Source organism: Polaromonas sp. (assembly GCF_018780625.1).
In the GTDB taxonomy this organism is placed as follows: Bacteria; Pseudomonadota; Gammaproteobacteria; order Burkholderiales; family Burkholderiaceae_C; genus Polaromonas.
On record NZ_JADMJK010000005.1, the window covers coordinates 1 to 57,258 of the forward strand.

Annotated in this window: 51 protein-coding genes; 38 read left to right on the forward strand and 13 right to left on the reverse strand. The window is 61.1% G+C overall.

Translation table 11 applies throughout. The annotated features are described in order from the left end of the window. From dapF to IV091_RS00280, 3 genes are all read left to right on the forward strand, one after another. Positions 1–840: diaminopimelate epimerase (gene dapF, locus IV091_RS00270; RefSeq protein WP_293463871.1), on the forward strand; the 840-nt coding region annotated here is incomplete at its 5' end. Positions 841–888: 48 nt separating this feature from the next. Further along, entirely contained in the window at positions 889–1,578 is a 690-nt protein-coding gene (locus IV091_RS00275; protein ID WP_293463873.1) for a DUF484 family protein, read from the forward strand. Between the two features lie 8 nt (positions 1,579–1,586). Next, positions 1,587–2,624: a tyrosine recombinase XerC gene (locus tag IV091_RS00280; RefSeq protein ID WP_293463875.1), complete on the forward strand. Its 1,038-nt coding sequence runs from the start codon at positions 1,587–1,589 to the stop codon at positions 2,622–2,624. On the opposite strand, the gene IV091_RS00285 is transcribed toward IV091_RS00280, so the two are convergent. Continuing rightward, positions 2,613–2,903: a hypothetical protein gene (locus IV091_RS00285; protein ID WP_293463877.1), complete on the reverse strand. Its 291-nt coding sequence runs from the start codon at positions 2,901–2,903 to the stop codon at positions 2,613–2,615. The two genes, IV091_RS00280 and IV091_RS00285, sit on opposite strands and share 12 nt — an antisense overlap. A gap of 11 nt (positions 2,904–2,914) precedes the next feature. Beyond that, on the reverse strand, positions 2,915–3,100 hold the full coding sequence (locus IV091_RS00290; RefSeq protein ID WP_293463879.1) for a hypothetical protein: 186 nt from the start codon (positions 3,098–3,100) through the stop codon (positions 2,915–2,917). Between the two features lie 93 nt (positions 3,101–3,193). Between IV091_RS00290 and IV091_RS00295 the strand changes: the two genes are divergently transcribed. The 21 genes from IV091_RS00295 to IV091_RS00395 all read left to right on the forward strand — a co-directional run bounded on the left by IV091_RS00295 (position 3,194) and on the right by IV091_RS00395 (position 27,409). Continuing rightward, positions 3,194–4,384: a class I SAM-dependent methyltransferase gene (locus tag IV091_RS00295; protein WP_293463881.1), complete on the forward strand. Its 1,191-nt coding sequence runs from the start codon at positions 3,194–3,196 to the stop codon at positions 4,382–4,384. Positions 4,385–4,476: 92 nt separating this feature from the next. Continuing rightward, positions 4,477–5,535, forward strand: a complete 1,059-nt coding sequence (locus IV091_RS00300) for a GTP-binding protein (protein WP_293463884.1) — start codon at positions 4,477–4,479, stop codon at positions 5,533–5,535. Positions 5,536–5,879: 344 nt separating this feature from the next. Next, the gene (gene dksA / locus IV091_RS00305; protein WP_293463886.1) at positions 5,880–6,770 is read left to right on the forward strand and encodes an RNA polymerase-binding protein DksA; all 891 of its coding nucleotides are present in this window, start codon (positions 5,880–5,882) and stop codon (positions 6,768–6,770) included. A 39-nt stretch (positions 6,771–6,809) separates the two neighbouring features. Further along, positions 6,810–8,558: an STAS domain-containing protein gene (locus IV091_RS00310; RefSeq protein WP_293463889.1), complete on the forward strand. Its 1,749-nt coding sequence runs from the start codon at positions 6,810–6,812 to the stop codon at positions 8,556–8,558. Positions 8,559–9,047: 489 nt separating this feature from the next. Further along, the gene (gene mraZ, locus IV091_RS00315) at positions 9,048–9,476 is read left to right on the forward strand and encodes a division/cell wall cluster transcriptional repressor MraZ (protein WP_293463981.1); all 429 of its coding nucleotides are present in this window, start codon (positions 9,048–9,050) and stop codon (positions 9,474–9,476) included. Between the two features lie 9 nt (positions 9,477–9,485). Beyond that, positions 9,486–10,403, forward strand: a complete 918-nt coding sequence (gene rsmH / locus IV091_RS00320) for a 16S rRNA (cytosine(1402)-N(4))-methyltransferase RsmH (protein WP_293463892.1) — start codon at positions 9,486–9,488, stop codon at positions 10,401–10,403. Between the two features lie 40 nt (positions 10,404–10,443). Then, entirely contained in the window at positions 10,444–10,740 is a 297-nt protein-coding gene (gene ftsL, locus IV091_RS00325; RefSeq protein WP_293463895.1) for a cell division protein FtsL, read from the forward strand. Beyond that, entirely contained in the window at positions 10,737–12,467 is a 1,731-nt protein-coding gene (locus IV091_RS00330; protein ID WP_293463898.1) for a penicillin-binding protein 2, read from the forward strand. The genes ftsL and IV091_RS00330 overlap by 4 nt, the downstream gene beginning before the upstream one ends. After that, the gene (locus IV091_RS00335) at positions 12,464–13,951 is read left to right on the forward strand and encodes a UDP-N-acetylmuramoyl-L-alanyl-D-glutamate--2,6-diaminopimelate ligase (RefSeq protein ID WP_293463900.1); all 1,488 of its coding nucleotides are present in this window, start codon (positions 12,464–12,466) and stop codon (positions 13,949–13,951) included. Before IV091_RS00330 ends, IV091_RS00335 begins: the two co-directional genes overlap by 4 nt. After that, complete coding sequence (gene murF, locus IV091_RS00340) at positions 13,948–15,348, forward strand: UDP-N-acetylmuramoyl-tripeptide--D-alanyl-D-alanine ligase (protein ID WP_293463902.1); 1,401 nt, start codon at positions 13,948–13,950, stop codon at positions 15,346–15,348. The genes IV091_RS00335 and murF overlap by 4 nt, the downstream gene beginning before the upstream one ends. Next, complete coding sequence (mraY, locus tag IV091_RS00345) at positions 15,338–16,516, forward strand: phospho-N-acetylmuramoyl-pentapeptide-transferase (protein ID WP_293463904.1); 1,179 nt, start codon at positions 15,338–15,340, stop codon at positions 16,514–16,516. Before murF ends, mraY begins: the two co-directional genes overlap by 11 nt. Next, positions 16,513–18,018: a UDP-N-acetylmuramoyl-L-alanine--D-glutamate ligase gene (gene murD / locus IV091_RS00350; RefSeq protein ID WP_293463906.1), complete on the forward strand. Its 1,506-nt coding sequence runs from the start codon at positions 16,513–16,515 to the stop codon at positions 18,016–18,018. The genes mraY and murD overlap by 4 nt, the downstream gene beginning before the upstream one ends. Further along, positions 18,015–19,268, forward strand: coding sequence for a putative lipid II flippase FtsW (ftsW, locus tag IV091_RS00355; RefSeq protein ID WP_293463908.1), 1,254 nt, complete (start codon positions 18,015–18,017; stop codon positions 19,266–19,268). The genes murD and ftsW overlap by 4 nt, the downstream gene beginning before the upstream one ends. Next, positions 19,265–20,347, forward strand: coding sequence for an undecaprenyldiphospho-muramoylpentapeptide beta-N-acetylglucosaminyltransferase (murG, locus tag IV091_RS00360; protein WP_293463910.1), 1,083 nt, complete (start codon positions 19,265–19,267; stop codon positions 20,345–20,347). Before ftsW ends, murG begins: the two co-directional genes overlap by 4 nt. After that, positions 20,344–21,771, forward strand: a complete 1,428-nt coding sequence (murC, locus tag IV091_RS00365) for a UDP-N-acetylmuramate--L-alanine ligase (protein ID WP_293463912.1) — start codon at positions 20,344–20,346, stop codon at positions 21,769–21,771. The genes murG and murC overlap by 4 nt, the downstream gene beginning before the upstream one ends. Before the next feature lie 2 nt (positions 21,772–21,773). Beyond that, on the forward strand, positions 21,774–22,751 hold the full coding sequence (locus IV091_RS00370; RefSeq protein WP_293463914.1) for a D-alanine--D-alanine ligase: 978 nt from the start codon (positions 21,774–21,776) through the stop codon (positions 22,749–22,751). Positions 22,752–22,759: 8 nt separating this feature from the next. Beyond that, positions 22,760–23,557: a cell division protein FtsQ/DivIB gene (locus tag IV091_RS00375; RefSeq protein ID WP_293463916.1), complete on the forward strand. Its 798-nt coding sequence runs from the start codon at positions 22,760–22,762 to the stop codon at positions 23,555–23,557. Between the two features lie 4 nt (positions 23,558–23,561). Further along, the gene (gene ftsA / locus IV091_RS00380; protein WP_293463918.1) at positions 23,562–24,791 is read left to right on the forward strand and encodes a cell division protein FtsA; all 1,230 of its coding nucleotides are present in this window, start codon (positions 23,562–23,564) and stop codon (positions 24,789–24,791) included. Positions 24,792–24,943: 152 nt separating this feature from the next. Further along, positions 24,944–26,173, forward strand: coding sequence for a cell division protein FtsZ (ftsZ, locus tag IV091_RS00385; protein WP_293463920.1), 1,230 nt, complete (start codon positions 24,944–24,946; stop codon positions 26,171–26,173). A 114-nt stretch (positions 26,174–26,287) separates the two neighbouring features. Next, positions 26,288–27,211, forward strand: coding sequence for a UDP-3-O-acyl-N-acetylglucosamine deacetylase (gene lpxC / locus IV091_RS00390; protein WP_293463922.1), 924 nt, complete (start codon positions 26,288–26,290; stop codon positions 27,209–27,211). Positions 27,212–27,232: 21 nt separating this feature from the next. Then, positions 27,233–27,409 (forward strand): hypothetical protein, encoded by a 177-nt coding sequence (locus IV091_RS00395; protein WP_293463924.1) that lies wholly within the window; start codon positions 27,233–27,235, stop codon positions 27,407–27,409. A gap of 12 nt (positions 27,410–27,421) precedes the next feature. Here the strand turns inward: IV091_RS00395 and ruvC are convergent, their stop codons facing one another. The 7 genes from ruvC to IV091_RS00430 form a co-directional block, all read right to left on the reverse strand. Further along, positions 27,422–27,970: a crossover junction endodeoxyribonuclease RuvC gene (gene ruvC, locus IV091_RS00400; protein WP_293463926.1), complete on the reverse strand. Its 549-nt coding sequence runs from the start codon at positions 27,968–27,970 to the stop codon at positions 27,422–27,424. A 92-nt stretch (positions 27,971–28,062) separates the two neighbouring features. Beyond that, the gene (locus IV091_RS00405) at positions 28,063–28,809 is read right to left on the reverse strand and encodes a transglycosylase domain-containing protein (protein ID WP_293463927.1); all 747 of its coding nucleotides are present in this window, start codon (positions 28,807–28,809) and stop codon (positions 28,063–28,065) included. Beyond that, complete coding sequence (gene aroE, locus IV091_RS00410; RefSeq protein ID WP_293463929.1) at positions 28,806–29,681, reverse strand: shikimate dehydrogenase; 876 nt, start codon at positions 29,679–29,681, stop codon at positions 28,806–28,808. The genes IV091_RS00405 and aroE overlap by 4 nt, the downstream gene beginning before the upstream one ends. A 33-nt stretch (positions 29,682–29,714) precedes the next feature. After that, positions 29,715–30,563: a TonB C-terminal domain-containing protein gene (locus IV091_RS00415; protein ID WP_293463931.1), complete on the reverse strand. Its 849-nt coding sequence runs from the start codon at positions 30,561–30,563 to the stop codon at positions 29,715–29,717. 31 nt (positions 30,564–30,594) lie between these two features. Beyond that, positions 30,595–32,667, reverse strand: coding sequence for an RNB domain-containing ribonuclease (locus IV091_RS00420; protein ID WP_293463933.1), 2,073 nt, complete (start codon positions 32,665–32,667; stop codon positions 30,595–30,597). A gap of 28 nt (positions 32,668–32,695) precedes the next feature. Further along, positions 32,696–33,283, reverse strand: coding sequence for a YqiA/YcfP family alpha/beta fold hydrolase (locus IV091_RS00425; RefSeq protein WP_293463935.1), 588 nt, complete (start codon positions 33,281–33,283; stop codon positions 32,696–32,698). Between the two features lie 96 nt (positions 33,284–33,379). Further along, positions 33,380–35,761 carry a hypothetical protein gene (locus tag IV091_RS00430; protein WP_293463937.1) on the reverse strand — a complete coding sequence of 794 codons (2,382 nt, stop codon included), beginning with the start codon at positions 35,759–35,761 and terminating at the stop codon, positions 33,380–33,382. A gap of 245 nt (positions 35,762–36,006) precedes the next feature. Between IV091_RS00430 and IV091_RS00435 the strand changes: the two genes are divergently transcribed. The 7 genes from IV091_RS00435 to IV091_RS00465 all read left to right on the forward strand — a co-directional run bounded on the left by IV091_RS00435 (position 36,007) and on the right by IV091_RS00465 (position 43,697). Next, on the forward strand, positions 36,007–36,699 hold the full coding sequence (locus IV091_RS00435; protein WP_293463939.1) for a response regulator transcription factor: 693 nt from the start codon (positions 36,007–36,009) through the stop codon (positions 36,697–36,699). 44 nt (positions 36,700–36,743) lie between these two features. Further along, positions 36,744–38,600, forward strand: a complete 1,857-nt coding sequence (locus IV091_RS00440) for a histidine kinase (protein WP_293463941.1) — start codon at positions 36,744–36,746, stop codon at positions 38,598–38,600. A 112-nt stretch (positions 38,601–38,712) separates the two neighbouring features. Next, the gene (rodA, locus tag IV091_RS00445) at positions 38,713–39,855 is read left to right on the forward strand and encodes a rod shape-determining protein RodA (protein ID WP_293463943.1); all 1,143 of its coding nucleotides are present in this window, start codon (positions 38,713–38,715) and stop codon (positions 39,853–39,855) included. Between the two features lie 138 nt (positions 39,856–39,993). Continuing rightward, complete coding sequence (locus IV091_RS00450) at positions 39,994–40,329, forward strand: YegP family protein (RefSeq protein ID WP_293463944.1); 336 nt, start codon at positions 39,994–39,996, stop codon at positions 40,327–40,329. A gap of 76 nt (positions 40,330–40,405) precedes the next feature. After that, positions 40,406–41,941, forward strand: coding sequence for a metalloprotease TldD (gene tldD / locus IV091_RS00455; protein WP_293463946.1), 1,536 nt, complete (start codon positions 40,406–40,408; stop codon positions 41,939–41,941). 233 nt (positions 41,942–42,174) lie between these two features. Beyond that, complete coding sequence (locus IV091_RS00460; RefSeq protein ID WP_293463948.1) at positions 42,175–43,305, forward strand: 3-deoxy-7-phosphoheptulonate synthase; 1,131 nt, start codon at positions 42,175–42,177, stop codon at positions 43,303–43,305. Positions 43,306–43,385: 80 nt separating this feature from the next. Further along, complete coding sequence (locus IV091_RS00465; RefSeq protein WP_293463949.1) at positions 43,386–43,697, forward strand: hypothetical protein; 312 nt, start codon at positions 43,386–43,388, stop codon at positions 43,695–43,697. Positions 43,698–43,788: 91 nt separating this feature from the next. Here IV091_RS00465 and mpl read toward each other — a convergent pair whose 3' ends face one another. After that, the gene (gene mpl, locus IV091_RS00470; RefSeq protein WP_293463951.1) at positions 43,789–45,198 is read right to left on the reverse strand and encodes a UDP-N-acetylmuramate:L-alanyl-gamma-D-glutamyl-meso-diaminopimelate ligase; all 1,410 of its coding nucleotides are present in this window, start codon (positions 45,196–45,198) and stop codon (positions 43,789–43,791) included. Positions 45,199–45,428: 230 nt separating this feature from the next. Between mpl and IV091_RS00475 the strand changes: the two genes are divergently transcribed. From IV091_RS00475 to IV091_RS00505, 7 genes are all read left to right on the forward strand, one after another. Further along, complete coding sequence (locus tag IV091_RS00475; protein ID WP_293463953.1) at positions 45,429–46,043, forward strand: hypothetical protein; 615 nt, start codon at positions 45,429–45,431, stop codon at positions 46,041–46,043. Continuing rightward, complete coding sequence (locus IV091_RS00480) at positions 46,040–46,573, forward strand: TlpA disulfide reductase family protein (RefSeq protein WP_293463955.1); 534 nt, start codon at positions 46,040–46,042, stop codon at positions 46,571–46,573. The genes IV091_RS00475 and IV091_RS00480 overlap by 4 nt, the downstream gene beginning before the upstream one ends. A 423-nt stretch (positions 46,574–46,996) precedes the next feature. Next, complete coding sequence (gene accB / locus IV091_RS00485) at positions 46,997–47,440, forward strand: acetyl-CoA carboxylase biotin carboxyl carrier protein (RefSeq protein WP_293463957.1); 444 nt, start codon at positions 46,997–46,999, stop codon at positions 47,438–47,440. Positions 47,441–47,490: 50 nt separating this feature from the next. Then, positions 47,491–48,840: an acetyl-CoA carboxylase biotin carboxylase subunit gene (accC, locus tag IV091_RS00490; RefSeq protein WP_293463959.1), complete on the forward strand. Its 1,350-nt coding sequence runs from the start codon at positions 47,491–47,493 to the stop codon at positions 48,838–48,840. A 15-nt stretch (positions 48,841–48,855) separates the two neighbouring features. After that, positions 48,856–49,746 (forward strand): 50S ribosomal protein L11 methyltransferase, encoded by an 891-nt coding sequence (gene prmA / locus IV091_RS00495; RefSeq protein WP_293463983.1) that lies wholly within the window; start codon positions 48,856–48,858, stop codon positions 49,744–49,746. Between the two features lie 78 nt (positions 49,747–49,824). Then, on the forward strand, positions 49,825–51,000 hold the full coding sequence (locus IV091_RS00500; protein ID WP_293463961.1) for a DUF3426 domain-containing protein: 1,176 nt from the start codon (positions 49,825–49,827) through the stop codon (positions 50,998–51,000). A gap of 12 nt (positions 51,001–51,012) precedes the next feature. Further along, complete coding sequence (locus IV091_RS00505; RefSeq protein WP_293463963.1) at positions 51,013–51,915, forward strand: carbohydrate kinase family protein; 903 nt, start codon at positions 51,013–51,015, stop codon at positions 51,913–51,915. Positions 51,916–52,037: 122 nt separating this feature from the next. Here the strand turns inward: IV091_RS00505 and IV091_RS00510 are convergent, their stop codons facing one another. From IV091_RS00510 to IV091_RS00520, 3 genes are all read right to left on the reverse strand, one after another. Further along, positions 52,038–52,625: a histone H1-like repetitive region-containing protein gene (locus tag IV091_RS00510; protein ID WP_293463965.1), complete on the reverse strand. Its 588-nt coding sequence runs from the start codon at positions 52,623–52,625 to the stop codon at positions 52,038–52,040. Between the two features lie 189 nt (positions 52,626–52,814). Beyond that, on the reverse strand, positions 52,815–54,023 hold the full coding sequence (locus IV091_RS00515; protein WP_293463967.1) for a ribonucleotide-diphosphate reductase subunit beta: 1,209 nt from the start codon (positions 54,021–54,023) through the stop codon (positions 52,815–52,817). Positions 54,024–54,169: 146 nt separating this feature from the next. Beyond that, positions 54,170–57,079 (reverse strand): ribonucleoside-diphosphate reductase subunit alpha, encoded by a 2,910-nt coding sequence (locus IV091_RS00520; protein WP_293463969.1) that lies wholly within the window; start codon positions 57,077–57,079, stop codon positions 54,170–54,172. Positions 57,080–57,258 lie beyond the last annotated feature (179 nt).

The following is a 57,258-nucleotide window of genomic DNA, read 5'->3' on the forward strand; positions in this document are numbered from 1 at the left end:
GATTTCGTGGTGCTCGACGAAACCCGCGGCGCCCTGGGGCTGACCCCCGCGCAATACCGTTTCCTGGCCGACCGCCACTTTGGCGTGGGTGCCGACCAGATTCTGACGGTGCGGCCTTCACCGGCAGAAGGCATCGACTTTGAATATGTGATCCACAACGCCGACGGCGGCGAGGTGGAGCAGTGCGGCAACGGCGCGCGCTGCTTTGTGCGTTTTGTGCGCGAGCAGGGGCTCACGGCCAAGGACACCGTGCGCGTCAAAACCATGAACGGCGTGATCACACTGCGCATGCAGGCCGACGGCCAGGTGACGGTGGACATGGGCGCGCCGGTGTTTGAACTTGAGCGCATTCCGTTTGATGCGGCCGGTTTGACGCCGCAGGCCGCGGGTTCATGTCAAAAATGGCCTCTGGCCCTTGATGGACGGGAACAATCAGCTCCTGTTTTGGTAGCGGTTCTGTCGATGGGAAACCCCCATGCGGTGCAGCTGGTGGACGATGTCGAGTCCGCGCGGGTCGCTGAAATTGGCCCGCTGATCGAGCGCCACGCGTGTTTCCCGAAGCGCGTCAACGCCGGCTTCATGGAGGTGGTGTCGCGCAGCCAGATCCGCTTGCGCGTCTACGAGCGCGGCGCCGGCGAAACGCTGGCCTGCGGCACGGGCGCCTGTGCGGCCGTGGTGGCGGGCATACGCTGGGGCCTGCTGGATGCGCGGGTCGAGGTGCTGACGCGCGGCGGTCCGCTCACGATCGAATGGTCGGGCCAGCCTGACGCGCCGGTCATGATGACGGGCCCGGCCACCACGGTGTTCAGCGCAGAGATCGACGTTCCCGACCTGCCTTGACCGGCAGCGGGGTGGGTGGCGGCCCAAAAAACTGGCGACAATGCCAGCATGATTCCAACTGAACATCCCATCACCGAAGACGACATCGCCAACTTCCTGGCCAACACGCCTGACTTTTTTGAGCGCCACGCCGAGTTGCTTTCCTCGGTGCAGCTCTCCAGCGGCCACGGCAACCGCGCGGTCAGCCTGCAGGAGCGCCAGGCCGGCATGCTGCGCGAAAAAATCAAGGGGCTGGAGACCCGGGTGGTCGACATGATCCGTCACGGGCAGGACAACGTGGGCATTGCCGACAAGCTGCAGCGCTGGACCTGCAAGCTGCTGCAGACGGCGCAGGCCCGCGACCTGCCGGCAGCGGCGGCTGAGGGCATCGTCACCGAGTTCCAGATCCCGCAGGCAGCGATCAAGGTCTGGGGCGTGAACGGCATTTTTTCAGGCGAGCGTTTTGCATCGGGCATCAGCAGCGACGTGCAGACCTTTGCCGCTTCGCTGAGCGCGCCTTATTGCGGTGTCAACTCGGGGTTTGAAGCGGTCAACTGGCTGGCCGAGCCTGCGCTGGCGCTGTCGGTGGCCCTGATTCCGCTGCGCGCATCCGCTGGTGCGCCGGTGGTGGGGCTGCTGGTGCTGGCCTCGCCCGAGCCCGAGCGTTTTCACAGCGACATGGGTACCGACTTCCTGGCGCGTCTGGGCGAACTGGCGGGCGCGGCGCTGTCGCGGCTGCGGCCCCAGCCTACTGCGTAAACGCGCGCATGACGCCGCCATTGCCCGCGTCCGGGCCTGAGTTGCATCCGCTGGTGGTGCGCTACCTCACGCATGTGCGGGTTGAAAAGCGCCTGGCGCCGCGCACCGTGGCGCTGTACACGCTGGACCTGGAAAAACTGCAGGCGCAGGCCCAGCGCGCCAGCGTGGCGCTGACCGACGTGGGCCACATGCAGATCCGGCGATGGGTGGCGCAGATGCATGGCGCCGGGCGCAGCGGCCGCGGGATTGCGCTGATTTTGTCGGGCTGGCGCGGCTTCTACACCTGGCTGGGCCGGGAAGGCTTGGTCAGCGGCAACCCGGTGCAAAACGTGCGCGCGCCCAAGGCCCCCAAGCCGCTGCCCAAGGCCTTGAGCGTGGACGAGGCGGTCCAACTTGCCAGCTTCCAGGCCAAAGCCGGCACCGATGCGCCTCAGCTGGAGGCCAGAGACCAGTGCATCACCGAACTGCTTTACGGCTGCGGGCTGCGCATTGGCGAACTGGTCGGGCTCGATGTGCGGGCCAGCGCCACGGCGCTGGGCTGGGTCGACATGGACGCTGCGGAGGCGCATGTGCTGGGCAAGGGCGGCAAGCGACGCAGCGTGCCGGTCGGCCGTCCGGCGCTTCAAGCCTTGCAGGCCTGGCTGGCGGCGCGCAGCAACTGGACCCTGAACGGCGACGGCCCGGGGGGCGAGGGCGGGGACGCGCTGTTCATCAACCAGCGCGGCACCCGGCTCACGCCGCAGCACATTCGGGTGCGACTGAAGCAGCGGTCCCTGAAGGCGGGGCTGGCTACCCCGGTGCACCCGCATATGCTGCGCCACTCGTTTGCCAGCCATGTGCTCCAATCCAGCGGCAACCTGCGCGCGGTGCAGGAGCTGCTGGGACACGCCAACATCACCAGCACCCAGGTCTATACGCGGCTTGATTTTCAGCATTTGGCCAAGGTCTACGACGCCGCCCATCCGCGCGCCCTGTCGGCGCGCGCATCGTCTGCCGCAGCAGGCTTGCCCCGCAAGCCCGGGGCCAGCGACACCTCAAAAGGCTGAGTTCGCGGGTTCAGGGGGCCAGGCGGCTTTGGGGCTTTCTCCCAGCTTGAACACCGCGCGCTTGCTCCGCACCGGCACGGCGGCCAGGAGTTGTTCGAGCTTTGTCAGCAGACCCTGAGCGTCCGAGTCCTGGAACGGGACCATCGCACAAGCCACATGGACCTGGGCCATGCAGTCCATGGACATGCCTTTGCAGGGCATGAAGCAGCGCGGCATCAGTTCCGCTCGCACGATGGGAATGTGCAGGCCAGGCCAGGCCAAGCCAGCGCCAGCGCTCATCACAATTCCCATTAGCGCCCATGCCCAACACCAACCTGCGCTGTCCAGTGCAACCGCAGCGAATCCCCTGTCGTCACCGGGTACATCGCGGCGGCATGCGTCGGTGCCCAGGCTATATCAGCGGTGCTGGCCACCTGTTCGGGCGTGAGCTGGCCGACCGCGCCTATCGAGTAGTCGCCCCAGTCCTGCAAGGCCACCGGCTGGCTCGTGGTGTCCAGGAATTGTCACAAAAATCTCGTGACCATTGCTTGCATCGGCTTCGCCCGCAATCCTGCCGCGACAATACCGGCATGAAAATAATTCGACTTCGCGACGGTAAAGAGCGTTCCTTGCTGCGCCGCCATCCCTGGATTTTTGATGGCGCCATTGCCAGTGGTGGTGCTGACGCCGGTGAAACGGTGCGGGTGGAAAGCCACGCGGGCCAGTTTCTGGGTTGGGCCGCCTTCAGCCCCAGCTCCAAAATCCGGGCCCGGGTCTGGAGCTTTGACGCGTCACAGCGCATTGATGCTTCTTTTTTTGCAGCGCGTATCGATCAGGCGATAAAGGCCAGGGGGCGTTTTGATATAAAAAGCAACGGCCTGCGACTGATTCACGGCGAGTCTGATGGGCTGCCCGGCTTGGTGGTCGACCGCTATGCCGACACGCTGGTGGCACAGTTTTCAAGCTGCGGCACCGAAAAATGGAAAAACGTGATCGTTCAGTCGCTGCTGGAACAAACCGGCTTGACGCGGCTGTACGAGCGCTCCGACGCCAGCGTGCGCTCGCTGGAGGGCTTGCCCGAAGCCACCGGCTGGTTGGCCGGCGCCGGCGAGACCGGCATCACCATTGCCGAGCACGACTGGATGCTGAGCCTGGACGTGGCCGAAGGCCACAAAACCGGCTTTTACCTGGACCAGCGCGACAGCCGCCACAAGTTCGCCGCCGCCACGCGCCGCCTGCAGTTTGAGAACGTGCTGAACTGCTACTGCTACACCGGCGGCTTTACCGTGGCCGCACTGGCGGGTGGTGCCGGGCATGTCACCTCGATCGACTCGTCCGGCCCGGCGATTGAGCGCGCTAAAGCCAATGTGGCGCTGAACGGCTTTGACGCCAGCCGCACCACCATGCTGGACGCCGACGTCAACGCCATGCTGCGCCAGTACCAGCGCGAAGGCAAAACCTTTGACGCCATCGTGCTGGACCCGCCCAAGTTCGCGCCCACCGTCAAGCACGCCGAGCGCGCGGCCCGCGCCTATAAGGACATCAACCGGCTGGCGCTGGCCATTTTGGCGCCGGGCGGCGTGCTGTTCACCTACTCGTGCTCGGGCGGCATCAGCGCCGACCTGTTTCACAAAATCGTGGCTTCGGCCGGCACCGATGCGGGCGTGGACGCCTTCATCACCGAGCGCATGGGCGGCGCCCCCGATCACCCCATGACGATTGCATTTCCGGAAGGCGAATACCTCAAGGGCCTGGTGCTGGTCAAACGCCCGGCGGGCTAGCCGTTTTAAAAACGCAGGCTGCGCTTGCCCATGCCGGCCCAAGGACTTGAGCGCACCGCTAAACTTGCCACTCCGTTTTTTAGGAAAACACCATGAGCTTGATTCCTGTCACCATCCTCACGGGCTTTCTCGGCTCAGGCAAAACCACGCTGCTCAAGCGCGTGCTGACCGAGGCCCACGGCCAGAAGATTGCCGTCATTGAAAACGAGTTTGGCGAGGAAAACATCGACAACGAAATCCTCGTCAATGACACCGAGGAAACCATCATCCAGATGAACAACGGCTGCATTTGCTGCTCGATCCGCGAAGATCTGCGCGAAACGCTGCAGTTGCTGGCCGCCAAGAAGCGCAAGGGGCTGCTGGACTTTGACCGCGTGGTGATTGAAACCACCGGGCTGGCCGACCCTGGCCCGGTGGCGCAGACCTTTTTCATGGATGAAGAAATTGCCGAGCAGTATTTGCTGGACTCGATCCTGACGCTGGTGGATGCCAAGCACGCCGAAACCCAGCTCAACGAGCGCCAGGAAGCGCGCCGTCAAGTCGGTTTTGCCGACCAGATCTTCATCAGCAAGACCGACCTGGTAGCCGAAGATGAAGTCCAGGCGCTGATGCACCGCTTGAAGCACATGAACCCGCGCGCGCCGCAAAAAGCAGTGCATTTTGGCGAAGTGGCGATTGCCGATGTGTTTGATCTGCGCGGCTTCAACCTCAACGCCAAGCTCGACATCGACCCCGAGTTTCTCAAGGCCGACGCGCCTGAGTCCCATGACCACCACGACCATGATCACGTGCATGGCGAGCAGTGCGACCATCCGTCCCATGCCGCCGGCCCGGGCCACCACCATCACCACGATGACGACGTCAAGAGCTTTGTATTTCGCTCGGACAAGCCCTTCAGTCCGGCCAAGCTTGAGGACTTTCTGGGCGCGGTGGTGAATATTTACGGCCCGCGCATGCTGCGCTACAAGGGCGTGCTGAACATGGAAGGCACCGATCGCAAGGTGATTTTCCAGGGCGTGCATCAACTCATGGGCAGCGACCTGGGTCCGGCCTGGGCCGCAGGCGAGGAAAAAACCAGCAAGATGGTCTTTATCGGCATTGACTTGCCCAAAGATATTTTTGTGCAGGGTCTGGAGCAGTGTCTGGTTTGAGGTAGGCTGTGCGCCTAAACATAAAAAGGGGGAGATTTCATGGGTATTCCGATTCTCCAGCGGATTGCGGTCAGTCCGTTGCGCAGGAATGGCAAGCCGCTACAATCGCGCGCCAACCACAATACCCGGAAAGCCGATTCGGGAGTGCTTGCAATCCAGGAGCAGGTCCACAAATTCATGCGCTGCGTCACAGCGACTGAATTGGGCTTGGGCGATGGCAGGCGGCAGACCGACCAGGAAATCTGGCCTCAGCTAGGATCGAATTGCTTGACCGCAGTTTGGTCAAGGAGTTGCCGAAGGAGCCCGAGGGCCATTTTTCGGCGGCTTCCCGAAGGAGACAACTTGTGAACGCTCAACCGAAGAAGACCCAGGCGCCAGCCCAGGCTACTGCCAAACCCGCCGTAAAAGTCCAACCAGCGTCCAAAGCCGCCATCAATACCGTGAAAACAGCAGCCAAATCCAGCCAGCCAGCCAGCCAGGGCGAGTCCCAGAAAACATCAGCGCTTGCGGCGCCCAAAAAAGCGGTGCCTGCCAAACCGGCGGCCCCCCTCAGCAAGGCGGCGGTCAGCCCGAAGGCGCCGCCTTCCGTTGCGCCAGCCAAGGCATCGGGACTCAAGACCCCGATGCCACTGAAGCCCGGGCGAAGGAGTTCGGCCCGGGTTGCTATTCCATCACCCCCGAACGCACCGATGGTGCCAACCCATGCGCCAGACGCAGCTAAAGCCAGCTACTCCACAATGACCGAACGTTTGATCGCTCCGCCAATTCAGGCGGCTGCCAAAAAAGATCCCAAACTTGCCAATAACTGGAAGACCAAGCCCGGTGACCAGTTGACCGACGACGAAATCAGGGCCATGCCTGATTCCGAGTACATGAACGACAAACAGTTGGCATTTTTTCGCCACAAGCTCTCGGTGCTCAAGCAGGAGATCCATGCCAGCGCCGGTGCCACCACTGAACATCTGCGGGAAGACGCGGCCGTGGTGCCTGACCCGGCAGACCGCGCCACCATTGAAGAAGAGCACGCCCTTGAACTGCGTACCCGCGACCGCGAACGCAAGTTGCTCAAGAAGATTGAGCAGTCGATTGCCCGCATTGATTCTGGTGACTATGGATACTGTGATGAAACCGGCGAACCCATCGGTGTAGGCCGCCTGATTGCCCGCCCGACTGCCAATTTGTCCCTGGAAGCGCAACAGCGCCGCGAGATCAAACAAAAAATGTTTGGTGATTGACGGATAGCCGTCTAACCTGAGCTTATTTCCTACGCTGCCATGTCCAAAGACGATACAGTTTCAGGCCTCCTGTTCAAGATGGTCAAGTTCGTGCGCAACCCGGCAGCGAAATGGTCGGACCCGGACGCTGTGCAAGCGGATGGGGATGATTCGGTTGACAAACAGCTGCTCAAGGAGATGATTGAACGCAAGCGCCGCAACGATTCTGTGCGCAAGCGTGAGTTCGATATGTTGCGCAAGCTAAGAAAGCGCGATGCCATGGTGGGCGTAGGCCAGGATCCCGCCGGCAGACCTTCTTTTTTTCAGAGCAGCATGCACTCCAAGCCCGATGATCGCGCGGGCACGATCAAGAAGATCGACGAGATTGAGGCGCAGATGTCCATGCAATGGTGGAAAACCAAGACTTTCGAGCCATCGGGCAGCGCACCTGATTCGCTGCTGCCATCTCAAGGCGAGGTGGCCGAGGTCCTGGCTCCGCTCCTGGAAAACGCGCTTCCCGTGGCTGATGGGCTCGCCACTCCATCAGGGTTGGCGACAGGTAGTTTGGCCGGGGCTGCAGTTGCCTTGAAGCCGGTTCCGGCGAAAGTTCGTGCCAACCTTGCTTCGGCTGACCAGGCGAACAGCTTCGACAGCACGTTATCGGGCTTCGCGGCTTCCCGTGCCGTGGCCGTTGACTTTCGGGAGGTCGTGGTGCACGACGCTGATCTTGAAGAGGTGGCCATTCTCTTTGCCAACGGTGACTCGGCTGGCGCAGAAGCCGGGCTGCTTGAACTCCTGGGGCCGGCCGGCGTGCGCTCAGGGCATGCCGAACCCTGGCTGATGCTGTTTGATTTGTACCGTGCGATTGGGGCGCAGGAAAAATTTGAGTCGGCTGCTATTGAGTTCGTGGGGCGTTTTGACCGCTCCGCGCCGCAGTGGCTTTCCATGCTGGACGCGGCGAAAATGTACGACGAACCTGCGCGCAAGCTTGGCAATGGGCCTACTGTTGATTGGGTGAGTCCGCCTGTGATCGGGACCCAGACCGTCGCAGCGCTCACGGCGGCGATGGCCAAAGCGCCCATCCCATGGCGTCTGGACTGGAGTCGCCTTAAAACTATCGAAGCGGCAGCTGTTGAACCTTTGGCCATGGTGTTCAGCAGTTGGGCGTCCCAGCCGGTTCAACTGCAATTCATGGGCGATGCACAACTGCAAAAAGTGCTGCAAAGCGCTACGCCTTCTGGCCTGCGCGAAACTGCACCCAGTTGGTGGAAACTGCGCATGGAAGCGCTACGTGTCACGAATCTGCCCGAAGAGTTTGAACTGGTCGCGCTCGATTTCTGCGTCACCTACGAAGTGTCTCCGCCTGCCTGGAGTCGTGGACGCTGCGTGTACAAGCCGCTTGATGCGCAGGGCGACGTCATAGGAGGGCAAACCACCATTGGTGACCTTCATGGTGACTCGGTGTACTCGAGCTTTGGTGTGGTGGACGGAGGGAGTTACCTTGATACCCAGAGCGCCCAGCTAAGTAGTCGTTCTTCTGTCGAGTTGTCTGGGCAGATTGAGGGCGACGCGGTCGTCGTGCTGAACATGCTGGAAGAAAGTCTCGCGGGGGCCGACAAGATGCTTATTTCCTGCGCCAAGCTGATTCGCGTTGATTTTTCTGCGGCAGGGATGCTTTTGAACTGGGTGTCCGCTTGCGAGGCAGAAATGCGACCGGTGCAGTTCGTGGGCGTCAACCGGCTGGTGGCTGCTTTCTTTAACGTGATCGGGATTTCAGATCATGCAAGAGTGCTGGTTCGATCCGACTGATGATGTCTGCGGGATTTTTGCCGCAGTCCTGATCGTGTAGTCTCCTTGGGCGCAGCCCTCGCGGGGCACAATCTTCAAACAATGATGGCTGCGCGCAGCGGCCTCTGGTAAGACCTGGATGCTATAATATTTATAGCTTGTGGGTCTGCATTGCCGGGTTTTCTGCGATTTTTAAAAATTCGCAGGCGTCTGGTGGAGAGACAAAAGCTCCGCTATAGCCGGGCAAGGTGCGACGCCCTTCAAATCTCGGCAGGCCTTACGAACTGACGGCGGTCTTGAGTGTTGCAGCTTAAAGCACTACCTTCATTGCTTGCTCTAAGTACTTAATTCTGAACGAATTTCATTTCAAATTCAATTTTTAGGGACAGTTATAAGTCCTTGATTTCATTGAAAAAATTTGTTCATATCTCTTGCTTGCGAAAAACTTCCTGATAAAGTGGGAGAAAGTGCAATTTAGTGGTGAAAAGTGTTTTTCAAAGGTCTCAGACGGTGTTTCAAGGTGCGTCATCATTAATTCTCGATACCAAGGGTCGGCTTTCTGTGCCAACCCGGTACCGTGACGTGCTGAGCGCAACCGCTTCAAGCCAACTCACCATCACCAAACATCCGCATGGCTGCCTCATGATTTTTCCACGTAATGAATGGGAGAAATTTCGCGAACGCATCGCTTCGCTGCCGATGCAGGCGCAATGGTGGAAGCGAATTTTTTTGGGCAATGCCATGGATGTGGATATGGATGCGAGCGGCAGGGTATTGGTGTCGCCTGAGTTGCGTGCTGCCGCCGGCATCAGCAAAGACACCATGCTGCTGGGCATGGGCAGTTACTTTGAGCTTTGGGATGCTGCCATTTATACGGCTCAGGAGGCTGAGCAAATGAAGCTTGAAATGCCTGATGTCTTTAAAGACTTTTCTTTCTGAGAGACGACGGTGAACAGCGCATGGACACATCGAACCGTCTTGTTGAATGAAGCCATCGAAGCGCTTCATCTCAACCCGGATGGTCACTACATCGACGCGACTTTTGGACGCGGAGGACACTCCCGCCTGATTTTGTCGCAACTCTCTGCGCAAGGGCGTTTGACGGCCATCGACAAGGATCTGGATGCGATTGCGGAGGCGAAAACCATCGCCGACGCCCGCTTCTCAATCCGCCACGAGGGATTCATGCACCTGGGCCAAATGCCTGCGGCGAGTGCCGCGGGCGTACTGATGGACCTGGGGGTGAGCTCGCCCCAGATCGACAATCCGGCGCGCGGTTTTTCTTTCCGGCAAGAAGGTCCGCTCGACATGCGCATGGACACCACGCGCGGTCAGAGTGTGGCCGACTGGTTGGCCGACGCCTCCATAGAAACCATGACGGAGGTGATTCGTGACTATGGCGAAGAACGGTTTGCTGGGCAGATTGCAAAGGCGATTGATCGTCGCCGGCAGGAACAGGGACCTCTTCAAACCACCGCTGAGCTGGCCGAAGTCGTGGCAGGTGCGGTCAAAACCCGTGAGCCTGGCAAGGACCCCGCAACCCGCACCTTTCAGGCTCTTCGGATTTTCATCAATGCCGAGCTTGAGGAGTTGCAGCAGGCGCTGGAAGCGTCATTGAAAGTGCTGCAGCCGGGCGGGCGCCTGGTGGTGATCAGCTTCCATTCGCTGGAAGACCGCATCGTCAAGCAATTCATTGCCGGGCATTCGCGCGAGGTGTATGACCGCCGCGCCCCATTTGCAGCGCCTAAAGCCATGAAGCTCAAGGCCTTGGGGCGCATCAAGCCCAGCGAAGAAGAGGTGGCTGGCAATCCGCGTTCGCGCAGCGCCGTGATGCGGGTGGCAGAGCGCACGGAGGTGGAGGCATGAACGCCTTCCGGCTGCAGTGTTCCGGCACAAAGGGCGGCGGATGGCGCGTCTGAATTTGCTCCTCCTGGTGGCGGTGCTGGCCAGTGCGCTGTATCTGGTGCATACCCAGTACGAGTCACGCCGTCTCTATGTCGAGCTGGAAAAAGCGGCCTCACAGAGTCGTAAGCTGGAAACGGAGAGCGAACGCCTGCAGGTGGAAAAGCGCGCGCAGGCGACGCCGCTGCGGATCGAGAAGCTTGCCAAGGAGCGTTTGCGGATGCGCACGGCAACGCCTGCCATCACGCAGTACGTGCACTACAAGGATGCTGCGGTGGCGGACGGGGGGCACGCGCCATGAGTAGAAGCGTCCGCTACACGTCCAGTCCCCTGCTTGCCAGCAAAACACCCGTCTGGCGCAGTAAATTCATTGTCGCCAGCTTTGCGCTGGCTTTCATCGGGCTGGCTGGTCGGGCGGCCTACATTCAGGTGGTCGGAAATGAATTCTTTCAGCGCCAGGGCGAGGTTCGCTTTGCCCGGACGCTGGAGCTGCCGGCCAACCGTGGCCGTATTCTGGATCGCAATGGTCTGATTCTGGCCTCCAGCGTGCCGGCGTCCAGCATCTGGGCTATTCCCGAAGACGTTGAAGCGACGCCTGCCCAACTCGCCGAATTGGCCAGCTTGCTGGAAATGCCCCAGGCTGAACTGAAAAAGAAGCTGGATGATGACAAAAATTTTGTATGGGTCAAGCGCCAGCTTGATGAGCCCGTGGCCCAAAAAATTCATGCACTGGGCATCAAGGGTGTTTATCAGCGCAAGGAATACAAGCGCAAGTATCCCGAGGGTGAAACCATTGCGCACGTCGTTGGGTTCACCGATGTGGAAGACAAGGGCCAGGAAGGCATCGAGCTGACTTTTAACCAGGCGCTGGCCGGCAAGGCCGGTTCCCGGCGCGTGATCAAGGACCGGCTTGGTCGCGTGGTTGAAAACGTCGGTGAGCAGGTGCCGCCGGTCGAGGGTCAGGACATCCAGTTGAGCGTCGATAGCAAGGTGCAGTTCTTCGCCTACCAGAAGCTGCGCGATGCCGTCATTGCGAACAAGGCCAAGGCCGGCAGTGTGGTCGTGCTGGATACGATCACGGGCGAAGTGCTGGCGCTTGCCAACTACCCAAGCTATGTGCCTGACAAGCGTCAGAACCTCACCGGCGAACAACTGCGTAACCGCGCCATTACCGACACCTTCGAGCCCGGCTCGACGATGAAGCCGATCACGGTAGCGATGGCGCTGGAAGCAGGACGCGTCAAGCCCCAGACGCTCATAGAAACCGGCCCGGGCCGCTTCAGCATGGGCGGCTTCACCATCAGCGATACCCATAACTATGGCTCGCTGACCGTCGAGGGCGTCATTCAGAAGTCCAGCAATGTCGGCGCGCTCAAGATTGCGCAAAAAATGACGCCTCACGAGATGTGGGACACCTACGTCGCGCTCGGTTACGGCCAGAAGCCACAAATCCAGTTTCCAGGTGCGGTGACGGGGCGGCTGCGCCCCTGGAAAACCTGGCGGCCGGTCGAGCAAGCGACCATGTCCTATGGCTATGGGCTGTCTGCCTCGCTGTTTCAGATGGCCCACTCGTACACCTCTTTTGCGCACGATGGACAAATCATTCCGGTCACGATGCTCAAGAGCGCCGAGCCCGCTGTCGGTGCCAAAGTGTTTTCTGCCGAGAACGCACGCGCGGTACGCCGGATGCTTCAGATGGCTGCGGCGCCGGGGGGCACGGGTCCGCTCGCGCAGACGATTGGCTATTCGGTCGGCGGCAAGTCAGGCACTGCACACAAGCAGGTCGGCAAAGGCTATGCCAGCAATAAATACCGTGCCTGGTTTACCGGCATGGCGCCGATCGAGTCGCCGCGCATCATCGTCGCGGTGATGATCGACGAGCCGAGCGCTGGCAAATATTTCGGCGGCCTTGTGGCTGCCCCGGTATTTAGCGAGGTGGTGCAGCAGACGCTGCGCATGATGGGTGTGCAGCCGGATATCAGCGTCAAGCCAAACATCGTCACGCAGGCCGTGGAGGAATCGTTTTGACTGTGCAACTCCACACCCCCGAGCAGGCCGCCCGCTGGCTGCAAGAGCGCGTCACCGGCACACTGTCTGCTGACAGCCGCAAACTGGCCGACGGCGACGGCTTTATCGCCTGGCCTGGCGCGGCAACGGATGCACGCAAATTTGTAAGCGCTGCGCTTGCTGCGGGTGCGCGTGCCTGCCTGGTTGAGCACGAGGGTGCTGAGGCGTACGGTTTCAGTGATGAACGGGTGGCGACTTATGCAGGGCTGAAGGCTGCGACAGGGCCCATTGCCGACGCTTATTTTGAAGCACCGAGCCGGCATTTGCAGGTCGTGGCGATCACAGGAACCAACGGAAAGACCTCTACGGCCTGGTGGCTGGCGCAGGCGCTGGGCAGGTTGGGGCGCAAATGCGGCGTTGTGGGCACCTTGGGCATCGGTGAACCCGGCGCCATGGTCTCCAATGGCATGACCACGCCTGACCCGGTGCTGCTGCAGCAGCAGCTTCGGCGCTTTGTGAATGACGGTTTTACCGCGTGCGCCCTTGAAGCGTCTTCCATTGGCATCGAGGAGCGGCGCCTGGAGGCGACATTAATCCAGGTGGCTGTTTTCACCAACTTCACGCAAGACCATCTCGATTACCACGCCTCCATGCAGGACTATTGGCGCGCCAAGGAATTGCTGTTTAGCTGGCCAGGCCTGAAGGCTGCGATCATCAATACGGACGATATCAAGGGCATGGAGTTGAGCGCCGCACTGGCGGGCAGCGCTCTGGACGTCTGGACCTTTTCATGTGCCGGGCCGGCACGCCTGCAAGCGCGCGATATTCATCATGGGACGCAAGACCTGCGTTTCGTGGTGGTGGAAGGTGCGGAACGCCACAGCATTTCAACCCGACTGGTCGGCCAGTACAACGTGTCCAATCTGCTGGGCGTCATGGCGGCCCTGCGTGCCATGGGCGTGCCGCTGGCTGATGCGGTGGGCGCCTGCGCCGGGCTTTTGCCGGTACCCGGGCGTACCGAGATGATTGCCATGGAAGGCCTGCCGCTGGTTGTCATCGACTATGCACACACCCCTGATGCGCTTGAGAAAGTGCTTGTCGCGCTCAAGCCGGTGGCCTTGTCGCGCGGCGGCCAGCTTTGGTGCGTTTTTGGCTGCGGCGGGGATCGTGATGCCAGCAAGCGTCCGCTGATGGCCGTCATGGCAGAAAAAAATGCGGATCAGATCGTCGTGACCAGTGACAACCCGCGCAGTGAAAATCCGCTGGCCATTGTCAGCCAGGTCCTGCTGGGCCTGAGTCACCGGGATGCCGTGCATGTACAGGTCGACCGCGCTGCCGCGATTGCCCATGCGCTGCGCCTGGCGCAGCCCGGGGATGTGGTCTTGCTGGCAGGCAAAGGCCATGAAAATTTCCAGGAAGTGGCAGGCGTGATGATTCCGTTTTCTGACCGCGCGCATGCCCAGGCTGCTCTGGCTGCACGTCAGGCCGGCGGAGGTTCGGCATGATGAGCTTGCAGCAAGCCTTGGGCTGGTTGCCATCAGCCCGGCTGGTGGGCGATGGCCAGGTGCGCGTTTCGCGTGTGCACACCGATACCCGCAGCCTGCAGGCGGGCGACCTGTTTGTCGCCCTGCGCGGTGAACGGTTTGATGCCCACGAATTCTTGCCCCATGCCGCGGCGCAAGGTGCTGTTGCCGCAATCGCGCAGCATGGACTGCTGGAGGCTGGCCTGCCTGGCCTGGAGGTGGCCGATACCCGGTTGGCGCTGGGTCAGCTGGCCGCTGGCTGGCGATCGCAGTTTGACTTGCCGCTGATTGCCGTGACCGGAAGCAACGGCAAGACCACCGTGACGCAGATGATTGCCGAGGTGCTGCGCGCCTGGAAGTCGGATGCGGCATTCTCCACCGAAGGCAACCTCAACAACGATATTGGCGTTCCATTGACGCTGCTGCGCCTGCGGGCATCGCACCAGGTCGGTGTGGTTGAACTGGGCATGAACCATCCGGGCGAAATTGCCTATCTGGCGGCAATCGCCAAGCCCAACGTTGCACTGGTCAATAACGCGCAGCGGGAACACCTCGAATTCATGGCCACGGTGGACGCGGTGGCCCGGGAAAACGGCGCAGTGATTGAATCGTTGCAGGCTGATGGAACAGCGGTGTTTCCTGCCGATGATGACTACACCCCGGTCTGGCGCGCGCTGGCGGGTGCGCGCCGGGTGATGACATTTGCGCTTTCGGGTCCGGCCGACGTCACTGCCCAGGCGCACTGGGACGGCGCGTGCTGGCAAGTCAAGGCAAACACCCCCGTGGGCCCACTGGCCTTCGCCTTGCATATTGCCGGGCGGCACAACGTCAAAAACGCCTTGGCCGCTGTGGCCTGCGCGCTTGCTGCGGGCGTGCCATTGCATTCCATTTCAGCGGGCTTGTCCTCTTTTTCGCCCGTCAAGGGGCGATCTCGTGCTGTTGCCGTGCGGCTGCAGGATCGGGTCGTCACGCTGGTGGACGACACCTACAACGCCAATCCCGACTCCATGCGCGCTGCCATTGAGGTGCTGGCCGAGCTGCCCGCGCCGCGCCTGCTGGTGATGGGCGACATGGGCGAGGTGGGCGACCAGGGTCCGCAGTTCCACGACGAGGCCGGCCAGCATGCCCGGGCGATGGGCATCGAAAATCTCTTCACCCTGGGCGAGCAGGCGCAACGGGCGAGCCGCGCATTTGGCCCGGGGCACCATTTCAGCGACATGAACGCGCTGGTCGCGGCCGTGCTGGCCGAGCTGCCCCATTCGGGCAGCGTGTTGGTCAAGGGCTCCCGCTTCATGAAGATGGAGCAGGTGGTGCAGGCCATTTCAGCGCTGGCCGCCGATCAAATTTCACCACAGAAGAAAGCGCCTCATGCTGCTTAGCCTGGCCCAGTGGCTCCAGACCTTATCCCCTGAGTTTGCATCATTCAGGGTATTTCAGTACCTGACATTTCGCGCCGTCATGGCTGCGCTGACCGCATTGCTGATCGGCCTGATCGCCGGCCCTTTCGTGATTCGCCGGCTCATTTCACTCAAGATAGGCCAGCCGATCCGTGAATATGCCATGGAAACGCACCTGAGCAAAAGCGGTACGCCCACCATGGGGGGCGTGCTGATCCTGCTGTCCATCGGAATTTCGACGCTGCTGTGGTTTGACCTGTCCAACCGTTTTGTCTGGATTGTGCTGATCGTGACCCTGGGTTTCGGCGCGATCGGCTGGGCAGACGACTGGCGCAAAGTCGTGCTCAAGGACCCGGAAGGCATGCGTTCGCGCGAAAAATACATGTGGCAGTCGCTGATCGGGCTCCTGGCGGCGCTCTACCTGGTGTTCAGCATCTCGGAAAGCTCCAACATGCGCGTGCTGGAACTGTTCGTCAGCTGGGTGCAGTCGGGGTTTGATGTGAATTTGCCGCCCAAGGCCGGACTCTCAGTCCCATTCATGAAGGAAGTGAGCTATCCGCTGGGCGTGTTTGGCTTTGTGATCCTGACCTATCTGGTGATCGTGGGTTCCAGCAATGCCGTCAACCTGACGGATGGGCTCGATGGGCTGGCCATCATGCCTGTGGTCATGGTGGGCTCGGCGCTGGGCGTGTTCGCCTATGTGACCGGCAGTTCGGTCTATTCCAAATACCTTCTTTTCCCGCACATCCCCGGCTCGGGCGAACTGCTCATATTTTGTGCAGCCATGGCGGGTGCGGGGCTGGCGTTCCTGTGGTTCAACACGCATCCGGCCCAGGTGTTCATGGGTGACGTCGGGGCATTGGCCCTGGGCGCCGCGCTGGGCACCATCGCGGTCATCGTGCGCCAGGAGATCGTGCTGGCCATCATGGGCGGCATCTTCGTGGTCGAGGCCCTCTCGGTGATGATGCAGGTGGTTTACTTCAAGTACACCAAAAAGCGCTTTGGCCAGGGGCGACGCATCCTCAAGATGGCGCCGCTGCACCACCACTTCGAGAAAAGCGGCTGGAAGGAACCCCAAGTGGTGGTTCGTTTCTGGATCATCACCATGCTGCTGTGCCTGGTTGGTCTTTCCACGCTCAAGCTCAGATGAAACAACTGGCCGGTAAAAACATTCTTGTACTGGGGCTGGGCGCTTCGGGCCTGGCGCTGGCGCGCTGGTGCGCGCGCTCGGGTGCGCAGGTCACGGTGGCCGACACCCGGGCTGCGCCGCCGCAGCTGGAGGCGCTGCGCTCGAATGTGCCTGCGGCCAGGTTCATGCAGGCTGAAATGGGCGAAGCGCTGCTGGCAACAGCGGCGTTTGACCTGGTCCTGAAAAGCCCGGGCCTGTCGCCTGCGTCGGTGGCTGGCGTCATCAACGCAGCGGCTGCCCGCGGCATGGCCTGCGGCAACGAGTTGAGCCTGTTTGCCCACGCGCTGGCTGACTTGAAGGTAGACCAGGCCTATGCGCCGCAAGTGATTGGCATCACCGGCACCAACGGGAAAACCACCGTGACGACGCTCACCGCACTGCTGGTTCAGTGCGCGGGAAAATCAGTGGCGGTGGCCGGTAATATTGGCCCCACCTTGCTCGACACGCTGGCAGAAAAAATAGATGAAAGCCTGGGCGGCCAGGCCCTGCCCGAGGTCTGGGTGCTGGAGCTGTCCAGCTTCCAGCTGGATGGCATCGACAACTTCGAGCCCACGGTGGCTGCAGTGCTCAACATCACGCAGGACCACCTCGACTGGCACGAAACCTTGCCCGCTTACGTCGCCGCCAAGGCGCATGTCTATGGCCGTAGCGGCGTAATGTTGCTCAACCGCGACGATCCCCTGGTGATGGCGGCTTTGCCGCCGCTGGTCAAGGGCAAGCAACTGCGCAACTACCTGACCTTCGGCGGCGACGAGCCCCGGCGGCCCGGTGACTACGGCATTGAAACTGTCAACGGCATGACCTGGCTGGTGCGCGCGGTGGAGGCCGATGAAACTGTCAAGCGCCGCAAGCAGGAAGAAGTGGTGTTGTATGTCCAGCGCCTCATGCCTCTGGATGCCCTTCGCATCCGGGGCCGCCACAACGCTACCAATGCCTTGGCGGCGCTGGGGCTGGCGGCGGCGGTGGGCTGCAACCTTGCGCCCATGCTGCACGGCCTGCGCGAATACCGGGGCGAGCCGCATCGGCTGGAGTCCGTGGCTGTCCTCAACGAGATTGAATATTTTGATGACAGCAAGGGTACCAACGTGGGGGCCACGGTCGCCGCCTTGGCGGGCTTGGGGGTTGACCGCAAGCTGGTCGTCATTCTGGGGGGCGAGGGCAAAGGGCAGGATTTCTCACCGCTGCTGGAGCCCGTGTCACGCTACGCGCGCGCCGTGGTGCTGATCGGACGCGATGCGCCCCTGATCCGTTCTGCGCTGCAGGCCAGCCAGGTGCCGCTGCTCGATGCCCCGACCATGTCTGACGCCGTGCGCATTGCCGCGCAGCAGGCAAGAAGCGGCGATGCTGTGGTGCTGTCGCCCGCCTGCGCCAGTTTTGACATGTTTGACAACTACGAGCACCGGGCCCAGGCCTTTTGTGACGCCGTGCAGTCGCTGGCCCACGAACAGGGAGCGCTGCTGTGACGGCTGCTGCACGCCTTTCTGGCTGGTTTTCCGGTTTGGGCAAGGTCGCCTCGGACGCGCTGCCCGTGCGGCTGGGGGGCCAGAGCCTGCCCGGAACGCTGGCAAAGCCCGTGGGCATGGCGGGTTTTGACAAAGCCCTGGTCTGGGTCACCGTGGCGCTGATGATGTGGGGGCTGATCATGGTGTATTCGGCCACGATCGCCATGCCCGACAACCCCAAATTTGCGCGTTATGCGCAAACCCATTTCGTGACGCGCCATTTTTTCTCGCTGGCGGTGGCCTTCGTCATGGCGGTGCTGGCGTTTCAGGTGCCTGTGGCGACCTGGGAGAAACTGGCGCCCTGGCTGTTTGTCGGCTCGCTGGTGCTGCTCGTGCTGGTGTTGGTTCCCTTCATTGGCAAGGGCGTCAATGGCGCGCGTCGCTGGATTTCGCTGGGGCTCATGAATTTTCAGCCTTCAGAACTCGCCAAATTCGCGGTGCTGCTGTATGCCTCTGATTACATGGTGCGCAAAATGGAAGTGAAGGAGCGCTTCTTTCGCGCCGTGCTGCCCATGGCAACAGCGGTTGCGCTGGTGGGCGTGTTGCTGCTGGCAGAACCCGACATGGGGGCTTTCATGGTGATCTCGGTCATCGCCATGGGCATTCTCTTTCTGGGCGGCGTCAATGCCCGCATGTTCTTTGTCATTGCTACCGTGGTGGTGGTCGCTTTCACCCTGATGGTGATGCTCAGCGAATGGCGGCGCGAGCGGATTTTTGCCTACCTGGACCCCTGGAGCGAGAAGTACGCCCTTGGCAAGGGCTACCAGCTGTCGCACTCCCTGATCGCGTTCGGGCGTGGGGAAATTTTTGGCGTGGGCCTGGGCGGCAGCATTGAAAAACTTCACTGGTTGCCCGAAGCGCACACCGACTTCCTGATGGCCGTCATCGGGGAGGAGTTCGGCCTGGTGGGCGTGCTGCTGGTGATTGCCTTGTTCCTCTGGATGACCCGCCGCATCATGAACATAGGCCGCCAGTCGATTGCGCTGGACCGGTTGTTTGCCGGACTGGTGGCGCAAGGCGTGGGGATCTGGTTGGGTTTTCAGACCTTTATCAACATCGGCGTGAACCTGGGCGCATTGCCCACCAAGGGCTTGACCCTGCCCTTGATGAGTTACGGCGGCTCTGCCATTGTGATGAACCTGATTTCGCTGGCAGTCGTGCTGAGGATTGATTACGAGAACCGTATCCTGATGCGGGGAGGCCGTCCATGAGCCGCCAGCCTTGCGCCCTCATCATGGCCGGTGGCACCGGAGGGCATATTTTTCCGGGTTTGGCCGTGGCCGAAGCCTTGCGCGAGCGCGGCTGGCGCGTGCACTGGCTGGGTGGGCGCGGTAGCCCAAGCCAGCCCAGCATGGAAAGCCAGCTGGTGCCGCCACGCGGCTTTGCCTTCGAATCCATTGAATTTTCCGGTGTGCGCGGCAAAGGCCCTGCCAGCCTGGTGCTGTTGCCCCTGCGGCTGCTCAAGGCCTTCTGGCAGAGCGTGCGCGTGATCCGCCGCGTCAAGCCTGATGTGGTGGTGGGCCTTGGGGGCTACATCAGCTTTCCGGCCGGCATGATGAGCGTGCTGCTGGGCAAGCCGCTGGTCCTGCACGAGCAAAATTCCGTGGCGGGCATGGCCAACAAGGTGCTGGCGGGTGTGGCCGACCGTGTGTTCACGGCCTTCCCTGACGTGCTGAAAAAGGCCGAGTGGGTCGGCAACCCCTTGCGTCCCGCCTTTCTCGGCCAGCCCGGCCCCGAGGCCCGTTTTGCCGGGCGCAGCGGGCCGCTCAAGCTGCTGGTGGTGGGCGGCAGCCTGGGCGCCAAGGCCCTGAATGAGCTCGTGCCACAGGCCCTTGCACTGATTCCCGAGATCAATCGTCCGCAGGTCACGCATCAAAGCGGCGCACGCCAGATTGAGGAACTCCGCGCCCATTACAAAGCGGCCGGCGTGCAGGCTGAACTGACGCCCTTCATTGACGACACCGCCCAGGCCTTTGCCGACGCCGACCTGATTATTTGCCGCGCTGGCGCCAGCACCGTGACCGAGATTGCAGCCGTGGGCGCTGCGGCGCTGTTTGTGCCTTTCCCGTCAGCGGTGGATGACCACCAGACCACCAATGCCCGGTTCCTGGTGGAGCGCGGCGGCGGCTGGCTGGTGCAGCAACGCGACCTGACCATCCCTATATTGGCAGATATGCTACAAAAAACAGAGCGAACTTCCCTTTTGAAATTTGGGTTAAACGCAAAAAATATGCAAAAAACTGAAGCTACCGTCCGTGTCGTGGCCGCTTGCGAGGAGCTGGCGGCATGAAGCACGCGATCAAACATATTCACTTCATCGGGATCGGTGGTTCCGGCATGTCCGGCATTGCCGAAGTGCTGCACAACCTCGGCTATGTCATTTCTGGCTCAGACCTCTCCGACAGCGCGACCCTGCGCCGCCTGTCCGGGCTGGGTATCCAGACGTTTGTGGGCCATGCTGCCGCCAATCTGGTCGCCGTCGATGCGGTGGTCACTTCTACCGCTGTGCAGGCAGACAACCCCGAAGTGCTTGCGGCGCGTGAAAAGCACATTCCCGTGGTGCCGCGCGCCCTGATGCTGGCCGAGCTGATGCGCCTCAAGCAAGGCATTGCGATTGCCGGCACCCACGGCAAAACCACCACCACCAGCCTGGTCGCGAGCGTGCTGGCCGAAGGCGGCATGGACCCGACCTTTGTCATTGGCGGGCGGCTCAACAGCGCGGGCGCCAACGCCAAACTTGGCTTGGGCGACTACATCGTGGTCGAGGCCGACGAGTCGGACGCTTCCTTTTTGAACCTGCTGCCGGTGATGGCGGTGGTCACCAATATCGATGCCGACCACATGGAAACCTATGGGCATGATTTTGGCAACCTGAAAAAGGCGTTTGTCGATTTTCTGCACCGCATGCCTTTTTATGGCACGGCGATTTTGTGCACCGATGACCCCGCCGTGCGGGATATCCTGCCCGAGGTGTCCTGCCCCATCACAAGCTATGGTTTTGGTGCGGACGCGCAGGTGCGCGCGGTCAACGTGCGGGCCGTGGGGCCCCAAATGCATTTCACCGCGCAGCGGCGCAACGGCGTCACGCTGCCCGACCTCGACGTTGTGCTCAACCTGGCGGGCGAGCACAACGTGCTCAATGCCTTGTCGGCGATTGCGATCGCGGTGGAGCTCAATGTGCCTGATGCCGCCGTGCAAAAAGCCCTGGCCGAATTCAGAGGCGTGGGCCGGCGTTTCCAGAGCTACGGCGATCTGCCTGCAGCAGGCGGGGGCCATTTCACCGTGATCGAGGATTACGGTCATCACCCCGTCGAAGTGGCCGCCACGCTGGCTGCTGCGCGCGGGGCTTTTCCCGGACGGCGTCTGGTCCTGGCATTCCAGCCCCATCGCTACACCCGCACGCGCGACTGCTTCGAGGATTTTGTCAAAGTGCTGGGCCATGCGGATGCCGTATGGCTGGCCGAAGTCTATGCGGCGGGCGAGGCGCCGATTGTGGCCGCCGACGGCCGGGCGCTGGCGCGGGCCTTGCGGGTGGCGGGCAAGGTGGAGCCGGTATTCGTGGACGAAATCGAGGCGATGCCGCAAGCCATTGTGGATAACGCCCGGGATGGCGATGTCGTCATGTGCATGGGCGCGGGATCCATCGGGCTGGTTCCCGGAAAAGTCGTGGACATGCTGCAAACAACCACGCTGACTGCGTCTGCGGGGCATTGACCATGAACCAGCACACCCCCAATTTTGGCAAGGTCGCCGTGCTCATGGGCGGGCTGTCTGCCGAACGTGAAATTTCCCTGATGTCGGGCCAGGGCGTGCTGCAGGCGCTGCGCGCGCGCGGCATCGACGCCCACGCGTTTGACCCGGCGGAGCGCGACATCGGTGCGCTCAAAACAGAAGGATTTTCCCGCTGCTTTATCGCGCTGCATGGCCGCTTCGGTGAAGACGGCACCGTGCAGGGCGCGCTGGAACTGCTGGGCATTCCCTATACCGGCTCCGGCGTCATGGCGTCGAGCATGGCGATCGACAAGGTCATGACCAAGCGCGTGCTGCTCTCCGAAGGCCTGCCTACCCCCCGGTATGTGCTGCTTCGCCAGGGGAACTACCAGCTTGCCGACATCGATGCCATCCCGGACGACCTGGGGCTGCCGCTCATCGTCAAGCCCGCACGCGAGGGTTCTTCCATTGGCCTGACCAAGGTCAGCGAGCGGGCCGGCATGGCCCAGGCCGTGGCGCAGGCAGCCCAGCTCGATGCCGACATCCTGTGCGAGCAGTTCATCAGCGGCGACGAGGTGACCTGCCCGGTGCTCGGAACCGGCGCTGCAGCCCGCGCCCTGCCGGTCATTCGCATCGTGGCGCCAGAAGGCAACTACGACTACCAGAACAAATATTTCACCGACACCACGCAGTATCTGGTGCCCTGCGGCCTGCCGGAGGGGGAAGAGGCCGCCATTCAGCAACTGGTGCTGAAGGCTTACCGTACCCTCAACTGCCGCGGCTGGGCGCGCGCCGACGTGATGATTGACAAGGCCACGCGCAAGCCCTACCTGCTGGAGATCAACACGTCACCTGGCATGACCGGTCACTCGCTGGTGCCTATGTCGGCACGGGCTGCGGGCATTGGCTATGAAGACCTCTGCATTGAAGTTCTCAAGACCGCCACGCTCGACTATCCACTGCCTGGAGGGGCTACCAGGTGAGTCGTACCATGCCACTGCAAAATGCCATGCCCTTGCCGCCCGACGTCAGGCTCATGAACGCCTTGTCGGTGTTTTTGGGTCTGGTGTTTGCGGCCATGGTGCTGGCGCTGGCCGTGGCCTGGTTGATGCGCCAGTCGCTGTTTAACCTGAGCGCCATTCATGTACAGGGTGATCTGACCCACAACAATGCGTTCACCTTGCGTGCCAATGTGGCCCCCAAGCTGGCCGGCAATTTCCTGACGGTGGATATGGAGCACACGCGTGCCGCCTTCGAACATGTGCCCTGGGTTCGCCGCGCAGTCGTACAGCGCGAGTTCCCCAACCGTCTGAAGGTGGTGCTTCAGGAACACAACGCCGTTGCCTACTGGGGTCCTGAGGAAGATGTTCGCCTGGTCAACGATTTTGGTGAAGTGTTTGAAGTCAACCAGGGTGACGCGCAGGCCGAGGGGCTGCCGCTGCTCGGTGGACCGCAGGGCCAGGCGCTACGGGTCCTGCAGACCTATCAGGCGCTGTTCCCGATGTTCAAGGAGATGGGTGCGGTGCTGGAGCAACTGCAGCTCAGTGGCCAGGGAAACTGGCACGCACAGCTCGACAGCGGCGCCACGATTGAACTGGGGCATGGTTCAACGCAGGAGATCACGGCCCGCACACGCCGCTTTATCGCCACGCTGAAGCAGGTTTCAGCGCGGTTTGAAAGAAATCTGGAATCCGCCGACCTGCGCTATGGCAATGGTTATGCAATCAAGCTCAGGGGCGTCACCACGCTGGATCCCGGTGACCAGAACGACGGAAAGAAGAAAAGGTAAATACATGGCCAAAGAATACAAAGAGCTGGTGGTCGGGCTGGACATCGGAACGAGCAAAGTGATGGCTGTGGTAGCCGAGGTCATGCCGGGCGGCGAGCTCAAGCTCGCCGGCCTGGGCATTGCCTACAGCAACGGACTCAAGCGCGGCGTCGTGGTCAATATCGACGCCACGGTCCAGAGCATTCAGCAGGCGCTCAAGGAAGCCGAACTGATGGCTGACTGCAAGATCGCCCGCGTGTATACCGGCATCACGGGTAGCCATATTCGCGGCATCAACTCCAGCGGCATGGTGGCCGTAAAAGACAAGGAGGTCACGCAGGCCGATGTGGCGCGCGTGATTGAAACGGCCAAGGCCATCAATATCTCGACCGACCAGCGCTTGCTGCTGGTCGAGCCGCAGGAGTTTGTGATTGATGGCCAGGATGTGCGGGAACCCATCGGCATGAGCGGCATCCGCCTGGAGGCCAAGGTGCACATCGTGACCGGTGCGCAAAGTGCCGCTGAAAACATCATCAAGTGCGTGCGGCGATGCGGGCTGGAGGTGGACCAGCTGATGCTTAACCCGCTGGCTTCCAGCTTGTCGGTACTGACGCAGGATGAGCGCGAACTCGGCGTGGCGCTGGTCGACATTGGCGCCGGCACCACCGACGTCGCCATTTTCACCGGCGGTGCCATCCGGCATACCGCGGTCATACCGATTGCAGGCGACCTGATCACCAGCGACATCGCCATGGCGTTGCGCACGCCGACCAAGGACGCCGAGGACATCAAGGTTGAAAACGGCTGTGCCAAGCAATTGCTGGCCGACCCTGACACCCAGGTGGAAGTGCCTGGTCTGGGGGACAGAGGCCCGCGCATGTTGAGCAAACAGGCGCTGGCGGGCGTCATTGAACCGCGCGTGGAAGAGATCTATTCGCTGGTCCAGCAGGTGATCCGCGAATCGGGCTATGAGGAAGTGTTGTCTTCAGGCATTGTGATCACCGGCGGCAGCGTGATGATGCCCGGCATGGTGGAGTTGGGCGAGGACATCTTCCTCAAGCCGGTGCGGCGCGGCATACCACGCTACTCCAGCGCGTTGTCCGACATGGTGGCCCAGGCAAGGGCTGCTACTGTCATGGGTTTGCTTGAAGAGGCCCGGATGGCGCGCATGCGGGGCTACAAGGTGGCGCAAAAGGCGGGCAGCATGCACAACGCTTTTGGCCGTGTCAAAGACTGGTTCGTGGGGAATTTCTGATGAACAACTTGTCCTGCTTCATGAGCCGTCCTTCGCGTGGAGTCCATTCCGGAGGCGCCGATCCACCTGCCTGAAAGGGCGCTACCAAGCGTGTCAATCACAATAACTTTTTTAAATTTTGGCAACCACAATTTATCGACAGGAGGCTCCCAATGAGCATCGAAATGATTGAAATCGAAGAGTTCAACCAAGGCACGCAGATCAAGGTCATCGGTGTCGGCGGCGGCGGCGGCAACGCCGTCGGGCACATGATTGCTTGCGGCGTGCAGGGCGTCGAGTTCATCTGCGCCAACACCGATGCGCAGGCGCTTGGCCGCGGCAGCGCGCACAAGACCATCCAGCTGGGTGGCAGCGGCCTGGGTGCCGGCAGCAAGCCCGACCGGGGCCGTGAGGCGGCCGAACTGGCGGTTGACGACATTCGCAGCGCCATTGCCGGCGCGCACATGCTGTTCATCACGGCCGGCATGGGCGGCGGTACCGGCACCGGCGCCGCCCCCGTGATTGCGCGCGTGGCCAAGGAAATGGGTATTTTGACGGTCGGCGTGGTAACCAAGCCTTTTGAATTCGAAGGCGGCCGCCGCATGACCAATGCCGACCAGGGCTTGACCGAGCTGGAGGCCAATGTCGACTCGCTGATCGTCGTGCTCAATGAAAAGCTGCTCGAGGTACTGGGCGATGACGTGACCCAGGATGAAGCCTTTGCCCATGCCAACGACGTGTTGAAAAATGCCGTAGGCGGCATTGCCGAGATCATCAACGTGCCCGGCCACGTCAATGTCGACTTTGAGGACGTGCGCACCGTCATGGGCGAGCCCGGCAAGGCCATGATGGGCACGGCCAAGGCCAACGGGCCAGACCGCGCGCGTATTGCCGCTGAGCAAGCCGTCGCCTGCCCCCTGCTCGAAGGCATTGACCTGTCGGGTGCCAAGGGCGTGCTGGTGCTGATCACGGCAGCCAAAGGCTCACTCAAACTCAGCGAGTCCAGGCTGGCCATGAACACCATCCGCGCCTACGCATCCCCCGATGCGCATGTGATCTACGGCACAGCCTACGACGACGAACTCGGAGATGAAATCCGTGTCACCGTGGTCGCCACCGGCCTGAGCCGCCAGGGCGTGCGTCGTCAGGCGCCGCCGCTGCAGGTGCTGCGCACCGGCACCGACAACGTGCAGTTCACCATTCCGACGCTCAATGCGGTGTCGAATGGGAGCGGCGCTGCGCACACCACCATGGCGTCGGCGCAACCCGATTACGGCAACATGACCGTGCCCAGCGTGTGGCGCACCAACCGCACGCAGGCGGCGGCCAAGGTCGATGCGCTGGCCTCCGGCGGTATGGACGACTTCGAGATTCCGGCTTTCCTGCGCAAGCAGGCAGACTGACAAGGCCACGCGGCAGCCTCGGGCCTGCATCCACCTTGACGGGTGCTGCAGGCCCGGCGCACGCCGATAAATCCCTGCGCCGCGCTGGGCGCATGCGCCCCTTAAAATAGCGGCATGCTCGCTCAAAGAACCCTCAAATCCCTGACCAAGGCCGTTGGCGTGGGTCTTCACAGCGGCCAGCGGGTGGAGTTGACCTTGCGGCCGGCGCCGCCTGATACCGGGATTGTGTTCAGGCGCGTCGACCTGCCGCAGGCGGTCGACATCGTGGTTTCGGCAGAGGCTGTGACCGACACCCGCCTTGCGTCCACCATTTCAAGCGGCAGCGCCAAGGTGCACACCGTCGAGCATCTGATGTCGGCCTGCGCCGGCTTGGGGCTGGACAACCTGATCATCGACATCACTGCGGACGAGGTGCCCATTCTGGACGGTTCGGCGTCTTCATTTGTCTTTTTGCTGCAGTCTGCCGGGATTGCGCTGCAGGCGGCACCCAAGCGGTTTGTACGCGTCATCCAGCCGGTGGAAGTACGGGAAGGCGAGGGTGCCAACGTCAAGTGGGCGCGCCTGGACCCCTACGAGGGCTACAAGCTGAGCTTTGAAATTGACTTTGACCACCCGGCCGTCGACTCCACCGGACAGCGCGTGGCCTTCGATCTGGGCTCGGGCTCGTACAGCCGCGACATCGCCCGCGCCCGCACCTTTGGTTTTACCAAGGACGTGGAGGCCATGCGCACCAACGGGCTGGCACTTGGCGGCGGGCTGGACAACGCCATCGTCATGGATGACTACAAGGTGCTCAACACCGATGGCCTGCGCTACAACGACGAGTTCGTGAAACACAAGATCCTCGACGCCATGGGCGACCTGTATTTGCTGGGCAAGCCGCTGCTGGCCGCCTACAGCGCTTTTCGCTCCGGCCACGCCATGAACAACAAGCTGCTGCGTGCGCTGCTGGCGCACCCCGAGGCCTATGAAGTCGTCACGTTTGAAGACGAGCGCCAAGCACCGGCCGGATTTGCCACCCTGGCGCGTGCCTGGTAACGGGTTCAGGAACATCGCACCATGGTAGTGGCCCGTGTCCTTATCCTGCTCCTTCTCCTGAGTGCGGCCCTGTCCTTCGTGTTGTATGCGGTCACGGGCCAAGCGCGCTTCAAGCGCGTTGGCCTGAACATTCTCAGGGGGACGATGGTCGCCGGATTTGTATTTTTTGCGGTGCTGATCGCGCAGCACCTGGCCTGAAGCGACCTGGCGTCAGTAGTGGCGGCCCGCCTTGTAGGACGCACTGGAATTTGGCTTTAATGCGGTGGCGGCCGCCAAAATAGCCGCTGAACGCCCGACATGGGCGTGGGTAATGGCCAGCCCCAAGGCATCGGCAGCATCTTTTCCCGGCAGCGACGGCAACTTCAACAGGCGCATGACCATCTCCTGCACCTCCGCTTTGCCCGCCTTGCCATAGCCTGCCACGGCTTTTTTCATTTGCAGCGCGGTGTATTCGGCCACCCGCAAATCGCTGGATACCAGCCCGGTGATGCAGGCGCCGCGCGCCTGGCCCAGCAGCAGCGTGGCCTGCGGGTTGACGTTCACGAAGACAATTTCCACCGACGCAACGTCGGGCTGGTAGCGCTGCACCACCTCCCGCACACCGTCAAACAGCACCTTCAGACGGGCAGGTAAATCGCTGCGTGCCAGGTGGGTGGTCTTGATGGTGCCGCTGGCCACGTAGTTCAGTTGTGCGCCCTCGACATCGATGACGCCAAAGCCGGCAATCTGCAGGCCGGGATCGATTCCTAAAATACGCATTTGCTATACATTTTGTAGCGTTTGGTCAGCGCTCTTATTCGGCTTCAGGCCAAAAATGTTCACAATGACGGTTTGCGTCGAGGGCGCCATCCTCATGGCAGTTCCACGCCGCCCATGCGCGCCACGATCGTGCTGGCGCGTGAGGCGAGGTAGCCAGACTGGGGCCGGGTTTCAAAGTATTTCGGCCGCGGCAGCATCACCGCCAGGCGTGCCGCTTCATAGGCGCTCAATTGGGAGGCGGGCTTGCGGAAGTAACGCTGGGCCGCAGCCTCCGCACCAAAAACGCCTTCTCCCCACTCCACGTTGTTCAGATAGATTTCCAGAATGCGCTGCTTGCTCAGCAGGGCTTCGAGCAGCAGCGACAGCACCAATTCCTGGCCCTTGCGGAGCAGCGTGCGTTCGCCCGACAGGAAGAGGTTCTTGGCCAGTTGCTGCGTGATGGTCGAGCCGCCGATGATTTTGGGCGGTTTCAGGTTCAGCGTGGAAGACCTGGCACCCGCCCGGCTGGCTGATTGGGCAGCGCGCTCCTCGGCTTTGGAATTTTTTTCCCAGGCCTTCTCCAGCGCCACCATGTCCACGCCCTCGTGTTCTATGAAACTTGCGTCTTCGGAGGCGATGACCGCGCGTTTCAGGTGGCTGGACAAGCCTGCATAAGGCACCCACTGCTGGCGCCATTGCAGGGTGCCCTTGTTCATGGCGATGAGGTAGGCCTCCGAGCGCTGAAAGGCCGTGGACTCGGGATCGAGGACGGCCATCATGGCGATGCGCGCGACAAAATAAAGCTGCAAGGCCAGCGCCGCCAGCAGCACCAGGCCAAGCCACTTGAGCGCCGCTTTCATCCCAGCAGTACCCGCATTTCCTGCAGCACCTGCGCGGAAGGTGGGCGCACCTTGCGCCACAAGGCAAACGATTCCGCAGCCTGTTCCACCAGCATGCCCAAGCCGTCACGCGGCGTGGCGCCGTGCGCGCGGGCCCAGGTCATGAAGCCCGCCGCAGCCGGGCCGTACATCATGTCGTAGGCCAGTGCGCCAGGCTTCAGGACGCGGCCGCCAACCGGCACGCCAGCACCCGCCAGACTGCTCGCGCTGGCATTGATGACAACATCAAAAGAGCCCTCCAGTCCTTGTATATCCTGCGTCATCAGCTCTGTTTTTTGTAGCGATCTTTGCAGCGACGGGTGCGACTGGTGGAATTGCGCCAGCGCATCGGCCCGGGCCCTGGTGCGGTTGACCAGCACCAGCCGGCGCGGCCCGGCCGCCAGCAAAGGACCCAGCACGCCCGCCCCCGCGCCACCCGCCCCTATGAGCAGCACGTCACGCCCTGCGAGTTCGACGCCTGCGTTGTTCTGGATGTCATTGACCAGTCCCACGCCATCGGTGTTGTCGGCGTGGATGGCGCTGCCGTCGAGCACGAGCGTGTTGGCCGCCTGTGCCAGCTGCGCCCGGTCGGTGTGCGTGCTGGCCGCCTGGAAAGCTTCAAATTTGAAAGGCACTGTGACGTTGCAGCCGCGCGCGCCGCTACGCACCAACTGCGCCAGCGTGGCTGAAAAGCCATCAAGCGGCGTGAGCATGCGCTCGTAGCAAAGGGATTGACCCGTCAGCTCGGCAAAGCGTGCGTGAATCAGCGGTGATTTGCTGTGGGCGATCGGGTTGCCCAGTACGTAATACTTGTCCATGACGGCGGTTTGGGCTGGTTTGAAATGGTGACTCATGACGGGAATAGTGGGGTGGCGCCCGGCCCGTGCTCAGCGGGCGGTGAGCGTTGTTTCGAGGGCGTCGTCGCGCGTGAATTTGAACCGCGACACCACCACAATCTGGTCCGCCTTGCGGCGCATGGCATCGCTGAATCGGCCAAATGGACCTGTTCCGCGAACGATGTTTTGCGCCCGCCGGTCCAGCGTCAGGTTGCCCGAGGTTTCGACCACTTCGGTGTCCAGGATGCGGCCATCAAAATTGACCGTCACGACCATGGTCAGCGCGCCATACAGTTTTTTACCGGCCTGCTCGGGGAAATTGACGGTGCCTTTGTCTTCAATCTTGCGCCGCAGCTCTTCGTAGTACACCGCATAGACCTCTTCGCGCGTGGCCGGGCTGATGTAGCGTTTTTTGGGTCGCGCATTTTCTTCGTTGATGCGTTTTTCTATCTCGGCCAGAATCTTGATCAGCTGCTGCCGCCTTTGTTCACGCTCGGCCTGCGCCGGATTGTTGGCGGGCTGCGTCAGGTCCGGCGGCGGCATCGACGCCAGCTGCTTTTTAATATGCGCCAGTAACTGGGTTTGCTGTGCCTGCAGCGACTCCACCTTGCGCTCGGCATCTTCGGCTGCATCGCCCAGTTCCATCAGGGCGGAGGGCGGCAGCGGAGAGGTGGCGCGGCCTGCTTCAAGCTCGCCGCCGCCGGCCAGCGAGGCCTGGGCAATGGCTTTGGCAAAGTCCGGCTTTTCATTGGACTTGGCGTTGACCAGAATGACTTCCAGCGGCGTGTCCTGAAAGACGCGGTTAAAGCGTTCCGGGTCGACAAAGCGCACGGTCAGCAGCACCGCATGCAAGGCAACCGAGACGCCCAGGGCAATTTGCAGTGTGTTTGGTGACTTCACAGCGGGCAATTATCCGGTCTGTTGCGGCTTTTTAAGCGACGGCGACGGGCTCGCTCGCCGAATTTGCATCCCCGGACGGCTCGTTGAGGTCCACGGCAATCGAGATCGGGCCGGCCGCCATTTCGGACTCGCCATCATCCTCCTCAGCCTGCACCGCCGCGTCATCGTCGGGCGCGGTGTCCAGCCGCTCGATCACGGTGCCCGAGATGTCCAGCGTGATTTCGTCGATCGCCCCGAGCTTGACGCGCACCCGCGCGCCGCGCGGCAGGCCCTGCGCCCCCAGCGCCGACAACACCAGCGGCAACTCGTCGGCCCGCACCAGGTTGTCCTTGAAGGCGGTGGCGGTCAGCTCGGTAATGGCGTTTTGCTGCAGGTACTTGAGCGTCCAGTAGCGCTCTATGCCGGCCTGAAAGCCGTTGTAGGCGCTGTAGGCGGCATCAAAGCAGGAAATGATCGAAAAAAGCTCGGCATCCTTGGGCTTGAAGGGGGCGGCCAGCGCGGCGGTGCGGCCATGCCGCACGCAGGCAATGATCTGCCACTGGTTCACCATGTCGGTGTAGCGGCGCAGCGGCGAGGTGCTCCAGGCGTAGCTGGGCACGCCCAGGCCCGCATGTGGCAGCGCCTTGGTGCCCATGCGCACTTTCACGCCAGGCGCCATGCTGGCCTGGCTGCGGTAGATGCCGGGCACGCCGTGCTCGGCCAGCCACTGGCCCCAGGTGCAGTTGGCCAGAATCATGGCTTCGGCCACGATCAGGTCCAGCGGCGCGCCGCGCTGGCGAATGCTGATGCTGACCGTCTCGTCGCCCTGCGGCTCCTGGCCGGTCGGGTTGTCGAGCTTGAAGTTGTAGTCCGGCCGGTTGAAGTTCTCGGGCTTGCCGCGCACCACTTCGCGCTGGCCCTTGAGGTGTCTGGCCAGCCGGTGCAGAAAGGTCAGCTCAAGCCCCCACGGCACGTCGGCCCGCGGCGCCGTCTGGGCAGCTTCAAAAAACGCTTCGGTGAAGGTGCTGTCGAGCTGGTCGTGACGCAGGTTGCTGGCAATCGGCACCAGTTCCAGCCGTGTCACGCGGCTGGTGATCTCCAGCGTGGTTTCATCGAGCGTGAGGTAGAGCGACAGGGAAGGGCAGTTGCGGCCTTCCTGCAGGGTGTAGCGCTGCACGATGTCGTCGGGCAGCATGGTCAGCTTGTAGCCCGGCATGTAGACCGTGGACAGCCGCGCCCGGCCCACGGCATCGATCGGGCTGCCCGGCAACACCGCCAAACCAGGCGCGGCAATGTGAATGCCCAGCGTAATCGTGCCGCTGCCCAGTCCCTGCACCGACAGCGCATCGTCGATTTCGGTGGTGGCGGAGTCGTCGATGGAGAACGCACGCACCTCGGCCAGCGGCAATTCGTCCAGCACCGGCGGCGCCTGCAGCGTCGGAAAGCCCGTGCCTTTGGGGAAGTTCTCAAACAGGAAGCGCTTCCAGTGAAACTGGTGCGCCGACGAAATGGCGCCGGCTTTTTGCAGCAACTCCAGCGGCGCGGTGTGCGTGGCGCGCGAGGCCTCGACCACGGCCTTGTATTCGGGGCTGTTCTTGTCGGGCTTGAACAGGATTTTGTAGAGCTGCTCGCGCAGTGGTGCCGGGCATTGGCCCTGGCCCAGTTCCTCGGCCCAGGCGGTGATTTGCGCCGTGACCTGTTTTTTCTTTTCAATGGCGGCCAGCGCCTGCTGCAGTATCTCGGCCGGTGCCTTGCGGAACCGGCCCTTGCCGGCCCGGCGGAAATAGTGCGGCGAGTCGTACAGCCTGAACAGCGCTGCGGCCTGCTGTTCGAGCGAGGCCGGCTTGGAGGCGTCGGCGCTGAAGTAGTCGCGCGCCAGGTCGGCAAAGCTGAACTCTTCTTCGCTGGCAAATTCCCAGGCCAGCTCCAGTTCAATGTCTTCACTCAGTTTTTGCGCGGCGGCCACAAATTCGGCGGGCGCGGGCTTTTCAAACTTCAGCAGCGCGTTGCTGGCTTTCACCTTGACGCGCTTGCCCGAGTCGAGCTCCACCTGCAGCGAGGCATCGGTTTCCGACAAAATTCGTCCGGCCAAAAACTTGCCGGTTTCTTCAAACAATACAAACATGGGCCGGATTGTCCCACGGGCAGGTGCGCTAGCGGGCCAGATCAAGAAAAGCCAGCACCTCGTCAAGGTGCGCGTCAAAGTCGCTCAGCGCGTGGTCGCCGCCTTCCAGCAGTTTGAGGTGCGCGCCCGCGTAGCGGCCCGTCATCTCGCGCCAGTCCAGCACCTCGTCGCCCTTGGCGATCACGGCCAGGTAGCGCTGCGGCTCGGTCAAAGGCCCGGCGCCCTGCGCCTGCAGTTCACCGATGAACTCGGGCTTGAAAAAGAAACGCTCGGCCGGGTCGTGCCAGCTGGTCTGCTCGCCGATGTACTTCGCCAGGTCGCGCGCCGGATCGACCGCCGGGTTCAGCAGCACGGCTGGGCAGCCCGTGTTCTCAGCCACCCGGGTGGCATAAAACCCGCCCAGCGACGAGCCGACCACTGCCATCGCATCACGCGGCCAGTCGGCAATGCCCTGCATCACCAGGTCCATGGCGCCCTGCGGCGAGGGCGGCAGCTGCGGGCACCACCAGACGACGCCCGGATGCTGTGCCTGTACCCGGGTGGCGACCTGACGCGCCTTCATCGACTGTGGCGAGGAACGGAAACCGTGGAGATAGAGCAGGTGGGTGGTGGTCATGGCGCCATCATATGAATAAAGCGCGGGCGTAAAAAAGCCCCGCCGGGGCGAGGCTTGGGTGGATCCAGACGAGCGCATGCTCGTCCTGGTGGGGCTTTAGCGCCGGGAACCCGTGAAACTTCCCGTCGTTGACGGCGTTGTCGATGTATCGGTGTAGGTACCGCTTGCGGCACCCGTCAGAAAGTTGAATGCGCCGCTGGCCGTACCCGTCGCATCTGAATACGTGAAAGCGCCAGTCGCTAGATCCGTAAACGTGAGGCTGCAGGCTTTGTTGGTACTCACACCGCTCGAGAGGTTGATGTCAGTGCAATTGGTACTGCCGTCGTTGAGGATGCGCATGATGCTTGGCTCCAGAGGTGCAGCCGCCACAGACAACTCCCATTCACCTGTATAAGAGGTTCTCGTCAAGGCCAAAGGTGTGTCCGGGTTGACGGTGGTTAACCCCAGTTTTCCAAACAGGGCGTTGGTCGCTTTCAGATTCAGCCGCGCACTGTTGGCCACGCTCTGCTTGTTCTGATAGCCGAAATAAATTCGGCCGGCACGTTCTACGAAAATCCGTGTAGAGGACAATGCCGCGGCTTGGGATGGCAGGCCGTTCAGCGTCATGACGCGGGCATCGCCCAGCGCCGCGATGCTGTAGGAACCTGTACCGATTGCGGTGCAGTTGCGGGTCGAGCCATTGTTGAACCGCTCTTTGCACGCGTAGTACGTGACTGGATTCGTGCCTGTGCCCTTGAACGCTATGCGAATTTTGGTGTTACCGCTGTAATAACCTGGGGCTGTGCCGGTACCGACTGGCGCTGTCCCGAGGACACCAATGTTCACAGTGCTGTTGCCCCAACCTTCACTGGGTAGGTCGGGGCTGACGTAGGTTGCGCCGCCGTATTGAAAGCTGTTGGTCTCATAGACGCATGGCGTGCCCGGATTGGCCTTGATGAAACCTTCCAGCGTGGTGCTGTTCGCGCCGTTGCCTGCATATTCGGCTGAGTTACAGCCCACTCCGGATGCCTGCGTGCTGGCAGTACCGCCGGCAGAGACCTCCGTGCTGTACTGCTTCACCAGATTGCCGATGCCCGGGTAGTAGGTGAAGGCTGCAGTCAATGGGGTTGCTGACTGGTAATGCAGCGAAGAACCTGTTGGGAAGGTCGTGCTGCCCAGCACCGAGGTCAAGGTGGCGGCTGTGTTGTCACCAATGGATAGATTGGTATAACCCGCCGTGCGAACGTCGGTGATGACGCTCGCCATTGTTTTGCCGCCTATGTCGAACGTGGCGCGATTGCTCGTGCCGGTCTCAAAGTTGTCGCAGGTGTTGTAGGTGGAGTTGCCCTGCGCATTGCGCGCGGTATTTTTATCTTCCGAGTTCAAAGCGCATCCAACCCATGACGAGCCATTGAAGTGAAGGTCAGCCTGGCGATTGGGGCTGCCACCTATGGATGTCCAGGCTGCAATGTGGCCAGAATTGCTGCTGTAGCGCCTTTGTACGCTACGCGTGAAGCCGGAAGAATCTGGCGTTGCCTGTGCGGCTGTTTGAACATTGATCCTGCTGGACCAGTTTGCGGAGTTGGAGTAGTTCAACAGTCGCAAGTTTCCGCCCGCTGTCGGCGTTTCGGCGACCACGGGGCTTGTCGATGCAGTCTGGTTGTTGATCGCCACCAATGTCGCAACCGCGCTGGCCGTCAGCCCGGTATCCGGACTGGCAACCAGTGCGTTGGCTTGGGCCAGCAAGGCCGTTTCTTTTGCGGCTGGCGTGGCGGCGGCCAGTACGCTGGGGTCGGCCAGCGCCGTCACTAGCGCGGGCAAAATTTCAAGCAGCTTGTTCTGAATCAGCTTGTTCAGGTCGGCTTGGGTAATCACCGTGCCATCGATGGCGCTGGTGCCCAAGGCGCCCGCCAGAGCCGTGGACTGCTGCTGGGTGGTCACGACCACCATGCGGGCGACCGTGCCGGCGATCTGGCTGTTGGTCGTGGTGCCTTTGGTGAAGTCTTCAAACAGCGAAATGTTGAGGCCCGTTTGCGCTTTGACCGAGGCTTCAGCCTGGGCGCTGGTGGCTCCGGTGGTGGCGACCAGGGTTTGAACCAGTGTGGTCAGCGGGCTCACTACCGCAGATTTGTCCGCCGGGGCCTGCATGGTGAACGCCGTCTTGACGGGACCGTGGTCGGCATCGACCGCATCTATGCCTACAACGGCCACGATTGGGTATTTGCCGATATCTGCAGCAGGAACGTTAAGCACAACCGAACCGTCAGCCTTGGTGATGGCAAAGGTTTCACCCGCTTCGCACTGGCCATTGGTGTTGGCGTCAACGCACACCTTGGCATTGCCAATGGCCCCGTCAATCACGGTGATGGGCACGGCGGTGGTTGCAGCAGGTGCAGCAGGTGTAGCCGCTGTGGTTCCACTGCCGCCTCCACAGCCCGCCAATGCCAGCAGCGCTGCGCTGGCCAGCGCCAGCGCCAGGTTTTTTGGTTTGAGGTGCATGAGTTTCCCTTGGTAGTTACAAGCTACAAGCCGCCCGCACAACATGCGGAGCGGAGCTTGTCGACATTTCATGACAATTTGTGACAAAGTGCATCCCATGAATATGGGGTGAAACAATATGTTTTACCTGCTTGCACGCAACATCGATGGTGCTACCCGGGGTGTTGCCGATATGCTCAGGTCCAGCCCGGCTGGCCAAGCGCCGGAATCCGGTGACCAGGAGGTGCAATGTGGCGTGGCGAGTAATGATTGTTGAAGATGATGCGCCGATGCGCGCGTTTTTTGCTGCCAGCGTGCAGCGCTCCGAGCAGTTGAGCCTGGTCGCCAGCGTGGGATCTGTGGCCGAGGCGCGGGCCTGGCTGGACGACCCGGCGCACGGCGTGGACGTTCTGCTGACCGATCTGGGCCTGCCCGACGGCAGTGGACTTGACGTGATTCGCCACGCCCGGCTGCGCCAGCCTTCTTGCGAGCCATTGGTGATTTCGATGTTTGGCGACGAAGACAACGTGCTGGCCAGCATCGAGGCGGGCGCCCTGGGTTACATCCACAAAGACGCCACGCCCGGTGACATTGCGCAGTCGATACTGGAGATGAAAGCGGGCGCCTCGCCGATCTCGCCCATGATTGCCAGGCGGGTGCTCATGAAGTACCTGAACCTGCAGTCAAATCAGCTCCCAGCCAAAGTACAGCGGGCTGGAGTAGCTACTAATAATGAATCAGATTCCAGGGAGAAAAACCTGCTGTCGGCGCGCGAGCAAGAGGTGCTGGAACTGATTGCGCGGGGATTTTCCTATGCCGAGATTGCACGCCTGAAAGCCGTCACGGTGCACACGGTGCAAACGCACATCAAGAGTCTGTATGGCAAGCTGGCTGTGCATTCGAAAAGTGAAGCCGTGTTTGAAGCGACCCGTATGGGGCTGCTGCCAGGTCGGGGGTGAGATGTTCCGCAGGCGGCACCGAAGCATTCCGTTACGATGTGTTCATGTTGGCATTCTGTGCAAAGAGGCTCTGGAAATCTGCATCGTCCCGTTGGCTGCCGGTGCTGCTGGGGTGGCTCGCGCTGGTGGGCGTGGCGCAGGCCGAGTTGCTCACGCTGACCGAGGCGCGGGCAAACGTAACGGTCAATGGCCTGACGACCGTCCAGAATCTCCAACTGCCTTACCACTGGGACCGTCTTAACAAGGGCCAGCGGGGCGAGGCGGTGTTTGACCTGTCATTCAGTCTTCCCAAGCAGCCTGTCGAGCCCTGGGGGCTGTACCTGCCGCGCCTGGGCAACGCCTATGAGATCTGGCTCAACGGCACGCTGCTGCAGCGCCAGGGCGACCTGCTCAATTACAACGGCGCAGACTATGCGCGGGTGCCGCGTTATGTGGCCATCTCGCCTGCGCTGCTGCGGCCGTCCAACCTGATTCGCGTGAATATCCGTGCCGATGTGGGGCGGCGCGGCGGGCTTTCCGCGCTGGTGCTGGGACCGCAGGATGCTGTGCATGCCGCCTACCTGCACAGCTACCGCTGGCGCGGCACCGGATCGCTGGTGGTCACAGCCTTCAGCCTGGTGGTCGGGCTGGCGGCGATGTCGTTGTGGTTCACCCAGCCCGCTTCCGGCCTTGAAGGCCGGACCCGGCGCGACCCGCTCTACCTGTTTGCTGCGCTGGCAGAGCTGTTCTGGGCGCTGGCGGTCAGCGATGTCCTGATTGAAAACCCGCCCATGCCCTGGCCCTGGTGGGGTGTATTGCAGGTGGTGGCGCTGGGCGCCTGGGGTGTCAATATGGCGCTGTTCTGCAGCGCGGTGGCGGGTTGGGGTCGGCACCCCGCCGCGCTGTGGTTTGGTCGCTGGCTGGGCCTGTTGATGGCCGCGAGCGTCGGGATGGCCGCGTGGGCGCTGGTTGGGGGGCAGCCAATCGCGCTGACGGTCTGGTACGCGGTCCTGGGGGCCACGTTGCTGGGCTTTGGCGTCTTTTTCCTGTGGCGGGCGCTGCGCCAGGCGCCAATGGCGCACCGCGTGGTGGCGGCAGCCTTGTTGATTAACGTTTTGTTCGGCCTGCGCGATCTGTATGTGTTTCGCATCAACCCGACCTATGCCTCCAATACGCTGCTGCGCTATTCCTCGGTGCTTTTTGGCTTGACGCTGGGCTATATCGTGATGGCACGGTTTCGCGCGGCGAGCGCTCAGGTGCGCGATCTGCTGGCGACGCTAGCCGCGCGCGTGTCGCAAAAGGAAGTCGAGCTTGCCGAAAGTTACCGAACGCTTGAAATACTGGCGCGTGATCAGGAGCGAGCGGCCGAGCGCACGCGCATCCTGCGCGACATGCACGATGGCGTGGGCTCCCACATCAGTTCGGCGATCCGCCAGATCCAGTCGGGCCGGGTCAGTCAGCAGGAGTTGCTCCAGACACTGCGCGACACGCTGGACCAGCTCAAACTGTCTATTGATACCATGAACCTGCCCCCCGGCGACGTGACGGCCTTGCTGGCCAATCTGCGCTACCGACTGGAGCCGCGTCTTGCGGCATCCGACATTGCGTTGCAGTGGGGCGTGGATTTCCTGGAGCCGGTGCAGCGCCTGGACGCGCAGGCCATGCGGCAGTTGCAGTTCATGGTGTTCGAGGCGCTGTCCAATGTGATGCAGCATGCCCGCGCCAGCATGCTGCGCATCGAGGCGACCATGACCCCAGAGGGCACGCGGCTGCGCCTGGTAGACAACGGCTGCGGCTTTGACACGACGGCTCCGCTGCGCAAGGGTCTGCTGTCGATGCGCGAGCGGGCCCAGGCGATAGGTGCCACGCTGCAGCTGTACAGCGCACCGGGGCAGACGGTGGTGGAGATATTGATTCCCTGAAAAAAGGAAAATTGCCCCCGCGCTTGCCGCTCTGCTTGCTGCGCGACCTCCGCTGTCGCTCGAATTTTGCTGGTCAGCCCGCTGGCGCGCGCAGGGGGCGGGATAATACGCCATGGCTGCCGTTTTTGACAAACCTTCCCTCTACAGACGAACCCTTCCCATGCTGCAGGGCTTTGATGGCTTGCTTGCGTTTGCGGTATTTCTACTGGCCTGTGCGGGCTTGCTCATCATGTATTCGTCGGGCTACGAACATGGCACCCGTTTTGCTGACCATGGCCGCAACATGCTGCTGGCCGGTGCCATCATGTTTGTCGTGGCGCAGGTTCCGCCGCAGCGCCTGATGGCGTTCGCGGTTCCGCTGTATGTGCTGGGGGTGGCGCTGCTGGTGGCCGTTGCAATATTTGGCATTACCAAAAAAGGTGCGCGGCGCTGGCTCAACGTCGGGATGGTGATCCAGCCGAGTGAAATTCTTAAAATCGCCATGCCGCTGATGCTGGCCTGGTGGTTCCAAAAGCGCGAAGGCCAGCTGCGGCCGCTGGATTTCCTGGTGGCGGGGGTGTTGCTGGTGATTCCCATTGGGCTGATCATGAAGCAGCCCGATCTGGGTACCTCCCTGCTGGTGCTGGCAGCGGGCCTGGCGGTGATTTTCTTTGCCGGCCTGAGCTGGAAGCTGATTGCGCCGCCCGTGGTGCTGGGCTTGGCCGGCATCTTTTTGCTGGTGTGGTTTGAGCCGCAACTGTGTGCCGACGGGGTGCGCTGGTCCATCCTGCATGACTACCAGCAGCAGCGCATCTGCACCTTGCTGGACCCGACACGCGATCCGCTGGGCAAGGGGTTTCACATCATTCAGGGCATGATCGCGATTGGCTCTGGCGGCGTGTTTGGAAAAGGTTTCATGGCGGGCACGCAGACGCACCTGGCCTTTATCCCCGAACGCACGACGGACTTTATCTTTGCGGCTTACTCCGAAGAGTTTGGCCTGGTCGGCAATTTGCTGCTGATTGCCGGGTTTATTTTCCTGATCTGGCGCGGCCTGGCCATTTCGCTGCAAGCTTCAACCCTGTTCGCACGGCTGCTGGCCGGTGCGCTGACCACGATTTTCTTCACCTATGCGTTTGTCAACATGGGAATGGTCAGCGGCATTTTGCCCGTGGTGGGCGTGCCGTTGCCTTTCATCAGCTACGGCGGAACCGCCATGGTGACGCTGGGGCTGGCACTGGGCATGTTGATGTCGATTGCCAGGGCCAGGCGCTAGGCCAAGCTGTCGGCTCATTGGTGGCCGCTTGATGCACGTCAATGTGGTCTGCGTTTCTGGCCTGGACGCCGGTACAGGCTGGCGCGGCAATCAGGGTAACATGTTGAGTCATCATCAACACCTTCCAGGAGCATCGTCATGGCCGGAAAATTTGAACTCAAGCTGTCCAAGAACCACAAGTATTTCTTCACGCTGCAGGACGATACCGGGCAGGTCATTTTGACCAGTGAGATGTATGAAACCAAGGCCAGTGCAGTCAACGGCATAGAGTCGGTCAAGAAAAATGCAGCCGACGATGCCCGTTACCACCGCCTCGCTGGCAAAGAGGGCGCCCCGTATTTCACGCTCAAGGCCGGCAATGGCCAGGTGATTGGACAGAGTCAGATGTTTTCGGACGAAAAAGCACGCGACAAAGAGCTTGATCTCTGTAAATCCCATGGACCGGGCGCCATCGTCAGCGACCTGACGCTCTGATTTTTGGCGTGTTGCGACCTTGGCAGGCATAAGCCTTGCCAGGACGCGGCTGCGCCAGACTGCCTACAATGCCGTGATGACCTCACTCAAATCCGCCCCCGCGTCAACTCGTCAAACCAGTGCGGGAGCACGGCCCCTGGCGCGTTCCGCGGCACCCACGCTTGAGTCCACGTCCGGGCGTCTGGCCATTGCGCAAAAGCTCCTGCTGGCGCCTTTCGGGCTGACCGAAGCGTCCCTGAGCCGGGCTCTTGGCGAAATCACTTCTTACGGCGTGGACGACGCTGACCTCTACTTCCAGTACACCCGCAGCGAAGGCTGGAGCCTGGAAGAAGGCATCGTCAAAACCGGCTCTTTCAGCATTGACCAGGGTGTGGGTGTGCGCGCCGTCAGCGGCGAGAAAACCGCATTTGCCTATTCAGACGACATTTCCGAAGCGTCGCTGCTGGACGCGGCGCGCACGGTGCGCAGCATTTCGGCCGCCGCCAAGGCCGGGCGCGTGAAGACACCTTCCCGAAAAATTGCCAGCAGCCGTTCGCTCTACCAGGGCCTGGACCCCATCGCGACGCTCGGCAGCACCGCCAAGGTCAAGCTGCTTGAAAAGGTGGAAAAGCTCGCCAAAGCCAAAGATCCGCGCATCGTGCAGGTGATGGCCGGACTGGCCAGTGAATACGACGTGGTGATGGTCGCACGCGCCGACGGCACGCTGGCCGCTGATGTGCGCCCGCTGGTGCGGCTGAGCGTGACCGTGATTGCCGAGCAAAAAGGCCGGCGCGAAGTGGGTTCTGGCGGCGGCGGCGGCCGCTTTGGCCTGGCTTACTTTGACGACGCCCAGATCGGCCAGTATGTGGACGCGGCCGTGAAAGCGGCGCTGACCAACCTTGACGCGCGCCCCGCACCAGCCGGCGAAATGACCGTGGTGCTCGGCTCGGGCTGGCCCGGCATTTTGCTGCACGAGGCGATTGGCCACGGGCTGGAGGGCGACTTCAACCGCAAGGGTTCCAGCGCGTTCTCGGGCCGGATTGGTCAGCGCGTGGCGGCCAAGGGCGTCACGGTGCTCGATGACGGGACGCTGGCCGACCGCCGCGGCTCACTCAATGTGGATGATGAAGGCCATGCCAGCCAGCGCAACGTGCTGATTGAAAACGGCATTTTGAAGGGCTACATCCAGGACTCGCTCAATGCGCGCCTGATGAAGGTCAAACCCACGGGCAATGGCCGCCGCGAAAGTTATGCCCATGTGCCCATGCCGCGCATGACCAACACCTACATGCTGGGCGGCGACAAGGCCCCTGAGGAAATCGTGGCCAGCATCAAGAAAGGCCTGTACGCCACCAACTTTGCCGGCGGCCAGGTCGACATCACTTCGGGCAAGTTCGTGTTTTCGGCCAGTGAAGCGTTCTGGGTTGAAAATGGCAAAATTCTCTATCCTGTGAAGGGCGCAACCCTTGTGGGCAACGGTCCTGATGTGCTGACGCGCATCACCATGATGGGCAATGACATGCAGCTTGACAGCGGCGTGGGCACCTGCGGCAAGGAAGGCCAGAGCGTGCCTGTCGGTGTGGGCCAGCCTACGCTGCGCATTGATGGGCTGACCGTGGGTGGCACTGCTTGAGCCGCTTTGCTGTGGGTATTTTTGAGTCTGTGCTATATTAAAACCATGAATTTAGCGAAATTTTATTTCGGTTACTTTTGGTTCTCAAGCGCCTCCGGCGGTAGAGAGACTTTTGCGTAACCCAAAAAAACGCAACGAATCTCCAAAAACCGCCGGACGCCCGGCGGTTTTTTTTTGCCTCTTCGATTTCCCCGATTCTTGAACTTGTCTGAAATCCAAAAAGGAAGCCTGCGATGAATGCCAAAGCCACCTCTGCCAGCCCCGCCCCTGACGGCTGGTATGCGAGCGTCGAAAAAACCAGCCAGACCGACGACGAACGCATCAAGGACATCACCGTGCTACCACCTCCAGAGCATTTAATCCGCTTTTTCCCGATTCGGGGCACTGCGGTTGAGTCGCTGATTACCCAGACCCGCAAAAGCATTCACAACATCATTGCGGGCAAGGATGACCGCTTGCTGGTGGTGATTGGTCCGTGCTCCATTCACGACCCCGCTGCGGCCGTGGACTACGCGCGCCGCCTGGTCGAGCAGCGCAAGAAATACGCCGGTACGCTTGAAATTGTGATGCGCGTTTACTTTGAAAAGCCGCGTACCACCGTTGGCTGGAAAGGGCTGATCAATGACCCCTACCTTGATGAGAGCTACCGGATCGATGAAGGCCTGCGCATTGCGCGCCAGTTGCTGATCGAGATCAACCGCCTCGGACTGCCGGCCGGAAGCGAGTTTCTGGATGTCATTTCCCCACAGTACATCGGCGATCTGATCTCCTGGGGCGCCATTGGCGCACGCACCACTGAAAGCCAGGTGCACCGCGAACTGGCCTCCGGCCTGTCGGCGCCGATTGGCTTTAAAAATGGCACTGATGGCAACATCCGCATTGCCACCGATGCGATCCAGGCAGCGGCGCGCGGCCATCACTTTTTATCGGTCCACAAAAACGGCCAGGTGGCGATTGTGCAGACCAAGGGCAACAAGGACTGCCACGTGATTTTGCGGGGTGGCAAGACCCCCAATTACGACGCCGCCAGCGTGGCCGCCGCCTGCAAGGAGCTTGAAGCCGCCAAATTGCCTGCAACCCTGATGGTGGACTGCAGTCACGCCAACAGCTACAAGCAGTATGAAAAGCAGGTGGATGTGGCCCGCGACATTGCGGCCCAGGTGGCGGGTGGCTCGCGCCATGTGTTTGGCCTGATGGTTGAAAGCCACCTTCAAGCGGGCGCGCAAAAGTTCACGGCGGGCAAGGACGACGCCGCAGCGCTGGAATACGGCAAGAGCATCACCGACGCCTGCCTCGGCTGGGACGACTCTGTGGCAGTGCTGGAGTCCCTGTCTGCCGCCGTGCTGGCGCGCAGGGCAAAATAAGGTTCTGCCCGAATTTCTGACACCTCAGGGCGCCAGAACTGGCGCCGGTGTTTCATCATTCAATCCATCAGGAGTCAGCCATGCGCAGCGAAGTAAGCGTGACATTCAGAAACGGCCCGCCCGTGCGTATTGACCTCAATGAAGTGCAGCCCATGCCGCACGAGAGCGCGCGCAAGTGGCTTGATGAGCAGTTCACCCGGATGGAGTGCGAGCCATTGCGGCCCACCGGAAAGTTGCTGATGGCCGACAAGGTGGTGGTGGTGGCCCAAGCCGCCGGGCCGGCCGGGTTCGCGGATGCCCAGTGGGCGCAGGACTTTGCCCGCGCAGCCAGCGCCGCGCTGGCCAAGCCGATGGTGCATATTGACGCAGATTCGCTGAGCATCAGCTACTGACCAAAGGCGGGAGGTGCAGCCTCCGGTTTTCCGGACTTGCCCGCAGCGCGTGAACCAGCTGCTTACCCGTTGCCATCCTCGGCGTACAAAATCAATCGCGCAGTATGTCGAGCAGCCTGGCGTGAATTCCACCAAATCCGCCGTTGCTCATGCACAGTAAATGATCCCCGGGCCGGGCTGCGGCCTTGACCTGTGTCAGTAGCTGGTCGAGGTTGTCGGCCACCTGCGCCCGCTCGCCCATGGGGGCCAGTGCGGCGCTGGCGTCCCAGTCCAGACCGCCTGCGTGGCAAAACGCCAAATCGGCTTGCTCCAGGCTCCAGGGCAGTTGCGCAGTCATGGTGCCCAGCTTCATGGTGTTGCTGCGCGGCTCAAAGATGGCCAGAATGCGCTCGCTGCTTTTCCCTGCACCATTGAGCTGGCGGCGCAGGCCGTCCACGGTCGTATGGATGGCGGTCGGATGGTGGGCGAAATCGTCGTATACCGTGATAATGCCATTGCCCAAGGGGAGCACGCCGCGCACTTCCATGCGGCGTTTGACGTTCTGGAAGCTGGCCAGCGCCTCGGCCGCCAGCGCGGGCGCCACACCGACATGCTCGGCCGCCGCGATCGCCGCCAGCGCATTGCGCTGGTTGTGAATGCCGCTGATGTCCCACTGCACCCGCGCCACCACCTGCCCGGATTTGAGTACTTTGAAGTCGTTGGGCTCGCCCTCAGCGGTGAAGCCGGCTTGACCGGGTGTGCCGCCAAAAAATACCTGCTCGCTCCAGCAGCCTTGGGCCAGCACGCGCTGAAGGCTGTCTTCGGCGGCGTTCACGACCACCCGGCCCTGGGACGGGACGGTGCGCACCAGGTGATGAAACTGGCGTTCAATCGCCGCCAGGTCGTCAAAAATGTCGGCGTGGTCAAACTCCAGGTTGTTCAGGATGGCAGTGCGGGGGCGGTAATGCACGAATTTACTGCGCTTGTCGAAAAATGCAGTGTCGTATTCGTCGGCTTCGATGACAAAGGTGTTGCCTTGGCCCAGTCGGGCCGACACGCCAAAGTTCAGCGGGACGCCGCCCACCAAAAAGCCAGGCTGCAGACCGGCCTGCTCCAGTATCCAGGTCAGCATCGCGGTGGTGGTGGTTTTGCCGTGGGTTCCGGCCACAGCCAGGACGTGGCGGCCCTGCAGCACATGTTCGGCCAGCCATTGCGGGCCACTGGTGTAAGGCAGGCCACGGTCCAGGATGGCTTCCATCAGCGGAAATTTGGGACTTCCGTCAGCCAGGTGGGCGCGCGACACCACGTTGCCCACTACAAACATGTCGGGCTGGAAACCGGGCTGGGCCAGCGGGTCGGCGCTGTAGCCTTCCACCAGTTCGATCCCCAGGGCGCGTAACTGGTCGCTCATGGGGGGATAGACGCCCGTGTCGCAGCCAGTCACCCGATGCCCGGCCTCGCGCGCCAGTGCCGCCAGGCCGCCCATGAACGTGCCGCAAATTCCTAAAATATGTATATGCATGGCGGATATTTTAGGGAGGCTGTGGTGCGCGGCTATTTTTCAAGTAAAAAAGGCCTTTGGCCCAATAAATACTTGGGAACGCAGCTATGCACTTGATAGCATTTCTGGTGGCCTTGAACTTTAACCGCTGCACTGGAACCAACTTGGGCACAATCGTTTGCAAGCTGACGCACTTCCCTTTCTAAACTATTTCTATTCGCTCCTGGCCTACAAGCCTGCCGACCCTGAACTTGCATACCCTCAAATCTGAAATTGCCGCCACCGCTGCAGCGCTGGTGGTGGAAGAAGGGCTGGAATACGGCCCCGCCAAACGCCGCGCAGTCAAGCAACTGGCACTGCCGGCGCGCACCGAATTGCCTGACAACGACGCGCTGGAAGACGCGGTGCGCGAGTACATCACGCTGTTTTGCGCCGACACCCAGCCCGCCGAACTGGCAGCCCTGCGCGCGCTGGCGCTGGTCTGGATGGAGCGCCTGAAGCAATTTCGGCCCTATCTGGCCGGCGCTGTGTGGCACGGAACGGCCACGCGGCTGTCTGATATTTATATTCAGCTGTTTTGCGACGACCCCAAGTCCGCGGAAATTGCGCTGATTGAACACAACGTGGACTACGAGCCGCGTACCGTCACCGGCTTTACCGGCGGCAAGGTGGAGGCGCTCAGCCTGAGCAGCCTTTGCAAGGCGCTGAATGAGAATATTGGCGTGCATTTGATGGTCTACGACCACGACGACCTGCGCGGCGCTTTGCGGCCAGACGCCAAAGGCCGTACGCCGCGCGGTGACCTGGCTGCCGTGCAAAAATTGCTGCTTGCCCCTAATGAATCCCTTTTGGAGTCTGAGAAGTGAATCGCAGAAATATGCTTTATGGCGGCGTCGCGGCTGCGGCGGGCCTGGCTGGCGCCGGTGCGGCCTGGTGGAAATTTCAGCCCCACGACGTGGTGGCGGGCGAGCCCGAGCGGGCGGCTGAGTCGTTTTGGCAGCTAAGCTTTGACACCCCCAACGGCAAGAATCTGCCCATGCGCAGTTTTCTCGGCAAGACGGTGCTGGTGAATTTCTGGGCGACGTGGTGTCCCCCTTGCGTGGAAGAACTTCCTTTGCTGGACTACTTTTACCAGGAAAACAAGGATAAAAACATTCAGGTCGTGGGCTTGGCCGTGGACCAGCCCAGCGCGGTTCGGACCTGGCTGCAAAGCAAGCCCTTGAATTTTCCTGTGGGCATGGCGGGCCTGGCAGGAACTGAACTGAGTAAGTCGCTAGGCAACCAGACCGGAGGCTTGCCTTTTTCGGTGGTGTTCAGCACGTCCGGCAAGTTGCTTCACCGCAAGCTGGGCAAAGTCTCGCCAGAAGAGCTGGCGCTCTGGGCAAAACTCAAGTAATCCGGGTCGTCATCAAACGGCGAATGGCCAATGCCCGGTGTGTATTTCCGTCAATGGAGCGGTTGCGCAATGGCGGTGTGCAGATACCCTTGCAAGAGTTCGCAAGTGTTTGGATATTCTTTTATTTTCGCTTAATTCTCTTTTATTCATCATTTCAAGAGTGCGCTGTGCAGGGCGGCCGGGGCCTTGGCGGCTGTTTATGCCGGTTGTCGCTTAAGGTACACTTTGCGCTTTCCCGGGTTCGTCAGCCTGCTGTCTTGCGAAATAGTTAACTGATGGGCTCTTTAGCGCGTAATAGCGGATAGTAAGTGAAAAAAGAAGGAAGTTCGGTGTGTGCCTGGAAGTTCAGGCCGGCTTCCAGATGAATTCAAAGCTGCGAGCTGAAGTCTTCGCGCCAGCACCCACCGTCGTTGGAAAGAATCTATGGATCTAAGAAAACTCAAGACACTGATCGACCTGGTTTCAGAGTCTAACGTGTCTGAACTTGAGATTACCGAAGCCGAGGGCAAGGTACGCATTGTCAAATCCAGTGGTGCGCCAGTTGTGATGCAGCAGCCTGCCATGACCATGATGGCCGCCCCGCTAGCGGGCGTTGCTGCCGTGGCCGAAGCGGCGCCTGCGGCAGCACCGGTCGGTCACACTGTCAAGTCGCCCATGGTGGGTACTTTCTACCGTTCCGCCAGCCCTGGCGCCAAGCCCTTTGTCGAGCTTGGTACGGTGGTCAAGGAGGGTGAGACGATCTGCATCATTGAAGCCATGAAGATCCTCAACGAGATCGAGGCCGACAAGGCGGGCACCGTGACCAGGATTCTTTCGGAAAATGGCCAGGCCGTGGAATACGGACAGCCCCTCTTCATCATCGAATAAGCGGGCGCGCTGCCCGCTTGCACAACCAGCCTGACCAGGCCCTTCGACGCATGTTCAAAAAAATACTGATCGCCAACCGCGGAGAGATCGCCTTGCGAATTCAACGCGCCTGCCGGGAACTCGGCATCAAGGCCGTGATGGTTTACTCCGAGGCTGACCGCGAGGCGAAATACATCAAACTGGCTGATGAGTCGGTCTGCATCGGGCCCGCTGCCTCGGCGCTGAGTTACCTTAATATGCCCGCCATTATCTCGGCGGCCGAGGTGACTGACGCGGAAGCCATCCACCCCGGCTATGGCTTCCTGAGCGAGAACGCGGACTTTGCGGAGCGGGTCGAAAAGAGCGGCTTCAAGTTCATTGGCCCTTCGCCGGAGTCGATCCGCATGATGGGCGACAAGGTGTCGGCCAAACAGACCATGATCAAGGCGGGCGTGCCCTGTGTGCCCGGCTCTGAAGGTGCGCTGCCCGATGACCCGGTCGTCATCAAGCGCATCGCCAAGCAGATTGGTTACCCGGTCATCATCAAGGCGGCAGGCGGCGGCGGTGGGCGCGGCATGCGCGTGGTGCATACCGAAGCAGCCCTGCTGCACGCGGTGCAAACCACCAAGGCCGAAGCGGCTGCGGCGTTTGGCAACCCCGAGGTCTACATGGAGAAATTCCTGCAGAACCCGCGCCACATCGAGATCCAGATTCTGGCAGACCAGTACAAAAATGCGGTCTGGCTGGGTGAGCGAGACTGCTCGATGCAGCGCCGCCATCAAAAAATTATCGAGGAAGCGCCCGCGCCAGGCATCCCGCGCAAGCACATCGAGCGCATCGGCGACCGATGCGTCGCGGCCGTCAAGAAAATCGGCTACCGCGGCGTCGGGACGTTTGAATTCCTCTACGAAAACGGCGAGTTCTATTTCATCGAGATGAATACGCGCGTTCAGGTAGAGCATCCGGTCACTGAGCTGATCACGGGCATTGACATCGTGAGAACCCAGATCATGGTGGCGGCTGGCGTCAAGCTGCCCTTTGTCCAGCGCGATGTCCAGCTCCGGGGCCATGCGATTGAATGCCGCATCAATGCAGAAGATCCCTACAAGTTCACCCCCTCCCCAGGGCGCATCACCACTTGGCACACGCCGGGCGGCCCGGGCGTGCGGGTCGACTCGCATATCTATGCCAACTACTTTGTGCCGCCCAATTACGACTCGATGATCGGCAAGATCATTGTTCACGGGGACACGCGCGAGCAGGCGCTGGCCCGCATGAGCACGGCGCTGGCTGAAACCGTGGTTGAAGGCATCAATACCAATATTGCGTTGCACCGGGAACTCATGGTGGACGCCAAGTTCATGGACGGCGGCACCAACATCCACTATCTTGAAGAGTGGTTGTCAAAGCGCGAACGTTAAGGCGGTCTCATGAGCATGTACGAGTTGATTTTGCTGGCGCCGGTGCAGGAGGTCGAAACCCTCAGCGAGGCCCTGGATGCGCTGGATGCGCTCAGCGTGTCGGTTGAAGACGCCGACGCCCATACGCCGGCCGAGCAGGCTTTGTTTGGCGAGCCCGGCATGCCGCCACCCAAAGCGGGATGGGAGCGTTCGCGCATGGTGTCGCTATTTGCGACCGAGGCGCTGGCCCGTGACGCCGCGTCGGTGCTGGCGCTGCAAGAATTTTTTGCCGGCTGCCAGCTGGTTGCCGTACAACCGGTTCCCGAGCAGGACTGGGTGCGGCTGACGCAGTCGCAGTTCACCCCGGTTGAAATTACGCCGGATTTCTGGATCGTACCGACCTGGCATGAGCCACCTGCCCAAGCGAAGCAAGTGATACGGCTCGATCCGGGGCTGGCTTTTGGCACCGGAACCCACCCGACCACGCGCATGTGCCTGCAATGGATTGCCGGGCAGGGCGCCGCAGGCAAGCCCTTGGGGCGGGTCCTGGACTATGGTTGCGGCTCCGGCATTCTGGCCATTGGGGCGGCCAAGTTTGGCGCGCTGGACATTGATGCGGTCGACATTGACGAAGCCGCTGTCGGCACCACGCGGGCCAATGCCGAAGCCAATCACGCGCGACTGCAGGCCGGCTTGCCCGACAAGGCCGTGGGCACCTACCAGACGGTGCTGGCCAATATTTTGGCCACGCCGCTGAGGGTGTTGGCGCCGCTGCTGTGTGCCCATGTTGAAAAGGGCGGGAATCTGGTGCTTGCAGGCATTCTGGAACGCCAGGCCGATGAACTGAAGGCGGCTTATTCTCCCTATTGCCAGCTCCAGGTGCAGCAGGCGCAGGACGGCTGGATTTTGATGACCGCGCAGTTTTGAGCGCGCGCCGAACACCCGAATAAGCCCAGCCCTGCAGCCGGGATTTCCCTGCGACGACCTCCTACAATACAGCGCTAAATGAGCCTGATTACGCGCTGTCCCGCATGCGGCACGATGTTTAAAGTCGTGGCCGATCAACTGAAAGTCTCTCAAGGCTGGGTGCGCTGCGGGCATTGCACCGAGGTGTTTGATGCATCTGCGTATCTGGTGCCGGATGACGCATGGGTGCTGGCCCCGTCGGCCCTGACGTCTGATGACCCAGCCGCTACCGGGCATGACGCCCCACTGCCTGCGCACGGCGGCGAACTGCAATCGGGACGTTCGCCCGATCCAGTCGAGTCCTCCATGGCGCCGGCGTCTGAGCACGATGCGTCGGCGGCCGACCAGTTTTCCTTGAGTGCTCCGATGGCCGCGCAGGATGAAGCACAAGCCCGTGATGAGGCATTGAACCGGGCCAGCTGGAAGCAGGCGCGGCAAGACTATCCCTATCTGGAGACGCCATCGGAAAATGTCGATGCGCCACCTGCTGACGTGTCACTGCGACGTGCGGACCTGGTGCATACCGCCAGCGTCGATTCCTCTGCCGCCGAGAGCCCGTCCCTGGCTGATTCCAGCTTGGCGGATGCCGACCTGCAGCCTGTTGAGGTGACGCATGACGAGAGGCCAGACGAGGTCTCTTTTGTGCGCGATGCGCGGCGCAAGGTATTCTGGAAAAAGCCGTTGGTACGGTTTTCATTGGGGATGACCTCTTTGCTGCTGCTGCTGGCGCTGGCTTTACAGTGGGTCATGCACGAGAAAGACACCGTGGCCGCGTCGCAGCCGCAGCTGGCCCCCTTGCTGCAGAAGCTTTGCGCTGCGCTGCACTGTGAAGTCAGGTTGCCGCGTCATATCGCGTCGGTGGTGATTGACAGCTCAAGCTTCAACAAGCTTGGACCGGATGTCTACCACCTCAGTTTTTCGCTCAAGAATACGGGCGCCATTCCTCTGGCAATGCCCTCCCTGGAGATCACCCTGACCGATACCCGGGATCGCGCCCTGGTGCGCCGCGTGCTTGCTCCTTCGGAGTACGGCGCTGGCGCTGGCCCGCTGGCCGCGCATTTCGCGCTGGCTGGCGCAGTCACCATGAAAGTATCGGACGATGGCGAGTCTGTGAGTACGCCGCCTGCAGCCGCTTCTGCACCTTCTGCACCTTCTGCGCCCCTGGCCTCCTTGCGGGTTGCGGGCTACCGTATTCTGGCTTTTTACCCTGATTGAGATGAGAACTGAATGTCTGTTGTAATTTGTGGCTCCCTGGCGTTTGACACCATCATGACCTTTGAGGGTCGCTTTTCCGAGCAGATCCTGCCCGATCAGTTGCACATTCTTAATGTGTCTTTTCTGGTGCCCGCCCTGCGCCGTGAATTCGGTGGTTGCGCGGGTAACGTCGCCTACAGCCTGCAGCAACTCGGCGGTACGCCCTTGCCCATGGCCACGCTGGGGAGCGACGGCGCTGGCTACCTGGAACGGCTTGAATCGCTCGGGATCAGCACTGAGTTTGTTCGCGAAGTCGACGATACCTATACCGCGCAGGCCATGATCATGACCGACCGCGACAACAACCAGATCACCGCTTTTCACCCGGGCGCGATGATGCAGGCGCACATCAGCCGCATCGAGGCGCGCGGCGACATCAAACTGGGCATCATTTCACCGGACGGACGCGATGCCATGCTGCAGCATGCCGAACAGTTCAAGGCGGCTGACATTCCGTTTGTCTTTGATCCGGGCCAGGGCTTGCCCATGTTTGACGGCCAGGAACTGGCGCATTTCGTGGAATTGGCAAGCTGGGTGACGGTCAATGACTACGAAGCCCGAATGCTCAGCGACCGCACGGGCTTGTCTTGTGCCGAGATTTCCCGGCGTGTGCAGGGGCTGGTGGTGACGCTGGGTGCCGAGGGCTGCGAGGTCTGGGTGGACGGGGAAAAAACAGTGGTCGCCCCTGTCCAGGCTGAGGCTGTGATTGATCCAACAGGCTGTGGCGATGCATTCCGTGGGGCGCTGCTGTTCGGCCTGGAGCAGGGCTGGTCGCTGGTGCGCTGCGCTGCGCTGGGAAACCGGGTAGGGGCGCAAAAAATAGCCACCCGTGGCGGGCAAAACTACACGCTGAATCCAGATCAAATTCAGGGGTAGCCCAACGAATATAAGTGTTTTGCGCTAATTGGTGATCGCGAATTTCGGCGGGATCGCCGACAAGACACAAAAAAAGCCCGATATCTTGCGACATCGGGCCCCAAGCAGAAAACCGTGAAGGCTTATGGCTTGCTGGCTGTGGGAAACGGCCAAGCGGCTTGTGGATTCAGGATGGTCTGAGCTGCCGGGGCCTTGGCCGCAGGCTTTTTCGCGACTTTCTTCGCAGCAGGCTTTTTTGCGACTGGCTTGGCTGCCGTTTTTGCAGGGGCGGCTTTTTTTGCGGCTGGCTTGGCAACTGCTGCTGTTTTGGCAGGTGCCTTTGGAGCGACTGCTTTTTTCGCGGCAGCTTTTTTGACAGGCAATTTTGCGGCGATTACTTTCTTGGCTGGGGCTTTGGCCGCAGGTGCTTTTTTGGCAACGACTGCTTTAGCGCTTACCTTTTTTGCAGGTGGTTTAGCCACAACTGCTTTTTTAGCCGGTGCCTTTGAGGCCGCTGCCTTTTTGGCGACGACTGGTGGTGCGACTACTTTTTTCGCTGGTGTTTTTACAGCGCTGGCTTTTTTGGCCGCTGCTTTTTTAACCGGCGCTTTTGCAACCGGCGCTTTTGCCGCTGTTACTTTTGTCGCTGGTGCTTTCTTGGCCGCTACTTTTTTAGCTGGCACTTTTTGGGGGGCAGCTTTTTTAGCCGCAGGTTTTTTTGCAGTTGCCATAGTTTTCTCCTCGATCACGTTGCTAAAAGCACTTCACGCTTGGAGGACGGGAAGCGATTCAAGGCGTTGGGCTGTCGATAGAGAAGGCCCAGCGCCGCGAACACATGCGCAAGACCCGGCATGCACGCTGGGGTGCCGTCATGGGTCATTGCAGGTTTAAAAATCATTGTTGTTGGTGGCTTGTACCGGTCAGTCCCAGGAGAGAGCCCCACCTGATTGGTACTCAATCACACGGGTTTCAAAGAAGTTGCGTTCTTTTTTCAGGTCAATCATCTCGCTCATCCATGGGAACGGATTTTCCTCGTTGGGGAAAAGTGCTTCAAGCCCGATCTGCGTGGCGCGGCGATTGGCAATGTAGCGCAAGTAGCCCTTGAACATGGAGGCGTTGAGCCCAAGCACACCGCGCGGCATGGTGTCCTCTGCATAGCGGTATTCGAGTTCAACGGCCTTCATGAACAGTGCGTTGATCTCGGCCTTGAACTCGGCGGTCCAGAGGTGGGGATTTTCGAGCTTGAGCTGGTTGATCAGGTCGATGCCGAAGTTGCAATGCATGGACTCGTCGCGCAGGATGTACTGATACTGCTCTGCAGCCCCTGTCATCTTGTTCTGGCGGCCCAGCGCCAGGATTTGCGTAAAGCCCACATAGAAGAACAGTCCTTCCATCAAGCAGGCAAATACGATGAGCGACTTGAGCAGGGTCTGGTCGGCTTCAGTGGTACCTGTCTTGAAGTTGGGATCCGAGATCACTTCAATGAAGGGAATCAGGAACTGGTCCTTGTCCTTGATCGACTGAACTTCGTTGTAGGCGTTGAATATCTCGCTTTCGTCCAGGCCCAGAGACTCCGTGATGTACTGGTACGCATGGGTGTGAATGGCTTCTTCAAAAGCCTGGCGCAACAGGAACTGCCGGCATTCGGGGGCTGTGATATGCCGGTAGGTTCCCAGTACGATGTTGTTGGCCGCGAGCGAATCGGCCGTCACAAAGAAACCCAGATTGCGTTTCACCAGGCGGCGTTCGTCTTCGGTCAATCCGTTGGGGTCTTTCCAGAGCGCGATATCGCGCGTCATGTTGACTTCCTGCGGCATCCAGTGGTTGGCGCAAGAGGCAAGGTATTTTTCCCATGCCCATTTGTACTTGAAGGGCACCAACTGGTTGACGTCCGTCTGGCCGTTGATGATGCGTTTGTCTGCGGCCTTGATGCGCTTGGCCTTGCCGGGTGCGACCAACGGGTCTGTGCTGGCTGTTTCAGGTGCAATGGCGCTGTCGTGCAGCGTGCGCGCGGGCTCTTGGGCCGGAGTCGGTGAAAGCGATGGGAGCTCTATTGAGCGACTGTCGGGCAAACCGTTGCCGAGTGATTTCTGCAAAGGTGGTTCGACTTCTTCGTCCCAGGTCAACATAGTGGTTTCCAATATGGCGTGATTATGAAAGCAGCGATAAAAAATGAAAAGTGTTCATTCATACCGCTGCAAATTAGTGTTGTTCAATTGCGTCGAGTGGGCCTTGAATCGCGCGATGAATTTCAGCGCGCGAGACCTCCATTTTTTTATTGGCAAGCCTCGCAACCCGGGTCGTCAATCGCGCAGAACTTGATGTCGGTTGCAGGCGACGCACTTGCCTGTGCTTGTGCCGCTACTGCGGCTGCCTCAAGCGCGCTCAGGCCGGCAACTGCTGTTTCGGGACCTGACGAAACGGCGTTCATCTTGCCTGCCTTCACGGTTGATTTTTCGACGTGCGTGGCGCTCATGGTACGCAGGTAGTAGGTGGTTTTCAGTCCGCGCAACCAGGCCAGTTTGTAGGTTTCATCAAGCTTCTTGCCCGAGGCGCCAGCCATGTAGATGTTGAGCGACTGGGCCTGGTCAATCCATTTCTGGCGACGTGCGGCCGCCTCCACGATCCAGGACGTTTCCACTTCAAAGGCGGTGGCGTAAAGCGCCTTGATGTCCGGTGGCACACGGTCAATCGGGCGCAGCGATCCGTCAAAGTGCTTGAGGTCCACGACCATCACATCGTCCCACAGGCCGAGGCGTTTCAGGTCGTTGACCAGGTAGCCATTGATCACCGTGAATTCACCGGACAGGTTGGATTTGACGGAGAGGTTGCCAAAGCAGGGCTCGATACAGGCGTCCACCCCAATGATGTTGGAGATGGTGGCTGTCGGGGCAATCGCGACGCAGTTGGAGTTGCGCATGCCGTCCCTGGCAATCTTGTTGCGAAGGGCGTCCCAGTCCAGTGTGGCGGAGCGGTCCACTTCCACATAACCGCCGCGTTCCGCAGCCAGCATGTCGAGTGTGTCCAGCGGCAAAATGCCTTTGTCCCAGAGCGAGCCTTTGTAGCTGGCGTATTGCCCGCGTTCTTTGGCCAGTTCGGTGGACGCCCAGTAGGCGTGGTAGCAGATCGCCTCCATCGAGGTGTCGGCAAATTCAACGGCTGCCTGCGAAGCGTAGGGCACGCGCAGCTCGTACAGGCAGTCCTGGAAGCCCATCAGGCCCAGGCCGACCGGGCGGTGGCGCATGTTGGAGTCCCTGGCCTTCTGCACGGCGTAGTAGTTGATGTCGATCACGTTGTCCAGCATGCGCATGGCCGTCGTGATGGTTTTCTTGAGCTTCTCGTGGTCCAGCGCGCCATCCTTCAAATGCTGCACCAGGTTGACCGAGCCCAGGTTGCACACTGCCGTTTCCGTCTCGCTGGTGTTGAGCGTGATTTCGGTGCAAAGGTTGGAAGAGTGCACAACGCCGGCGTGCTGCTGTGGGGAGCGGATGTTGCAGACGTCCTTGAAGGTGATCCAGGGATGGCCGGTTTCAAACAGCATCGACAGCATCTTGCGCCACATGTCGGTGGCCTGCAGCGTGCGGGAAGGCTGGAGCTCGCCGCGTTCGGCGCGGGCTTCATAGGCGTTGTATGCTTTTTCAAAGTCCTTGCCAAACTTGTCGTGCAGGTCGGGCGTGTCGGACGGCGAGAACAGGGTCCAGGTGCCCTTTTCCATCACGCGGCGCATGAACAGGTCGGGAATCCAGTTGGCAGTGTTCATGTCGTGCGTACGGCGGCGATCGTCGCCGGTGTTCTTGCGCAGTTCCAGGAACTCCTCGATGTCGAGGTGCCAGGTTTCCAGGTAAGCACAGACCGCACCCTTGCGTTTGCCGCCCTGGTTGACCGCCACGGCGGTGTCGTTCACCACTTTCAGGAATGGGACCACGCCTTGGGATTCGCCATTGGTGCCCTTGATATGCGCACCCATGGCGCGCACCGGTGTCCAGTCGTTGCCGAGGCCGCCTGCAAACTTGGACAACAGGGCGTTTTCCTTGATGGCGTCGTAAATGCCGCCCAGATCGTCGGGCACCGTGGTGAGGTAGCAGGACGACAGTTGCGAGCGCAGGGTGCCTGCATTGAACAGCGTCGGCGTGCTCGACATGAAGTCAAACGACGAAAGGATTTCGTAGAACTCGATGGCGCGCTCTTCGCGGTGCGTTTCGTTGAGCGACAGGCCCATGGCGACGCGCATGAAAAATGCCTGCGGCAGTTCGATGCGTTGCTTGCGCACGTGCAGGAAGTAGCGGTCAAACAGGGTCTGCAGTCCGAGGTAGTCAAATTTCAGGTCGCGCTCGGGCTTGAGCGCCGCGCCCAGGCGGGCCAGATCAAACTGCTGCAGTTTTTCGTCGAGCAGTTCGTTCTGGATGCCCTTGGCAATGAATTCAGGAAAGTACGTGGCGTACCGGGTCGTCATGGCTTCCTGGTTGACTTCTTCGCCCAGTACTTCCTTGCGGATGGTGTGCATCAGCAGGCGCGCCGTGGCGTAGGTGTAGTCCGGGTCTTTTTCAATCAGGGTACGGGCGGCCAGAATGGCGGCTTTGTAGACTTCCTCGATGGGGACGCCGTCGTACAGGTTGCGCATGGTCTCCGACACAATCGGGTCAGGCTTGATGTCGGCGCCCAGATTGGCGCACGACGCTTCAATCAGCGCCTGCAGGTTGCGCAGATCAAGCGCAACCCTTTTGCCGCCGTCCATCACATGCAGCAAGGGGGCGGCAGGCGCCTGGGTTTGCAACTGCTTGGCGCGTTCCTGGTTGTGTTTTTCACGGTACAGCACATAGGCGCGGGCAATCTCATGGTGACCGCCGCGCATCAGGCCAAGTTCAACCTGGTCCTGCACGTCTTCGATATGAAAAGTTCCGCCGCCAGGGCGTGAGCGCATCAGGGCGCGAACGACGGCCTGGGTCAGGGTGTCCACCGTTTCGCGCACGCTGGCCGAGGCAGCACCCTGGGTGCCATGAACCGCCAGAAAGGCCTTCATCATCGCGACAGCGATCTTGTGGGGCTCAAACCCGACCACAGAGCCGTTGCGGCGAATAATCTGATAGTTGGCGAGCGCGCCGGAGGCTGCCGGCGCGTTGCCATGCGCAGAATTGCTGGCAGGAACGCTGGACGGAAGGGGCACGGCATGGGGTGCTGTTTGCATGATTTCCTCTTGAATTTTGATGTTCTGGACAACGGGTCTGGTGGGGCAGGGCAGATTCGGCTGTGAAGAAAAACGCCTCTGGCCTTGAGTTGTTTTTCTTTGTCACAGGGGGCGAATTACTTCAGCTTGGCTGATGGTTAGACACTATAGCTAGTGTCCAAGAGCAGTGCAACCACTAC

Excerpts from the sequence above, each read along its gene's own strand:
- IV091_RS00275 (WP_293463873.1), top strand. The coding sequence starts at position 889 with ATGATTCCAACTGAACATCCCATCACCGAAGACGACATCGCCAACTTC.
- IV091_RS00280 (WP_293463875.1), top strand. The coding sequence starts at position 1,587 with ATGACGCCGCCATTGCCCGCGTCCGGGCCTGAGTTGCATCCGCTGGTG.
- IV091_RS00285 (WP_293463877.1), bottom strand. The coding sequence starts at position 2,903 with ATGAGCGCTGGCGCTGGCTTGGCCTGGCCTGGCCTGCACATTCCCATC.
- IV091_RS00295 (WP_293463881.1), top strand. The coding sequence starts at position 3,194 with ATGAAAATAATTCGACTTCGCGACGGTAAAGAGCGTTCCTTGCTGCGC.
- IV091_RS00300 (WP_293463884.1), top strand. The coding sequence starts at position 4,477 with ATGAGCTTGATTCCTGTCACCATCCTCACGGGCTTTCTCGGCTCAGGC.
- IV091_RS00310 (WP_293463889.1), top strand. The coding sequence starts at position 6,810 with ATGTCCAAAGACGATACAGTTTCAGGCCTCCTGTTCAAGATGGTCAAG.
- ftsL (WP_293463895.1), top strand. The coding sequence starts at position 10,444 with ATGGCGCGTCTGAATTTGCTCCTCCTGGTGGCGGTGCTGGCCAGTGCG.
- IV091_RS00330 (WP_293463898.1), top strand. The coding sequence starts at position 10,737 with ATGAGTAGAAGCGTCCGCTACACGTCCAGTCCCCTGCTTGCCAGCAAA.
- murF (WP_293463902.1), top strand. The coding sequence starts at position 13,948 with ATGATGAGCTTGCAGCAAGCCTTGGGCTGGTTGCCATCAGCCCGGCTG.
- mraY (WP_293463904.1), top strand. The coding sequence starts at position 15,338 with ATGCTGCTTAGCCTGGCCCAGTGGCTCCAGACCTTATCCCCTGAGTTT.
- murD (WP_293463906.1), top strand. The coding sequence starts at position 16,513 with ATGAAACAACTGGCCGGTAAAAACATTCTTGTACTGGGGCTGGGCGCT.
- murG (WP_293463910.1), top strand. The coding sequence starts at position 19,265 with ATGAGCCGCCAGCCTTGCGCCCTCATCATGGCCGGTGGCACCGGAGGG.
- murC (WP_293463912.1), top strand. The coding sequence starts at position 20,344 with ATGAAGCACGCGATCAAACATATTCACTTCATCGGGATCGGTGGTTCC.
- IV091_RS00370 (WP_293463914.1), top strand. The coding sequence starts at position 21,774 with ATGAACCAGCACACCCCCAATTTTGGCAAGGTCGCCGTGCTCATGGGC.
- IV091_RS00375 (WP_293463916.1), top strand. The coding sequence starts at position 22,760 with ATGCCACTGCAAAATGCCATGCCCTTGCCGCCCGACGTCAGGCTCATG.
- ftsA (WP_293463918.1), top strand. The coding sequence starts at position 23,562 with ATGGCCAAAGAATACAAAGAGCTGGTGGTCGGGCTGGACATCGGAACG.
- ftsZ (WP_293463920.1), top strand. The coding sequence starts at position 24,944 with ATGAGCATCGAAATGATTGAAATCGAAGAGTTCAACCAAGGCACGCAG.
- lpxC (WP_293463922.1), top strand. The coding sequence starts at position 26,288 with ATGCTCGCTCAAAGAACCCTCAAATCCCTGACCAAGGCCGTTGGCGTG.
- IV091_RS00395 (WP_293463924.1), top strand. The coding sequence starts at position 27,233 with ATGGTAGTGGCCCGTGTCCTTATCCTGCTCCTTCTCCTGAGTGCGGCC.
- ruvC (WP_293463926.1), bottom strand. The coding sequence starts at position 27,970 with ATGCGTATTTTAGGAATCGATCCCGGCCTGCAGATTGCCGGCTTTGGC.
- IV091_RS00405 (WP_293463927.1), bottom strand. The coding sequence starts at position 28,809 with ATGAAAGCGGCGCTCAAGTGGCTTGGCCTGGTGCTGCTGGCGGCGCTG.
- aroE (WP_293463929.1), bottom strand. The coding sequence starts at position 29,681 with ATGAGTCACCATTTCAAACCAGCCCAAACCGCCGTCATGGACAAGTAT.
- IV091_RS00420 (WP_293463933.1), bottom strand. The coding sequence starts at position 32,667 with ATGTTTGTATTGTTTGAAGAAACCGGCAAGTTTTTGGCCGGACGAATT.
- IV091_RS00425 (WP_293463935.1), bottom strand. The coding sequence starts at position 33,283 with ATGACCACCACCCACCTGCTCTATCTCCACGGTTTCCGTTCCTCGCCA.
- IV091_RS00430 (WP_293463937.1), bottom strand. The coding sequence starts at position 35,761 with ATGCACCTCAAACCAAAAAACCTGGCGCTGGCGCTGGCCAGCGCAGCG.
- IV091_RS00435 (WP_293463939.1), top strand. The coding sequence starts at position 36,007 with ATGATTGTTGAAGATGATGCGCCGATGCGCGCGTTTTTTGCTGCCAGC.
- IV091_RS00440 (WP_293463941.1), top strand. The coding sequence starts at position 36,744 with ATGTTGGCATTCTGTGCAAAGAGGCTCTGGAAATCTGCATCGTCCCGT.
- rodA (WP_293463943.1), top strand. The coding sequence starts at position 38,713 with ATGGCTGCCGTTTTTGACAAACCTTCCCTCTACAGACGAACCCTTCCC.
- IV091_RS00450 (WP_293463944.1), top strand. The coding sequence starts at position 39,994 with ATGGCCGGAAAATTTGAACTCAAGCTGTCCAAGAACCACAAGTATTTC.
- tldD (WP_293463946.1), top strand. The coding sequence starts at position 40,406 with ATGACCTCACTCAAATCCGCCCCCGCGTCAACTCGTCAAACCAGTGCG.
- IV091_RS00460 (WP_293463948.1), top strand. The coding sequence starts at position 42,175 with ATGAATGCCAAAGCCACCTCTGCCAGCCCCGCCCCTGACGGCTGGTAT.
- IV091_RS00465 (WP_293463949.1), top strand. The coding sequence starts at position 43,386 with ATGCGCAGCGAAGTAAGCGTGACATTCAGAAACGGCCCGCCCGTGCGT.
- mpl (WP_293463951.1), bottom strand. The coding sequence starts at position 45,198 with ATGCATATACATATTTTAGGAATTTGCGGCACGTTCATGGGCGGCCTG.
- accB (WP_293463957.1), top strand. The coding sequence starts at position 46,997 with ATGGATCTAAGAAAACTCAAGACACTGATCGACCTGGTTTCAGAGTCT.
- accC (WP_293463959.1), top strand. The coding sequence starts at position 47,491 with ATGTTCAAAAAAATACTGATCGCCAACCGCGGAGAGATCGCCTTGCGA.
- prmA (WP_293463983.1), top strand. The coding sequence starts at position 48,856 with ATGTACGAGTTGATTTTGCTGGCGCCGGTGCAGGAGGTCGAAACCCTC.
- IV091_RS00500 (WP_293463961.1), top strand. The coding sequence starts at position 49,825 with ATGAGCCTGATTACGCGCTGTCCCGCATGCGGCACGATGTTTAAAGTC.
- IV091_RS00505 (WP_293463963.1), top strand. The coding sequence starts at position 51,013 with ATGTCTGTTGTAATTTGTGGCTCCCTGGCGTTTGACACCATCATGACC.
- IV091_RS00510 (WP_293463965.1), bottom strand. The coding sequence starts at position 52,625 with ATGGCAACTGCAAAAAAACCTGCGGCTAAAAAAGCTGCCCCCCAAAAA.
- IV091_RS00515 (WP_293463967.1), bottom strand. The coding sequence starts at position 54,023 with ATGTTGACCTGGGACGAAGAAGTCGAACCACCTTTGCAGAAATCACTC.
- IV091_RS00520 (WP_293463969.1), bottom strand. The coding sequence starts at position 57,079 with ATGCAAACAGCACCCCATGCCGTGCCCCTTCCGTCCAGCGTTCCTGCC.